This is a genomic window from Pseudomonas kuykendallii, from assembly GCF_900106975.1.
In the GTDB taxonomy this organism is placed as follows: Bacteria; Pseudomonadota; Gammaproteobacteria; order Pseudomonadales; family Pseudomonadaceae; genus Pseudomonas_O; species Pseudomonas_O kuykendallii.
Window position 1 is genome coordinate 1 of record NZ_FNNU01000001.1, and the last position, 57,671, is coordinate 57,671.

General features: G+C 65.9%; 50 protein-coding genes. 25 read left to right on the forward strand and 25 right to left on the reverse strand.

Translation table 11 applies throughout. From position 1 onward, the window contains the following. Window positions 1-278, forward strand: a 278-nt coding sequence (locus BLV15_RS22210; protein ID WP_245728106.1) for a hypothetical protein, incomplete at its 5' end; no start/stop codon positions are given. A 210-nt stretch (window positions 279-488) separates the two neighbouring features. On the opposite strand, the gene pssA is transcribed toward BLV15_RS22210, so the two are convergent. The 4 genes from pssA to BLV15_RS00025 all read right to left on the reverse strand — a co-directional run bounded on the left by pssA (window position 489) and on the right by BLV15_RS00025 (window position 4,754). Next, on the reverse strand, window positions 489-1,313 hold the full coding sequence (gene pssA, locus BLV15_RS00010) for a CDP-diacylglycerol--serine O-phosphatidyltransferase (RefSeq protein ID WP_090223533.1): 825 nt from the start codon (window positions 1,311-1,313) through the stop codon (window positions 489-491). Window positions 1,314-1,460: 147 nt separating this feature from the next. After that, window positions 1,461-2,477, reverse strand: a complete 1,017-nt coding sequence (gene ilvC / locus BLV15_RS00015) for a ketol-acid reductoisomerase (protein ID WP_090223535.1) — start codon at window positions 2,475-2,477, stop codon at window positions 1,461-1,463. A 52-nt stretch (window positions 2,478-2,529) separates the two neighbouring features. After that, window positions 2,530-3,021, reverse strand: a complete 492-nt coding sequence (ilvN, locus tag BLV15_RS00020; protein ID WP_090223537.1) for an acetolactate synthase small subunit — start codon at window positions 3,019-3,021, stop codon at window positions 2,530-2,532. A gap of 2 nt (window positions 3,022-3,023) precedes the next feature. Further along, on the reverse strand, window positions 3,024-4,754 hold the full coding sequence (locus BLV15_RS00025) for an acetolactate synthase 3 large subunit (RefSeq protein WP_090223539.1): 1,731 nt from the start codon (window positions 4,752-4,754) through the stop codon (window positions 3,024-3,026). A 401-nt stretch (window positions 4,755-5,155) separates the two neighbouring features. On the opposite strand from BLV15_RS00025, the gene BLV15_RS00030 reads away from it, so the two are divergent. After that, a complete protein-coding gene (locus tag BLV15_RS00030; protein WP_090223541.1) occupies window positions 5,156-5,605 on the forward strand; it encodes a DUF4124 domain-containing protein in 450 nt (149 codons plus the stop codon). Window positions 5,606-5,609: 4 nt separating this feature from the next. Here BLV15_RS00030 and BLV15_RS00035 read toward each other — a convergent pair whose 3' ends face one another. The 3 genes from BLV15_RS00035 to mrcB are packed head-to-tail and all read right to left on the reverse strand — an operon-like array spanning window position 5,610 to window position 9,036. Further along, entirely contained in the window at window positions 5,610-5,939 is a 330-nt protein-coding gene (locus tag BLV15_RS00035; RefSeq protein ID WP_090223543.1) for a YqcC family protein, read from the reverse strand. Beyond that, window positions 5,939-6,697 (reverse strand): tetratricopeptide repeat protein, encoded by a 759-nt coding sequence (locus tag BLV15_RS00040; protein ID WP_090225139.1) that lies wholly within the window; start codon window positions 6,695-6,697, stop codon window positions 5,939-5,941. The genes BLV15_RS00035 and BLV15_RS00040 overlap by 1 nt, the downstream gene beginning before the upstream one ends. Before the next feature lie 17 nt (window positions 6,698-6,714). Then, on the reverse strand, window positions 6,715-9,036 hold the full coding sequence (gene mrcB / locus BLV15_RS00045) for a penicillin-binding protein 1B (RefSeq protein WP_090223545.1): 2,322 nt from the start codon (window positions 9,034-9,036) through the stop codon (window positions 6,715-6,717). A gap of 116 nt (window positions 9,037-9,152) precedes the next feature. Here mrcB and BLV15_RS00050 point away from each other — a divergent pair, with 116 nt between their 5' ends. The 5 genes from BLV15_RS00050 (at window position 9,153) to BLV15_RS00070 (ending at window position 13,085) form a co-directional block, all read left to right on the forward strand. Next, the gene (locus tag BLV15_RS00050; RefSeq protein ID WP_090223547.1) at window positions 9,153-10,715 is read left to right on the forward strand and encodes a bifunctional aminoglycoside phosphotransferase/ATP-binding protein; all 1,563 of its coding nucleotides are present in this window, start codon (window positions 9,153-9,155) and stop codon (window positions 10,713-10,715) included. 74 nt (window positions 10,716-10,789) lie between these two features. Next, window positions 10,790-11,140 (forward strand): pentapeptide repeat-containing protein, encoded by a 351-nt coding sequence (locus BLV15_RS00055; RefSeq protein ID WP_090223548.1) that lies wholly within the window; start codon window positions 10,790-10,792, stop codon window positions 11,138-11,140. Then, window positions 11,137-11,886: a class I SAM-dependent methyltransferase gene (locus BLV15_RS00060; protein WP_090223550.1), complete on the forward strand. Its 750-nt coding sequence runs from the start codon at window positions 11,137-11,139 to the stop codon at window positions 11,884-11,886. Before BLV15_RS00055 ends, BLV15_RS00060 begins: the two co-directional genes overlap by 4 nt. A gap of 24 nt (window positions 11,887-11,910) precedes the next feature. Continuing rightward, window positions 11,911-12,162, forward strand: coding sequence for a TfoX/Sxy family protein (locus BLV15_RS00065; RefSeq protein ID WP_090223552.1), 252 nt, complete (start codon window positions 11,911-11,913; stop codon window positions 12,160-12,162). Window positions 12,163-12,284: 122 nt separating this feature from the next. Next, window positions 12,285-13,085, forward strand: coding sequence for a Crp/Fnr family transcriptional regulator (locus BLV15_RS00070; protein WP_090223554.1), 801 nt, complete (start codon window positions 12,285-12,287; stop codon window positions 13,083-13,085). 269 nt (window positions 13,086-13,354) lie between these two features. Here the strand turns inward: BLV15_RS00070 and BLV15_RS00075 are convergent, their stop codons facing one another. The 5 genes from BLV15_RS00075 to BLV15_RS00095 form a co-directional block, all read right to left on the reverse strand. Continuing rightward, complete coding sequence (locus BLV15_RS00075; RefSeq protein WP_090223556.1) at window positions 13,355-14,230, reverse strand: ChaN family lipoprotein; 876 nt, start codon at window positions 14,228-14,230, stop codon at window positions 13,355-13,357. Between the two features lie 63 nt (window positions 14,231-14,293). After that, window positions 14,294-15,061 (reverse strand): heme ABC transporter ATP-binding protein, encoded by a 768-nt coding sequence (locus tag BLV15_RS00080; protein ID WP_090223557.1) that lies wholly within the window; start codon window positions 15,059-15,061, stop codon window positions 14,294-14,296. Then, window positions 15,061-16,044 (reverse strand): FecCD family ABC transporter permease, encoded by a 984-nt coding sequence (locus BLV15_RS00085; RefSeq protein ID WP_175534285.1) that lies wholly within the window; start codon window positions 16,042-16,044, stop codon window positions 15,061-15,063. Before BLV15_RS00085 ends, BLV15_RS00080 begins: the two co-directional genes overlap by 1 nt. Window positions 16,045-16,094: 50 nt before the next feature. Beyond that, complete coding sequence (locus tag BLV15_RS00090) at window positions 16,095-16,997, reverse strand: heme/hemin ABC transporter substrate-binding protein (protein ID WP_090223561.1); 903 nt, start codon at window positions 16,995-16,997, stop codon at window positions 16,095-16,097. Continuing rightward, on the reverse strand, window positions 16,994-18,064 hold the full coding sequence (locus tag BLV15_RS00095; protein WP_090223563.1) for a hemin-degrading factor: 1,071 nt from the start codon (window positions 18,062-18,064) through the stop codon (window positions 16,994-16,996). The genes BLV15_RS00090 and BLV15_RS00095 overlap by 4 nt, the downstream gene beginning before the upstream one ends. Before the next feature lie 238 nt (window positions 18,065-18,302). Here BLV15_RS00095 and BLV15_RS00100 point away from each other — a divergent pair, with 238 nt between their 5' ends. Next, entirely contained in the window at window positions 18,303-18,626 is a 324-nt protein-coding gene (locus BLV15_RS00100) for a Rieske (2Fe-2S) protein (RefSeq protein WP_175534286.1), read from the forward strand. A 130-nt stretch (window positions 18,627-18,756) separates the two neighbouring features. Here the strand turns inward: BLV15_RS00100 and BLV15_RS00105 are convergent, their stop codons facing one another. From BLV15_RS00105 to BLV15_RS00125, 5 genes are all read right to left on the reverse strand, one after another. After that, the gene (locus tag BLV15_RS00105; RefSeq protein WP_090223566.1) at window positions 18,757-19,848 is read right to left on the reverse strand and encodes a 3-deoxy-7-phosphoheptulonate synthase; all 1,092 of its coding nucleotides are present in this window, start codon (window positions 19,846-19,848) and stop codon (window positions 18,757-18,759) included. A gap of 458 nt (window positions 19,849-20,306) precedes the next feature. Next, the gene (locus BLV15_RS00110; RefSeq protein ID WP_090223567.1) at window positions 20,307-22,757 is read right to left on the reverse strand and encodes an acetamidase/formamidase family protein; all 2,451 of its coding nucleotides are present in this window, start codon (window positions 22,755-22,757) and stop codon (window positions 20,307-20,309) included. A gap of 103 nt (window positions 22,758-22,860) precedes the next feature. Beyond that, complete coding sequence (locus tag BLV15_RS00115; RefSeq protein ID WP_090223569.1) at window positions 22,861-24,318, reverse strand: acetamidase/formamidase family protein; 1,458 nt, start codon at window positions 24,316-24,318, stop codon at window positions 22,861-22,863. A gap of 117 nt (window positions 24,319-24,435) precedes the next feature. Further along, complete coding sequence (gene sfsA, locus BLV15_RS00120) at window positions 24,436-25,146, reverse strand: DNA/RNA nuclease SfsA (RefSeq protein ID WP_090223570.1); 711 nt, start codon at window positions 25,144-25,146, stop codon at window positions 24,436-24,438. Next, complete coding sequence (locus BLV15_RS00125) at window positions 25,146-26,318, reverse strand: pyridoxal phosphate-dependent aminotransferase (protein WP_090223572.1); 1,173 nt, start codon at window positions 26,316-26,318, stop codon at window positions 25,146-25,148. Before BLV15_RS00125 ends, sfsA begins: the two co-directional genes overlap by 1 nt. Before the next feature lie 193 nt (window positions 26,319-26,511). Between BLV15_RS00125 and dksA the strand changes: the two genes are divergently transcribed. The 17 genes from dksA to BLV15_RS00210 all read left to right on the forward strand — a co-directional run bounded on the left by dksA (window position 26,512) and on the right by BLV15_RS00210 (window position 47,954). Continuing rightward, the gene (gene dksA / locus BLV15_RS00130) at window positions 26,512-26,955 is read left to right on the forward strand and encodes an RNA polymerase-binding protein DksA (RefSeq protein ID WP_090223573.1); all 444 of its coding nucleotides are present in this window, start codon (window positions 26,512-26,514) and stop codon (window positions 26,953-26,955) included. Between the two features lie 117 nt (window positions 26,956-27,072). Beyond that, complete coding sequence (gene gluQRS / locus BLV15_RS00135; protein ID WP_090223575.1) at window positions 27,073-27,960, forward strand: tRNA glutamyl-Q(34) synthetase GluQRS; 888 nt, start codon at window positions 27,073-27,075, stop codon at window positions 27,958-27,960. Between the two features lie 82 nt (window positions 27,961-28,042). After that, entirely contained in the window at window positions 28,043-28,219 is a 177-nt protein-coding gene (locus BLV15_RS00140; RefSeq protein WP_003095129.1) for a hypothetical protein, read from the forward strand. Then, the gene (locus tag BLV15_RS00145; RefSeq protein ID WP_090223576.1) at window positions 28,209-31,166 is read left to right on the forward strand and encodes a sensor histidine kinase; all 2,958 of its coding nucleotides are present in this window, start codon (window positions 28,209-28,211) and stop codon (window positions 31,164-31,166) included. The genes BLV15_RS00140 and BLV15_RS00145 overlap by 11 nt, the downstream gene beginning before the upstream one ends. Before the next feature lie 68 nt (window positions 31,167-31,234). Continuing rightward, window positions 31,235-32,656: a sigma-54-dependent transcriptional regulator gene (locus tag BLV15_RS00150; RefSeq protein ID WP_090223578.1), complete on the forward strand. Its 1,422-nt coding sequence runs from the start codon at window positions 31,235-31,237 to the stop codon at window positions 32,654-32,656. 652 nt (window positions 32,657-33,308) lie between these two features. After that, entirely contained in the window at window positions 33,309-34,709 is a 1,401-nt protein-coding gene (locus BLV15_RS00155; RefSeq protein ID WP_090223580.1) for a polynucleotide adenylyltransferase PcnB, read from the forward strand. A gap of 3 nt (window positions 34,710-34,712) precedes the next feature. Beyond that, on the forward strand, window positions 34,713-35,204 hold the full coding sequence (gene folK / locus BLV15_RS00160; RefSeq protein WP_090223582.1) for a 2-amino-4-hydroxy-6-hydroxymethyldihydropteridine diphosphokinase: 492 nt from the start codon (window positions 34,713-34,715) through the stop codon (window positions 35,202-35,204). A gap of 195 nt (window positions 35,205-35,399) precedes the next feature. After that, a complete protein-coding gene (gene panB, locus BLV15_RS00165; protein WP_090223584.1) occupies window positions 35,400-36,200 on the forward strand; it encodes a 3-methyl-2-oxobutanoate hydroxymethyltransferase in 801 nt (266 codons plus the stop codon). Further along, entirely contained in the window at window positions 36,197-37,057 is an 861-nt protein-coding gene (panC, locus tag BLV15_RS00170) for a pantoate--beta-alanine ligase (RefSeq protein ID WP_090223585.1), read from the forward strand. Before panB ends, panC begins: the two co-directional genes overlap by 4 nt. Before the next feature lie 171 nt (window positions 37,058-37,228). Continuing rightward, entirely contained in the window at window positions 37,229-38,893 is a 1,665-nt protein-coding gene (gene pgi, locus BLV15_RS00175) for a glucose-6-phosphate isomerase (RefSeq protein WP_090223587.1), read from the forward strand. A gap of 162 nt (window positions 38,894-39,055) precedes the next feature. After that, window positions 39,056-40,993: an acetate--CoA ligase gene (gene acs, locus BLV15_RS00180; RefSeq protein WP_090223589.1), complete on the forward strand. Its 1,938-nt coding sequence runs from the start codon at window positions 39,056-39,058 to the stop codon at window positions 40,991-40,993. A 67-nt stretch (window positions 40,994-41,060) separates the two neighbouring features. Beyond that, complete coding sequence (locus BLV15_RS00185; protein ID WP_090223591.1) at window positions 41,061-41,939, forward strand: oxygenase MpaB family protein; 879 nt, start codon at window positions 41,061-41,063, stop codon at window positions 41,937-41,939. 106 nt (window positions 41,940-42,045) lie between these two features. Next, a complete protein-coding gene (locus BLV15_RS00190; protein ID WP_090223593.1) occupies window positions 42,046-43,224 on the forward strand; it encodes an acetyl-CoA C-acetyltransferase in 1,179 nt (392 codons plus the stop codon). A gap of 74 nt (window positions 43,225-43,298) precedes the next feature. After that, complete coding sequence (locus tag BLV15_RS00195; protein WP_090223594.1) at window positions 43,299-44,312, forward strand: class I SAM-dependent rRNA methyltransferase; 1,014 nt, start codon at window positions 43,299-43,301, stop codon at window positions 44,310-44,312. A gap of 78 nt (window positions 44,313-44,390) precedes the next feature. After that, window positions 44,391-47,312, forward strand: coding sequence for a DUF748 domain-containing protein (locus BLV15_RS00200; RefSeq protein ID WP_090223596.1), 2,922 nt, complete (start codon window positions 44,391-44,393; stop codon window positions 47,310-47,312). Beyond that, complete coding sequence (locus BLV15_RS00205; RefSeq protein WP_090223598.1) at window positions 47,309-47,596, forward strand: DUF2845 domain-containing protein; 288 nt, start codon at window positions 47,309-47,311, stop codon at window positions 47,594-47,596. Before BLV15_RS00200 ends, BLV15_RS00205 begins: the two co-directional genes overlap by 4 nt. 55 nt (window positions 47,597-47,651) lie before the next feature. Beyond that, entirely contained in the window at window positions 47,652-47,954 is a 303-nt protein-coding gene (locus BLV15_RS00210) for a DUF2845 domain-containing protein (RefSeq protein WP_090223600.1), read from the forward strand. A 423-nt stretch (window positions 47,955-48,377) separates the two neighbouring features. Here the strand turns inward: BLV15_RS00210 and BLV15_RS00215 are convergent, their stop codons facing one another. From BLV15_RS00215 to rimP, 8 genes are all read right to left on the reverse strand, one after another. Then, window positions 48,378-48,746, reverse strand: coding sequence for a BON domain-containing protein (locus BLV15_RS00215; protein WP_090223602.1), 369 nt, complete (start codon window positions 48,744-48,746; stop codon window positions 48,378-48,380). Between the two features lie 266 nt (window positions 48,747-49,012). After that, the gene (gene pnp, locus BLV15_RS00220; protein WP_090223603.1) at window positions 49,013-51,118 is read right to left on the reverse strand and encodes a polyribonucleotide nucleotidyltransferase; all 2,106 of its coding nucleotides are present in this window, start codon (window positions 51,116-51,118) and stop codon (window positions 49,013-49,015) included. Window positions 51,119-51,301: 183 nt separating this feature from the next. Beyond that, window positions 51,302-51,571, reverse strand: coding sequence for a 30S ribosomal protein S15 (gene rpsO / locus BLV15_RS00225; protein ID WP_090223605.1), 270 nt, complete (start codon window positions 51,569-51,571; stop codon window positions 51,302-51,304). 120 nt (window positions 51,572-51,691) lie between these two features. Next, complete coding sequence (gene truB, locus BLV15_RS00230; RefSeq protein ID WP_090223607.1) at window positions 51,692-52,609, reverse strand: tRNA pseudouridine(55) synthase TruB; 918 nt, start codon at window positions 52,607-52,609, stop codon at window positions 51,692-51,694. 3 nt (window positions 52,610-52,612) lie between these two features. After that, entirely contained in the window at window positions 52,613-52,996 is a 384-nt protein-coding gene (gene rbfA / locus BLV15_RS00235) for a 30S ribosome-binding factor RbfA (RefSeq protein WP_090223609.1), read from the reverse strand. 110 nt (window positions 52,997-53,106) lie between these two features. Then, the gene (gene infB, locus BLV15_RS00240; protein WP_090223610.1) at window positions 53,107-55,608 is read right to left on the reverse strand and encodes a translation initiation factor IF-2; all 2,502 of its coding nucleotides are present in this window, start codon (window positions 55,606-55,608) and stop codon (window positions 53,107-53,109) included. A gap of 26 nt (window positions 55,609-55,634) precedes the next feature. Next, the gene (gene nusA / locus BLV15_RS00245; RefSeq protein ID WP_090223612.1) at window positions 55,635-57,116 is read right to left on the reverse strand and encodes a transcription termination factor NusA; all 1,482 of its coding nucleotides are present in this window, start codon (window positions 57,114-57,116) and stop codon (window positions 55,635-55,637) included. 48 nt (window positions 57,117-57,164) lie between these two features. Then, on the reverse strand, window positions 57,165-57,623 hold the full coding sequence (gene rimP, locus BLV15_RS00250; protein ID WP_090223614.1) for a ribosome maturation factor RimP: 459 nt from the start codon (window positions 57,621-57,623) through the stop codon (window positions 57,165-57,167). Window positions 57,624-57,671: the final 48 nt, after the last annotated feature.

The following is a 57,671-nucleotide window of genomic DNA, read 5'->3' on the forward strand; positions in this document are numbered from 1 at the left end:
AACCGAGGCCGCGCATTCTACAGCAGCCTTTCAATCTGTCAAGCTTATTTTCGAAAATCTCTTTTCTACTCAACCGCTTGCCGCTTCCGATCTTTCAAACTCCTCGTCAGCGGGAGGCGAATTCTACAGCGTTCAAACCCGCTGTCAACACCTCTTTTTCCGCTTCCGATCATTTCGATCGAAGCCACCAACAGGATCAAACCACCACCCTGTCAGCCCGGCGCATTCTACTCGAATCCGCCACCGATGCAACCCTCTTTATTCGCTCAACCCATTGATTTACAAGAGGTTTTACTTGAGGACTGCGCCGGAAGTGGTGCGCATTATAGGGGCTCAGAATTAGCCGTCAACACTAAAAGCGGCTTTTTTTCGAGAAACGCCCGAAATCCACCTACATAACCGCCAATACCACTATCCGGACAAAGAAAAGCCCCGCCGTGAGCTGGCGATACGCCAGTCACAACGGGGCTGGTGCGGAGCCCACCTCTTTAGAGAACCGCTTTCTTGCGGCGACGCATAAGGAACTGCACGGGACCGGAAAGCGCATAGGCCAGGAAGATAAGCAGGAGAACTCGCGGCGGGTCGCTGAAGATGACGGCGAACACCAGCACTACGATAAGGATGGCCACAAACGGCACACGCCCTTTCAAGTCCAGATCCTTGAAGCTGTAGTACTTGATGTTGCTGACCATCAGCAGGCCAGCGGCAGCCACCATCAATGCGAACAGCATCACCAGCGGGATCGGCATATGCACGCCTTCCACGCCGAAGTCGCGCAGCGTCCACACGGTGCCGGCCACCACACCCGCTGCCGCCGGGCTGGCAAGACCAATGAAGAAGCGCTTGTCGACCTTGCCGATCTGCGTATTGAAGCGCGCCAGGCGCAATGCCGCGCAGGCGACATAGATGAACGCGACCGTCAGGCCGACGTTGACCAACCCGGACAGCGCCCACTCGTAGGCCAACACCGCCGGTGCCAGGCCGAAGGCAACCATGTCGGACAGCGAATCGTATTCAGCGCCGAAGGCACTCTGCGTATTGGTCAGGCGGGCGACACGTCCATCGAGGCTGTCCAGCACCATGGCGACGAAGATCGTTACCGCGGCGACCTCGAAGCGGCCGTTCATTGCGCTGATGATGGAATAGAAGCCTGCGAACAGATTGGCCGTGGTGAACAGGTTAGGCAGAAGGTAGACGCCGCGGTGACGAACCTTGCGCCCCTCGGCGTCGTGACCTTCTTCGATGTGTTCATCGATGGGCAACAGACTGTCGGCCAGGGGGTCTTTTTTCGGTTCCTCAGGTTGATCGGTCATTAGCAGTACCTTGCAACGGATTCGTAAATTGGACAGGGTCGAACATTCAGGGTTCGAGCTTGCGCCTGCGTGGCGTTTTATACCAGAACGGGCCTGTAACGAAAAAACGCGGCCGAAGCCGCGTTTTTTTCATTCGTGCAACCAGCCTTAGTTCTTGGCTTTGTCGACGATCTTGTTGGCCGAGATCCAGGGCATCATCGCGCGCAGACGCTCGCCGACCTGCTCGATCGGGTGAGCGGCGTTGTTGCGACGATACGCCGTCATGGACGGGTAGTTGCCGGCGCCTTCGGCGATGAACATCTTCGCGTACTCGCCATTCTGGATGCGCTTGAGTGCGTTGCGCATGGCCTGACGGGATTCCGCGTTGATAACTTCCGGGCCGGTCACGTACTCGCCGTACTCGGCGTTATTGGAGATCGAGTAGTTCATGTTGGCGATACCGCCTTCGTACATGAGGTCGACGATCAGCTTCAGCTCGTGCAGGCACTCGAAGTAGGCCATTTCCGGCGCGTAACCGGCTTCGACCAGGGTTTCGAAGCCGGCCTTGACCAGCTCGACGCAACCGCCACAGAGAACGGCCTGCTCGCCGAACAGGTCGGTTTCGGTTTCGTCCTTGAAGGTGGTTTCGATGATGCCGGTACGACCACCGCCCACGCCGCAGGCGTAGGACAGGGCGACGTTCTTGGCATTGCCGGAAGCGTCCTGATAGATCGCGACCAGGTCAGGGATGCCGCCGCCCTTGACGAACTCGGAGCGCACGGTGTGGCCCGGCGCCTTCGGCGCGATCATGATCACGTCGAGGTCGGCACGCGGAACGACCTGGTTGTAATGGATGGCGAAGCCGTGGGCGAAAGCCAGGGTCGCGCCCTTCTTCAAGTTCGGCTCGATCTCGTTCTTGTACAGCTGCGACTGGAACTCGTCCGGGGTGAGGATCATCACCACGTCGGCGGCAGCGACGGCGCTCGGCACGTCGGTGACTTTCAGGCCATGGGCTTCGGCCTTGGCGACGGTGGCGGAACCTGCACGCAGGCCGACGGTGACGTCGACGCCCGAGTCCTTCAGGTTGCACGCATGGGCGTGACCCTGCGAGCCGTAGCCGATGATGGCGACTTTCATGCCCTGAACGATGGAGAGGTCGCAGTCTTTGTCGTAATAAACTTTCATGAACGTTTCCTTCTATTTACCTGTTGGGCCTCGCGGCCACTCGCTAATTGGGTCAGATGCTCAGCACTTTGTCGCCACGGGAGATACCGGTGACGCCGCTGCGTACGGTCTCCAGGATCGACGCGGTGCCGACCGCCTGAATGAAGCTGTCCAGCTTGTCGCTGGTTCCCGCCAACTGGATCGTGTAGACGCTGCTGGTGACATCGACGATCTGCCCGCGGAAGATATCGGTGGTGCGCTTGACCTCGGCGCGCTGCGCGCCGGTGGCCTTGACCTTCACCAGCATCAGCTCGCGCTCGATGTGGGCGCTCTCGGACAGGTTCACCAGCTTGACCACCTCGATCAGCTTGTTGAGGTTCTTGGTGATCTGCTCGATGACTTCATCCTGGCCGACGGTGGTCAGGGTCAGACGCGACAGGGTCGGGTCCTCGGTCGGCGCCACGGTGAGGCTTTCGATGTTGTAGTTGCGTTGGGAGAACAGGCCGACCACGCGGGACAGCGCGCCCGGTTCGTTTTCCAGCAACAGGGAAATGATGTGTCGCATGCTCAGGTCCGCTCCGTCTTGCTCAGCCACATGTCACGCATCGCGCCGCCCCGGATCTGCATCGGGTAGACGTGCTCGCTGGTATCCACCGCGATATCGAGGAACACCAGGCGATTCTTCATCGCGAAGGCTTCCTCCAGGCCCGGCTTGAGGTCCTTCAGCTCGGTGATGCGCATGCCGACGTGGCCATAGGCCTCGGCCAGCTTGACGAAGTCGGGCAGCGACTCCATGTAGGAGTGCGAGTAGCGGCTGCTGTACTGCATGTCCTGCCATTGGCGGACCATGCCCAGCGCGCCGTTGTTGAGGTTGACGATCTTCACCGGCAGGTCGTACTGCAGGCAGGTCGACAGCTCCTGGATGTTCATCTGGATGCTGCCCTCGCCGGTCACGCAGGCCACGTCGTCATCCGGAAAGTTGAGCTTGACGCCCATCGCCGCCGGGAAGCCGAAGCCCATGGTGCCGAGGCCGCCGGAGTTGATCCAGCGGTTGGGCTTGTTGTAGCGGTAGTACTGCGCCGCGAACATCTGGTGCTGGCCCACATCGGAGGTGATATAGGCGTCGCCCCGGGTCACGTCGTAAAGCGCTTCGATCACCGCCTGCGGCTTGATGATCGAACCGTCACCCTTGTCATACGGGAACAGGCCGCGGTCGCCACGCCACTCTTCGATCTGCTTCCACCAACTGGCGACGGTTTCCTTATTCGGCGTCTGGCCGATTTCCTTGAGCACTGCGACCATCTCGGCGAGCACGCTGTCCACCGGTCCTACGATCGGGATGTCTGCCTTGACGGTCTTCGAGATAGACGCCGGGTCGATGTCGATATGGATGATCTTCGCGTTCGGGCAGAACTTCGCCGCCGTCTCGCCGTTGATCACGCGGTCGTCGAAGCGCGCACCGACGGCGAGGATGACGTCGGCGTGGTGCATCGCCAGGTTGGCTGTGTAGCTGCCGTGCATGCCGAGCATGCCGACGAACTGGCGATCGCTACCCGGATAGGCACCCAGGCCCATCAGCGTATTGGTGACCGGCAGGTTCAGCAGTTGCGCCAGCTCGGTCAGGGCCGCGGAAGCACCGCCCATGATCACGCCACCGCCGGAGTACATCACCGGGCGCTTGGCCGCGAGCAGCATCTCGGCTGCCTTGCGGATCTGCCCCGAGTGCCCGCGAACGGCCGGGCTGTAGGAGCGCAGCTTGACCTTCTTGGGATGGACGTACTCGAACTTCTGCGTCGGATCGCCCATGTCCTTGGGAATGTCCACCACCACCGGGCCGGGACGACCGGATTCGGCGATGTAGAAGGCCTTCTTCAGAACCTCGGGGATTTCCGACGGGTGCTTGATCATGAAGCTGTGCTTCACGATCGGCCGGGAGACGCCGACCATGTCGGTTTCCTGGAAGGCATCGGTACCGACCACGGTGCTCGCTACCTGGCCGGAGATGACCACCATCGGGATCGAATCCATGTACGCGGTGGCGATGCCGGTGATGGCGTTGGTCGCACCGGGACCCGAGGTCACCAGTACCACGCCGGCACGGCCGGTCGCCCGCGCATAGCCATCGGCCATGTGCGTGGCGGCCTGTTCGTGGCGAACCAGGATGTGCGTTACAGCCGGTTCCTTGAACAGGGCATCGTAGATATGCAGGAGGGCACCACCCGGGTACCCATAGATGTACTTAACGCCTTCGTCACGCAGGAAGCGGACGACCATTTCAGCGCCAGATAAGAGCTCCACGTTTGTCACCTCTAGAACGCCAGAATGCCATCCACGATGGATGGCCCTAATAGGTCTACTGCCAAGCAGAGCATGAGCGACGGTGGTCGCCGACTACGTCAGCTACTGACTGAGCAAGTATTGGGAAGGCGCCAGACTGTTGCGGTGCCATCCCACCCAGCGCGAGGTAACGCGTTGCGGGTGTTACAGGTCGGCGCGGGTATGCGCCTCATGTCTGCTGAGCTGCGGCCTGCTTGCGGCGGACCCCACTACAGCGAGCGTTGAATTGTTCGGATTAGACCAGCGCAAGTCAAGTCGCGCGTCATGCTTTATTGGATTAGGCCGTGATGCGGTGCAGGATCGCGACGAGCGGCTTTTGGTTATAGTAGTGGCACGTACCACCGCTAATCCAAGGACACCGCATGCACCGCATGATCCTCGCCGGCAGCCTGCTGCTGGCTCTCGCCGCCCCCGTTTCGGCCCAGGTCTACAAATGGGTGGACGCCGAAGGCATCACTCATTTCGGCTCGCAACCGCCACAGGGCCAGGCCGCCACGGCGGTAGACACCGCGGCGGCGCCTCCCAAGCCGGCAGCGCAGGTTCCTTCGCCAGGCAGCCTGCCAAAGCTCGACAGCCAGATGGAAGACGACGAGCAGGGCGCGATCGACGCCAAGGTGAAGGAAGAGGTCGCCGCGCGCGAGGCCGAGCGCAAGCGTTACTGCGATGCGGTGCGGACCAACCTCGCCCAGTTGCAGAACAATCCGCGGGTGCAGGTGAACATCGATGGGCAGGTGCGTCGTCTGCGCGAGGACGAGCGCCAGTCGCGGATCGCCGAGAGCCAGAAGGCGATCGCCGAAAACTGCAGCAAGTGACCCGCTAGCCTCGACCGACGATCAGTCGGTCGAATTCGCCGAGGGCCTCCAGCAGCCCTCGCGCCTGATAGACCCTGTCGCGATAGACCTCTTCAGCCATTTCGCGGATTCCGGATACCGTCGGCAGCGCGGCGTCGTTTTCCAGCAGCAGCTTCATCCGCGGCAGAAAGATCCACTGCAGCCATTGCTCGAACTCCAGCGTATCGATGCAGAACGGCTCGGGGCTGGACAGCGCGGCCTCGCTCGGTGAGACGTCAGCCCACCAGCCCTGTACCCGCAGCTCGCGCTCGATCAGCAACAACTGCTCGGCCACCGCCGGGAAACGCGAATCCACTACAGACTGACCTTCGCCTGAGCGCGCGCCTGGGCGGCACCCGCGCTGTCGCCCTGCCGTTCGCGGGCCTGGGCGATCAGGTTCCACAGGCTGCCCTGCAAGGCGGGGCGACCGTTGGCGTAGGTCAGCCCGCGCCGCGCCAGTTGCTCGGCCTGGGCGGCGTCGCCCTGGGCCAGCCGCACTTCGGCGAGGCGATAGAGCACCTGCGGCTCGCGCGGGGCAATGCGCTGGGCACGCTCGAGGCTGGATGACGCGCCGTTGAGATCGCCGCCGCTCTGCTGTTGCTGCGCCGAGGTCAGCAGCGCCAGCACCGGTCCGTCGAGCTGTTCATCGGCGGACAGCACGCTGCCGCCTGCGCTGGGGATACCGCTCGGCGCGGGCGCCGCGTACTGCGGCGTCGAGGCGTACGGGGCCGGCGCGGAATAGCTGCCGCCGGTCACCGGGCCGACGGTGATCGGCGTGGTGCTGATCGGTGCGCTGCTGGTCGCGCCGCCGTATGGGGTGGAAGTCGCCGGATAGCTCTGCACCGGCGACGATCCGGCGCCACCGGGCACCATCACCACCACGCCGGAATCTTCCTCGATGGCGCGGGGCTGGGTTCGCGCGGCGGGCGGGGTGTAGCCGCCACTGCGGGCGAAGCGCTGTTCGCCGTTGGAGACCGGCGCGCCGGCGTCGACGACGGGCACCGAGCCGCGCGGGTTGGTGGTGCAGCCGGCGAGCAGGGCGAGAACCGCCAGTGCAGGGAAAACCTTGTTCAACTTCATAACCTCCTGGCTCATGGCAGCCAGCCCTTGACCCAGTCCATCACCGAGTCGACGGGCGCCTGAATGCCGCCACAGCCGGTGCCGGCCGGCGGCTCGCTGCCGCGAATATACGGCATCTGTACGGAATTCGGGCAGCTCTGGTCGGAACCCTGCCCGGTACTCGCGTCGATCCAGGCCAACACCACATTGTCCGGCATCGGCATGTCCAGCGGCAGCGGATCGGACCTGCGCATGAAGTTCGTCCACACCTGTAGCGCGCCGGTGGCGCCGGTCAGCGGGGTCTGCCCGTTGTCGTCGCGGCCGAGCCAGACCACCGCCAGCAGGTCCTGGCTGAAGCCGGCGAACCAGCTGTCACGCGAGTCGTTGGATGTGCCGGTCTTGCCGGCCAGGGTCAGCGACGCCGGCAACTGGTTGTAGACCGAGCGCCCGGTGCCTTCGCGCATCACCCGCTGCATGGCGTTCTGCACCAGGTAGATGGCACCCGGATCGAAGCGCTGCTGGATCTGGAACGGATAGCGCTTGAGCGGCTCGCCGTCCGCCGCCAGCACGCTGCGGATACCGCGCAACGGCGTGTTGAAGCCGCCGTTGGCGAGCGTCTGGTACATGTTGCTGACTTCCATCGGGCTCAGCGAACCAGCGCCGAGAAGCATCGACGGGAATGCCGGCCACTGCCGCGAAATGCCCAGCCGCTCGAGGGTCTTCAAAACGTTCGGCACACCCAGCTCCAGGCCGAGCTTGGCCGTCGACAGGTTGAGCGAGTTGGCCAGCCCCTGATAGAGGAAGATCGAGCCACGCGCCTTGTGATCGAAGTTCTGCGGACTCCAGACCTGGCCGTCCTTGCCCTTCACCGAGAACGGCTCGTCCTGCACGATGCTGGTCAGGGTGTAGCGGCTGGGTTGCTCCAGCGCGGTGAGATAGACCGCCGGCTTGACCAGCGAGCCGATCGGCCGCACCGCGTCGATCGCCCGGTTGAAGCCGGCGAAACGCGGCTGACGACTGCCGATCAGCGCCTGCACCTCGCCGGTTTCGGGGTTGGTCACGACCATCGCCGCCTCGACCTGATCGATGCCCTTGCGCGTGCCCAGGCGCTTGAAGGTCTCGGCCATCGCGCTTTCGGCCTTGAACTGCAGGATCGGGTCGAAGCTGGTGAAGATGCGCAGGCCTTCCTCGGTGAGGTCTTCCTCGCGGTAATCCTCGCGCATCTGCCGCTTGACCAGGTCAATGAAGCCTGGATACGAGGTATCGGCCATGCTGCCGCGGGAGGTCACACCCAGCGGTTTCTGCTTGGCCGCCGCGGCTTCCTCGGGGGTGACCACGCCCTGCTCGGCGAGCACGTCGAGCACCAGGTTGCGCCGTTCCAGCGCGCGTTCGGGATTGCGCCGCGGGTTGTAGTAGGTCGGCCCCTTGACCATACCGACCAGCAGGGCGACCTGATGCAGCTTGAGTTCGGAGAGCGGCTGGCTGAAGAAGTACTGGCTGGCCAGGCCAAAGCCGTTGATCGAACGCTGGCCGTCCTGCCCGAGGAACACCTCGTTGAGGTAGCCTTCGAGGATGTCATTCTTGTCGTAGTGCATCTCCAGCAGCACCGCCATCATCGCTTCGGTGGCCTTGCGGGTGAGACTGCGCTCGTTGGTCAGGTAGAAGTTCTTCACCAGCTGCTGGGTCAGCGTGCTGCCACCCTGGCGCAACTGGCCGGCACTGGCGTTGACCCACATGGCGCGGGCGATGGATTTGGGCGAGACACCGAAGTGGTGGAAGAACTCGCGATCCTCCACCGCCACCAGGGTTTCCACCAGGTAGGCGGGCACCTGATCCAGCTTGATCAGGATGCGGTCCTCGTTATGCGCCGGGTAGATGCCGCCGATCATCAGCGGCTCCAGACGCGCCACGGCGAGGTCCTTGCCGTCGGCCTGGCTGAGGCCGGCGACGTAGCTGCCGGAGAAGCGCACGCGGATCGACTTGGAGGGCTCGGCGCCCTCGTAGAACTGGAAGCCGCGGGTATAGAGGTCGACGGTATTGCCTGCCACCGAGGCGGAGCCAGGCCCCTCCACGGAGGGCTCGCGTCGGTAGCCGAGTGCATCGAGTTCCTGAAGGAAGTCGTCCTTGCCCAGCTTCAGCCCGGTGAACAGTTCCAGCGGGCGCGCATAGACCTTGGCCGGAACCGTCCAGCGCTTGCCGGAGAATTTTTCCTGGACCACGGCATCGAGATAAACCGCGAAACCGGCCAGTGCGACCAGGCCGACGAGGCCCAGCTTCAACACCCAGCCGAATAGAGTTCGCCAGCCGCCGGAGGGGCGTTTGGCACGGGAGCGAGAGGAGCGGGAACGAGTCATGGCGGCGGATTATACGCACTTTGCCAGGGCCGGGCAGGCGCCTCCCGGCGGTTTGCATCACCGCCCGCAGTCGCCATAATGCCGGCTCCGAAAGAACCCGAAGGCAAGGAAAGACCGTGAGCCAAGCACTGATAGCCGCGCTGCAGAACCCGGCCCTGTACGCCCACCCTGTCGAGGGATTCCAGGTCATCGAGACGCATATCTCCTGGGTCCTGCTCACCGGCCCCTTTGCCTACAAGATCAAGAAGCCGGTGAATTTCGGCTTCCTCGACTTCACCACGCTCGAGGCCCGCAAGCATTTCTGCGAAGAGGAAGTGCGCCTCAACCAGCGCCTGACCCAGAACCTCTACCTCGATGTGATCGCCATCGGCGGCCGCCCCGAGGCCCCGATGCTGAACGCCGACGTCGCGCCCATCGAGTACGCCATCCGCATGAAGCAGTTTCCGCAAAGCGACCTGCTCAGCGCGGTACAGGCCAGGGGCGAGCTGGGCAACGCGCAGATCGACCAGTTGGCCGGATCGATCGCGCACTTCCACCTGGCCGCCCCCAAGGTGCCGGCGGACAACCCGCTGGGCTCGCCGGAAAACGTGCGCGCGCCGGTGACGCAGAACTTCGAGCAGATCCGCCCGCTGCTGCGCGACGCCGCCGACCTGACCCAGCTCGATGCCCTGCAAGCCTGGGCCGACAGCAGTTTCGAGCGCCTCGAAGGCTTGTTCGCCCAGCGCAAGGCCGAGGGCTTCATCCGCGAGTGCCACGGCGACATCCACTTGGGCAACGCTGCTGTCGTCGACGGCCAGGTGGTGCTGTTCGACTGCATCGAGTTCAACGAACCCTTCCGCCTCACCGACACCTATGCCGATGTCGGCTTCCTGGTCATGGACCTGGAAGATCGCGGCCTCAAGTGCCTGGCGCGGCGCTTCCTCAGCGGCTACCTGGAGCTGACCGGCGACTACCAGGGGCTGGAACTGCTCAACTACTACAAGGCCTACCGCGCCATGGTTCGGGCCAAGGTCACGCTGTTCGGTCTGACCGAGCAGAGCACCCCGGTGGAGCGCGCCGCCGCGCTGCGCCAGTACCGCCGCTACGCCAGCCTGGCGGAAAGCTACAGCGCCATCCCCTCGCGCTTCCTGGCGATCACCCACGGCGTATCGGCAGTCGGCAAGAGCCACGTCGCGCTGCGCCTGGTCGAAGCGCTGGGTGCCATCCGCCTGCGCTCGGACGTCGAACGCAAACGCCTGTTCGGCACCCAGCAGAGCACCGACAAGGGCCATCTGGACGCCGGCATCTATCACCCCGACGCCAGCCTCGCCACCTACCAGCATCTGCACCGGCTGGCCGATACCGTGCTGCACGCCGGCTTTCCGGTGGTGATCGACGCCACCTACCTCAAGCAGGCGCAGCGGCGCGGCGCGGCCCAGGTCGCCGAAGAGACCGGCGTGCCCTTCCTGATCCTCGACTGCCAGGCGCCTGAGGCGGTGATCGCCGGCTGGCTGGAACAGCGGCAGCAGGAGGCGCGCGACCCCTCCGACGCGACGCTGGAGGTGATCAAGACCCAGCAGACCACCCGCGAACCGCTGGACGCCGAACACCAGGCGCACAGCAAACGCGTCGACACCCACGACGCCGCCAGCCTGGACAGCCTGGTGGCGCGCATCCGCGACCGTCTTCCCGGCCTCTGAGGCCGCCCGTGTGTGCCGGGCAGAGCGCGCCGCACCCTCTATACTGGCGAGTAGCTTTCCACCGGGAGCTCGCCATGAGCCAGCCACATCAACTCGACAACCCGCTCTATGTCCTGTTGCGCGATGACAAGGTCCACGCCTTCAACGAAGGCAAGCCGCAGGAAGGCGAGATCGATCTTTCCGGCGGCGACTTTCGCGGGCTCGACCTGCGTCGGCTGAATCCGGAGCGGATCAACTTCACCGACGCCTATTTCCGCGGCGCCGACCTGCGCGGGCTGGACCTTCGCCAGGTGCGCATGGAGGGCGCCAGCATCGCCCACGCCCAGATATCCGGCACCTATTTCCCGGAAGCGCTGAGCGCCGATGAAATCCTCATGTCGCTGAATTTCGGCACTCGCCTGCGCTACCGCAGTGGCAGCCGATGAGCGAGGTCGTGCAACTGTTCGGCGCCCGTGCGGGCGCTTACGCGAGCTTCCGCCCGCACTACCCGGATGCGCTGTTCGACTGGCTCGCCGATCGCGCGCCGCGCCGCCGACATGCCCTCGACATCGCTTGCGGAAACGGCCAGGCCAGCCGCCCGCTGGCGAAACGCTTCGAATGGGTGCTGGGTTGCGATGCCAGCGTCGAGCAACTGCAGGCAGCGGACGTCGACGGCGTGGCGCTGTTCGCCGCCGATGCCGCACGGCAGCCGCTGGCGGATGGCAGCCTGGACCTGATCGTCGTCGCTCAGGCGCTGCACTGGTTCGCCACGCCGGCATTCTTCGCCGAGACGCGCCGCCTGCTGGTGTCCGGTGGCCTGTTCGCCGCCTGGTGCTACGGGCTGATGCGCATCGATGCGCGCACCGATGCGCTGGTCGACCACCTGTACCACGTCACCCTCGACGGCTGCTGGCCGGAAGGTCGCGCCAGCATCGAGGCCGAGTACCGCGACCTGCAGCCGCCCTTTCCACGCCTCGACGTGCCGGCGTTCAGCATGCAGGCGCACTGGAGCCTGGAGCAGCTGGCAGGCTACCTGCGCACCTGGTCGGCAGTTCAACGCTGGGAGCGCCAGCACGGGCATGACCCGATCGCCGACCTGATGCCGGCGCTGCGTCAGGCGTGGGGCAACGACAGGCACCAGCGGCGGGTGTCCTGGCCGCTACATTTCCTCGCCGGTTATCCCGCGGGCTGACCCCAACCCGCGCAAGGAGGCACGATGAATGACGAACTGCAGAGCATGAAGAACCTCGGCAAGACGTCCGCCCAGTGGCTGCACGCCGTGGGCATCCACACGCCCTCCGACCTGCGCCGCCTCGGCGCGGTAGAAGCCTATCGCAGCGTCCGGGCACGAGGTTTCCGGGCCTCGCGGGTGCTGCTGTATGCCATCGAGGGCGCGCTGCTGGACATCCACTGGAACCAGTTGCCAGAGGCGCACAAGGCGGAACTGAACGCCCGGCTGCAACAGTGAACGCCACATTTAAGCGCTAGCTCACAGGCTGCGTATGAGATGATTTACGCGCGAAGCGGCGCCCTTTATCGTTGGGCCGTTCGTACGCTTTTGCCAGCCCAGCCAGTTCAAGGATTACTGTCATGTACCTACTCGGGGAGCAACCGGCCTACGCCGATCAGCTGATCAATCGCCTGCAGAGCATCCCCACGCAACTGCTGAAAGATCTCGCGCCGGCCGGCCCTGCGCTGCAGCTCGACCCCACCGACGATCTCGCCGAAGCGCTCCCGGGTACGCGGCTGTTCGTCATCGAAAGCGGCCTGCTGCATGCCTCCGTGGAGGACCGCCCGCTGTTCTATCTGCAGGAAGGCGATCTGCTCGGCCTGCGCCAGGGCATCGACATGCCCTCCTGCCGCTACAGCAGCGAGGAAAGCGTCAGCCTGATCCCTTACAACCGCACCGAAGTCTTCCGCCACATCTATGCCGACGAGCAACGCCAGGAGCTGTTCCTGCAGTACCTGATCGGCCAGACCGCCCTCCTCTCCGACGCGGTGGCACGACTGAAGCAGCCGGAGATTCGCCCGTCCACCGGCTTCCAGCATTTCGCCGCCGGCGACCAGTTGATCCAGCAGGGCGACGAGGCGGACAACGTGTTCATCATCATCGACGGTCATGCCGAAGCGTTCGTCGACGGGCAGAAGGTCGGCGATGTGCAGAAGGACGAGATCTTCGGCGCGATGGCCGTGTTCACCCGAGAGAAGCGCAGCGCCAGCGTGGTTGCCAGCGAAGCCTGCACGGTGATGGTCATTCCCAAGGAGCAGTTCCTCAGCCTGATGCAGAGCAATCCGCGCATCGCCCACAGCCTGGTGGAAAGCATGGCCCGGCGCATCGACCTGATGAACAAGGAAATCACCCAGTTGCGCCGCGCGCAGCTCGACGACTGAAGCGAATCCGCATCAAACGAACCCGGCCATGTGCCGGGTTCGTGGTTTTCGGGAGGCGGATTTCAGGCGGCACAAAATAAGTGGAGGTCGGGTGTTGACTATGTAATGAGAATTGTTATTATTAACTCAACTGGTCGCGAGATCAGCCAGGTAAGCAAAGAGTCCCTCATCAGGCTCTTCGGTTATCTCCTCATCAGGCTAATCACGGTTATTGACCCGGCACTTTGCCGGGTCTTTTTTTTGCCTGCGATTTCTTGAATCCGGCGGCCTCAGCGATGCAGTTCGGCGCAGTGATCCTGTTCCGGCTGGGCGGCGGTGTACCAGATGAAATCGGCGCTGCCCGGCGCTACCTGCTGCCCGACCTCGACGAGCAGCAGCACGCTGGCATCGCGCACGCCGAGGTCGGTCAGGTGCAGCGGCACGCCCAGGTCGCGGCGTGCGTGGTAGGCGCCGGTGAACAACAGCGCAGGCAGCGGCGCATCGCGCAGGCGTTCGGCGATGCGCCGGTCGCGTTGCTGCTGCACCGCCAGCATCGCCGGAAGCTGCGACTCTGGCAGCAACCCGCAGTGCGACTGGCGAATCTGCTCCAGCAGCGGCTCGCGCACGGCCGGCGCGGTGGAAGCGCTGCCATTCAGCGACGGCGCCGCGCGATAGATGCCCATGCTCTCGCTGCGATCGAGATTGGCCGCGAGCAACGGATAGGGTTGCGCCAGCACGTAGCGCACCAGGGGGCTGTAGCCTGCCCAATCCCAGCCTTTCTGCCAGGCCAGCGCGGCGGGCAGGTCCGTCGGTGGCGTGCCCTCGGCCACCTGCTGGCGAACCGTGTCGACGTTCGCCTGTTGTGCCGGCTCAAGCATCTCCAGCAGCACGCTGCCCTGTGCACGCCGGCTGGCGAGCGCCTGCAGCAGCCATAGCTCCAGCGCATGGTGATCCGGGTTGTCGTGCTGTTCGCCGACCAGCACTCGGTCGACTCCACCCAGGCGCTCGACCAATTGCGCGGGCGTCAGCCTCACGCCCGTGCTCGACTCGACGATCTGGCCCAACTGTGGGTCATCACGCCCCTTTGGACTCTGCCACGCGGGGATGGGCGCCAGACTCTGGCAGGCCGACAGCAGGCCGAGACAGATCAGCAGCAGTGCACGCATGGCGCGACTCCTCGGGAAGAACGATTGCTCCACGGTAAACGGAAGCTCGCACCGGGCAAAGGCTCAGCGCGCGATGATCAGCGGATGGCCGCGCTCCGGGTGGCGCTGCACCAGCACGTCGAGCCCGAACACCGCCTTTAGCGGCTCGGCCCGCAGCACCTCCTCGGGCGTACCGAGCACCTGCGGGCGACCGTCGCCCAGCAACAGCAGGCGATCGCAGTACCGCGCGGCGAGATTGAGGTCATGCAGGATCAGCAGCACCGCCGCGCCGCGCAAGGCGAATTCGCGTACTGCCTGCAACGTGGTGTGCTGGTGCAGCGGATCGAGCATGGAGGTCGGCTCGTCGAGCAGCAGCGTCTGCCCCTGCGCGCCGGGCCACAGCTGCGCCAGCACCCGCGCCAGGTGCACGCGCTGACGCTCGCCCCCGGACAATGCCAGGTAGCTGCGCCCGGCCAGGTGCGCCGCGTCCGCCGCCAGCAGCGCCGCCTCGACGATCTCGGCGTCACGGGCGCGGCCACTGGCGTGCGGCAGGCGCCCCATGCCGACCACCTCCTCCACGCGGAAGGCAAAATTCAGCGTCGACTGCTGCGGCAGCACGGCCAGTCGCTGCGCACGCTCTGCGCCGGGCCAGTGCGCCAGCGCGCGGTCGTCCAGGGTCACGTCGCCCGCGGCCGGCTGCAATTCGCCACAGAGCGCGGCGAGCAGCGTGCTCTTGCCGGCGCCGTTGGGGCCGAGCACGCCAAGCACCTCGCCGGGACGCACGTCGAGATCCACGCCCCCAAGCACCAGCGTGTCGCGACGGCGAACGTCCAGCCCACGACAGCACAACATCAGGCGCGCCCCCGCAACAGCAGATAGAGGAAAAAGGGCGCGCCGATCATCGCGGTGACGATGCCTATCGGCAGCTCCGCAGGCGCCAGCGCCAGGCGTGCGACCAGGTCGGCGAGCAGCAGCAGGCTGGCGCCGGCGAGGGCCGAAGCCGGCAGCAGGATGCGGTGATCGGGCCCGGCGATCAGGCGTACCAGGTGCGGCACCACCAGCCCGATGAAGCCGATCAGCCCGGCCGCCGCCACCGCGGCGCCGACGCCCAGCGCGGTGCAGAACACCAGCTCGCGCTTCAGTCGTTCCACCTCGAAGCCCAGGTGACGCGCCTCGGATTCGCCCAGCAGCAGCGCATTCAAGGCACGCGCCCGGCGCGGCAACCAGAGCGACACCGCCAACGCCACGATCAGCAGGGGCCAGAGCCGCGCGTAGCTGGCACCGTTCAGGCTGCCCATGTTCCAGAAGGTCAGGCTGCGCAGCGTGCTGTCGTCCGCCATATAGGTGAACAGTCCGATCGCCGCGCCTGCCAGTGCGGTCAGGGCGATGCCGGCAAGCAGCATGGTGGCGACGCTGGTCTGGCCGTCGTGACGACCGAGCCGATAGACCAGCGCGGTCACGCCGAGCCCGCCGACGAAGGCGCAGAACGACAGCAGGTAAGGCTCGAACGCCGCGGGCACGCCGCCCAGCGAGGCCCCGGCGACAATGGCCACCGCCGCGCCGAGGGCGGCACCGCTGGATACGCCGACCAGGCCCGGATCGGCCAGCGGGTTGCGGAACAGCCCCTGCATCGCCACCCCGGACAGCGCCAGCACCGCGCCCACGGCGAGGCCGAGCAGCGTACGCGGCAGGCGGATTTGCCCGAGGATCAGTTCGGCCTGCTCCAGGCCGGCGGCGGTAACGGGCAGTCCCACCATCCGCAACGCGGCGCGCAGCGTATCCAGCAACGGCAGGCTGACCGGCCCGAGGGCCAGCGACAGCCAGATCGCCAGCACCAGGAGGACGCCCAGGAAGATCAGCAGCCGGCGTGAACGAACGGAAGCACTCATGGTTGGCGGTCGGCGACCTTCAGCGGCGGTGCCGCAGGATAGAAGCCTGCCGACAGGTCGGCCAACGCCTGGGGAATCCGCGGTCCCAGGCCGCCGACCAGCAAGGTCGGATCGACCCAGAGGATGCGCCCGCCCTTCGCCGCCTTGGTCGAAGCCAGCGCCGGCGTGCTCTTGAGCAGCGCGGCGATGGCATCGTCACCGCTCAGCCGGCGGTCCGCGAAGACCACCACGTCAGGGTCCAGCGCCGCCATCGACTCGGCAGAGATCGGCTTGTAGCCGTCGTGCCCGGTCAGGTTCCGGCCACCGGCGTGCTCGACGAACCAGGCGGCGGCCGTGTCCTTGCCCGCGGCCATCGGGCTGTTGCCGACGTGACCGAGGAGAAACAGCACGCGCGGCGCCGGTGCGGTAACCCGCGCCTGCTCGACCCACTGTGCCTGGCGCTGCAGGCGCGCCTCGTAGTCGGCCAGGGTTCGTGCGGCTCGCTGGGGGTCGCCGAGCAGTTCGCCGAGCCGTTTCAGGTTGGCTTGCAGCGCGGGCACTTCCGGCGCGGCGGAGAGGGTTTCGATACGCACCCCGGCGGCCTTGAGCTGCGCCAGCACCGTGGGCGGGCCCATCTCCTCGCTGCCCAGCAGCAGGTCGGGCTTCAGCGCGAGGATGCCTTCCGCCGCCAGTTGCCGCTGGTAACCGATGCTCGGCAATGCACGCAGGCTGCCGGGATGCTGGCTGGTGCTGTCGACGCCGACCAGCTTGCGCTCGCCACCGAGCGCCACGACCCATTCGCTCAGCGAGCCGCCGGCGCTGACCCAGCGCTGCGGCAGGTCCTCGGCGCCGGCCAGGCCAGGCGCCGTGAGAACACCAATGAGCAGCGCGAGCGCGCCTGCGATTCGCCGCATGCTCATCCCTCCAGTACCGAAGCCTGCTCGGCCAAGGTCCGCCAGTCCTGGCGCTCCGGGGTGCCGGGCTTGCGTTCGCCGAACAGTTGAAGGACCAGCTCGCCGTCGGCATCGAAGGCTTCGAGGCTGGTGACCACGCCGTCGATGCTGGGTTTGCGCACGCGCCACAGTTCGTGGACGCCGGAAGTCTTCAGGTGCAGGTTGAACAGCGGATCGAGCACGTTGAACCACTCGCCCATCCAGCGCAGGTTGCGCACCGGCCCGGTGTGGATCTGGATGCAGTGGCGGTTGCCGACGAAGACCATCACCGGCACTTCGCGCACGCCGGCCACATCCAGCGTGCGCGGCAGTTCGGCCGACTGAAGCGGCTCGGCCCACTCAGCGCCGGCCAGGCGCAGCGCCTGGGTGCGGGCGACGGCGTGTTTCCTCAGCATCGCGTGGAAATGGTGGGTGTCCTTGAGGTCGGCCCAGTCGGCACGCAGCGCCTCGACGTCGACCGACGCGTCGGCCACGGTCGCCTCCGGCTCGGCGGCGGCCTGGAGCTCCAGTTCGGCGCTCTTCGATTCGGCGCGGAAACGCTGGATCAACGGCTCCCAGGCGGACACCTCGCTGGCCTCGGTGAGAAAGACCTTGTGCACCGCCGCGCCCTGGCGATCGAAGAACTGCAGGCTGCGGTGGGCGCCGTGGTCGGTCTGCTCGACGATGGCGAACGCGAAGGCCCAGCCGGAGAGGAAGAAGCGCAGGTCGATGTCCGGCGAAACCACCAGCCCCATCTGCCCGTTCGGCGCGATGCTGACTTCGCGGTACGGGCCCTTGCGTTCATGCACGCATTGCTCGTTGCGGGTCAGCGCCATCACCTGGCCGAGGTCGCCGAGCGCCGGCAGCAGCGCCGCCCACTCCGGACGCAGGCGCACCGCGTCGAGACCGATCCGGCTGGCGATCAGTTCGGCCTCGCTGACACCCAGCGCGGCCGCGGCATCGCGGGCGCGCAGATGTGGCTGCTGCTCGCGCAGCGATTGCCAGGCCTGGTAGAGCCGCGAGGCAGACGACGCGCCGGGAGGGGAAAGACTCATCTTCGAGGTTCCTTGGACGATCAGAAAGGCGTTGGACCATAGCGCAAGCGTTTTGCACGGGTCATCCAAACTTACACTTACTGCCCACTCATTCTCAATTGAGATTTACTTGCAATAAAGTGCGCCCGGCTGCCTCAGCCGGGGCCGCTCAGCGACGAGAGGAACAGATGAAGCCCAAGCGCCCGCGTTGACATGTGCACATTCGGGCGAATAATGCGCAGCCCGAATGGAGACCGCCGTGCACCTGCTCTGCACATCCGACCAACTGGCCGAGGGCCAGAGCCGCAGTTTCGTCTGCGCCGACCTGCCGCTGCTGGCGGTGCGCCGCGACGGCCGCGTGCACCTCTACCGCAACCGCTGCCCGCACCGCGGCGTGCGCCTCGACTGGCAACAAGACCGCTTTCTCGACGACAGTGGCAGCCTGATCCGCTGCGCCGTGCACGGCGCGTTGTTCCTCATCGAGAGCGGCGAATGCGTGACCGGCCCCTGCGAAGGCCAGGCGCTGGAAGCGCTGGACTGCCTCGAGGACGAGCGCGGCATCTGGTTGAACGCGCAGCCGTAGGGCGGCTGAACCCGCGAACGCCCGCTCGATCCAGACGTAGGGTGGGCTTCAGCCCACACGACGCACCGATGCATGGGGGGCGATGGTGGGCTGAAGCCCACCCTACGTGCAATTCACCCCTACCCGTCGATCAACGCCGTCCCAGGCGCTGCGCCGCTTCGCGCAGCACCCGCTCGGTGCCGTCCCAGCCCAGGCAGCCATCGGTGATCGAGACGCCGTAGCGCAGTTCGCAACCCAGCGACTGGCTGCCGTCGAACAGGTGGCTTTCCAGCATGACCCCACACAGCGAGTCATCGCCGGCCAGGCGCTGGTCGATCACGGCGCGCAGCACCTCGGGCTGGCGCAGCGGGTCCTTGCCGCTGTTGGCGTGGCTGCAATCGACCATGATCCGCGCGGCGATACCCTGGCGATGCAGGTCGGCACGGGCGCTGGCGACGCTGGCGGCATCGTAGTTCGGTCCGCGATGGCCGCCGCGCAAGACCAGATGGGTATCCGGGTTGCCCTGGGTGTGCACGATGGCCGGGCGGCCCTGGCCGTCGACGCCGAAATGCTGGTGCGCGTGGCCCGCCGAGCGCATGGCGTCGCAGGCGATGCCGAGGCTGCCATCGGTGCCGTTCTTGAAGCCAACCGGCAGATCCAGGCCGCTGACCAGTTCGCGGTGGACCTGGGATTCACTGGTCCGCGCCCCGATCGCCGCCCAGCCGAGCAGGTCGTCGAAGTAGCCGGCGAGCAGCGGCTGCAACAGTTCATTGGCCAGCGGCAAGCCCATCTCCGCGAGCCGCAGCATCAGCCCGCGCGAGCGTTCCAGCCCGGCGTGCATGTCGCCGCTGCCATCCAGGTGCGGGTCGTAGACCAGGCCTTTCCAGCCGACAGTGGTGCGCGGCTTCTCGACGTAGGCGCGCATCACCAGCAGCAGCTGCGGAGCGACCTCCTTGGCCAGTCCGGCGAGGCGCTCGGCGTAGTCGAGCACGGCCTTCTCGTCATGCAGCGAGCACGGGCCGACCACCACCAGCAGGCGCGGATCACGGCCATCGAGGACGGCACGGATGGCCTGGCGCTGTTGCTGGATCTGCTGGGCGAGGACGGGAGCGAGCGGCAGTCGCTCGCGCAGCTCCAGTGCGCTGGGCAGCGGCGAGGTGTGACGGCGGGGCTGGCTGGGGAAACTACGCAGTTCGGCGGTAGGCGGCGTGGCGAGGGTGGCGGCGGAAACGGCGGATGACATGGACGGGCTCCTTGGCCGGCGCGGGCATTGGCCGCGCGCGGCGCGCTATCGTGTGGTTGTTCGTTCGAGGGGAATGGCGGTGGCGAAGCGGGTAAATCGCCAGGCGTAGCGGGAGTCGTCGAAGGAGCGGCGGTAGGTGGTCATGGGTTGATCCTCGGGTTGAAAAAACGTTGGGCTGAAAAAACGAAACCCCCGGTCGGGTTACCGACCGGGGGTTCTGAGAACTCTGTGGTGGCGACCCGTCTTGCCGGGCGCCTGGTGGGGTATCAGGCGCGCGCGTGGCTAAACCAATACCCGTAAAAGAAGAAACGCACGGCAGCGCCGGTAGCCCGGACACGCGCGGTCGCACTGCGCTGGGCAGCGGAACGAACGAGGGGGTTGGCGGCGTTGTGCATGGTTGTCTCCGTTGAATGTGAGCCACGTTACTGCATCGCCCGGCGTCGATCAATCGCCTGTGGCTATGGCGGTGATCGATCCGGCGCGCCGTCGTAGTCCGGGAAGATCGCCTTGCGGATGATCGCGTGCACGCCGAGGTTGCCGTCCACCACCTGGGTGACGCCAAAATCCACCGCCACCGAAATCAGCGAGATTGCCTCGTCCTCGGTCAGTCCGTGGGCCTTCATCAGGTAGTGGCGGGTCTTGCGGAAGGCGTCGCGCATCGCCGCTTCCATCGAGGACTCCTTGTACACCTGGGTCTGCGCGTTCGGCCCCAGCTCGGCCTGGTAGTTGGCGAAACTCAGCCCCTGCAGCACCCACTCCTCGGCGGTTTCGAGGAACGGGTAGCTGAGCTCGGCGAGGAAGCTGCCGGCCATCTGCACCTTCTTGTGCAGCACCAGCTGGAAGACGCCGGTGAGCGAGCACTCGATGGCGGTGCCGCACAGCTCGGAGTCGCCCTGCGAGGCGTGCGGATCGCCCACCGAGAACAGCGCGCCGTCCACCGACACCGGCAGGAATACCTTGGCGCCCTTGCCGGCCCGCCAGTTGTCGAGGTTGCCGCCGAAGTAGCTGGGCGGGATCGAGTCCACCGGGCCGAACTCCTTCGGCGCCACCGCCAGCACCCCGAAATGCGGGCGCACCGGCACCACCGCCTTGGCCAGCACGCCGTACTGCCGCTCGATGGTGGCCGGGTCGACCGGCACGCCGGGATAGTCGATGGTGGCGTGGCGCACGCCGAACGGGTCGGTCTGCGGCGTCCAGCGGAAGTTGTAGAGCGCCTTGGCGTGCGGCGGATGGGTGCGCGCGTCGATCTCGTAGACGGTCACCACCTCGCGCTTCTTCGGCTCGGTGAGCAGGTCGTCGTAGTGGAAGCCCCACCAGGCCGCCGCGTTGCTGCCGAAGCTGCGGCCCTGGTGCTGCGGATGGCGACTGGGCCGCGGCAGGATGTCGAGGATGCGGATCTCCAGCACGTCGCCCGGCTCGGCACCGCGCACGTGGACCGGCCCGGTGCAGATGTGCACGCCGAAGCCTTCGCCGGCGCCGCGGCCGAGAATGGAGGCGTCCATCGGGCCGGCGCCGCGGCGCTCGACGTTCTTCTTCTCGGCGCTCCAGTGGAACACGCTCTCGGCGCCGGGATCGCCTTCGATCATTCGCTCGCAGTCGTCCGAAGCGTGCTGGGTCAGCGTCTCGATGGTCAGGATGTCGCCGGAATTCACCGTCAGCACCGGCGCGATGGAGCGGCTGAAATAGCCCCAGTGCACGGTCTTCTCCGAGACCGGGATGTAGTAGTGGTTGGGCAACGCCTCGCCGGCGGGACCTCCCGGCGAATCCTTCTCCGCCACCGCCGCCGCGCGTTTCGGCGCCAGCGCCAGGCTCAGTGCGTAGCGCGCATGGTCGTCGAGCACGCCCTGGAACGCACGGCGCTGGCGCTCGCCGGGATCGTCGCCGGGACGCGGCGGCGCCAGGTTCAGCCGCTGGCTTTGCGGTGGACGACCGCGCTGCAGCGTCTCGTGCGGATTCTTCGGCGGCTCGGCGCGGTAGGCACGCGGCGACAGGCCGAACTGCGCGGAGAAGGCGCGGCTGAAGTTCGCCGCATCGCCGAAGCCCCAGCGAAAGCACAGCTCGGAAATGCTGAAGTGCGCCAGCCCCGGGTTGGCCAGGTCGAGCCGGCATCGCTCCAGGCGGCGGTTGCGCAGGTATTCGCCGAAGGTGGTCGCGCCAGTCTTGAACAGCTTCTGCAGGTAACGCACGGAAAGCCCTTCCAGGCGGGCGACATCCTCGACCTGCAGCTCGGCGTCGCCGAGGCGCGCCTCGATGCTACGGCAGACGCGGCGCAAGTGGGCCAGTTGCACGGAGGTGGAATCCTCCGGCTGGCTGCGCTCACGGTACGACAGGCAGGCCACCAAAAGCTCGGTGAGCGTCGCCTCCAGCGGCGGCAGCTGGTCGCGGTCCAGATGCGCCAGCTCGTCGGCGATCGACTGGATCAGGTTCAGGCACACCGCGCCGACACCGTTGCGGGTGGCGATGCGGTTGAGTTCCTGGCTGCCGGTACGCACCAGCCGGAGGATGAAGCTGGCCGATTCGAGCTTGACCAGCAGCGCGCGGAAATCGCTGTCCAGCTCGATACGCCAGGCCTGCGCCGGGTCGAACAGGACGATGTCGCCCGTGCCGATGGCGACGCGCTGGCCGCCCTCCTCCAGCGCTCCGCTGCCGCTGAGCAGGGCCAGCACCAGCACGGTGCTGCCCTGGCACAGGCGCGCGTTGTCGGGGTGCGGGCTGAGCACCTGCGGCGAGGCGCTGACCTGCAGGAATACCGAATCCAGCGCCGAACTGCACAGCGCGACATGGCCGTCGGCCGGCTGGCCGGCGAGGCTGCTGGCCAGGCGCACGCGCTGGAACACCTCGTCCCAGGCGGACTGGCGCAGCTCCTCGGGGAAGGCGCTGCTGGAAAAACGGCGCAAGTCGTTGAGCATCGCTATCCCGTGCAGAAGAAAGAAGTCTGGCCAGTGTACCCACCGCGTCGCGACACCGGCCGAAGCGACCGGCATTGCGAAGCGAGGGTCATGCCAGGGCGGTTCAGCCCTCGCGGGCGGGGAAGATGCTCTTCTTGATTACCGCGTGCACGCCCCAGTTGCCGTCCACCACCTGGGTGATGCCGAAGTCCACCGCCACCGACATCAGCGAGATCGCCTCGTCCTCGTCCAGGCGCTGGGTGGTCATCAGGAAGTGCCGCATCTTGTGGTACGCATCGCGCAGCGCCAGGTCCACCGAGGACTTGGAGTAGATCGACTGCTGCGCACCAGCGCCCAGCTCGGCCAGGTAGTTGGCGAAGCTGAAGCCGTGCAGCACCCAGTCGTCCTGGGTTTCCAGCAGCGGGTAGTTGAGTTCCGCCAGCGGCGTGCCGGGCAGTTCGGCCTTCTTGTGCAGGACGAACTGGAAGGTGCCGGTCAGGGAGCACTCGATGGCCGTGCCGCACAGCTCGGAGTCGCCCTGAGAGGCGTGCGGGTCGCCCACGGAAAACATCGCGCCGGCCACCGCCACCGGGAAATACAGGGTCGCACCCTTGCCGATGCGCCAGTTGTCGATGTTGCCGCCGGTGTAGCTGGGCGGGATCGAGGTGACCATGTCGGCCTCGGCCGGGGCCACGCCGATGGTGCCGAAGTGCGGGCGGATGGGGACGCGGATGTTCTTCAGCACGTTCTCGTTCTTCCTGATCGTGCTGTGGTTCACCGGAATGCCGGGGTAGTCGATGGTCGGGTGGACCACGCCGAACGGGTCGGTCTGCGGCGTCCAGCGGTAGTTGTAGACCGCGCGCGCCCAGTTGCGCTCGCCGGTGGCGTCGATCTCGTAGAGGGTCACCACCTCGCGCTTCTTCGGTTCGCTGAGCAAGTCGCCGTAATGGAACCCCCAGTTGGCGGCGGCGTTGCTGCCGAACGACTTGCCCTTGAACGCCGGGTTGGCGCTGGGCCGCGGCGCCACGTCGACGATCCGCACTTCGAGGATGTCGCCCGGTTCGGCGCCCTTGATGAACACCGGCCCGGTGCAGATGTGCACGCCCTCGCCGCCGCCGGCGCCGATCTTCGCGTCCATCGGCCCGGCACCGCGGCGGTTCACGCCTTTGCGCTTGGCGTCCCAGTAGAAGACGCTTTCCGCGCCCGGATCGCCCTTGACCATGCGCTCGGCATCGTCGTTGGAATGGTGGGTCAGGGTCTCGATGGTCACGTAGTCGCCGGTTTCGATCTCCACCACCGGCTTGGCCGACTTGCTGAAGTAGCCCCAGAGCACGGTCTCCGCGCTGGCCGGAATATAGTAGTGGCTGGTCGGGCCGTTGCCTGGCTTGGCGCTGGCGCTCGCCGCCATCGCACTGGGCGACAGGGATACGCCCAGAGCGCCGAGCGTCGCCGCACCGCCGCCGACCACCATGGCGTCACGCAGGAAGCTGCGCCGCGCGGCGTGGAATTCACCCTTGATGTCTTTTTCGTTCTCGGCGGTAACGCCGTGCATGCAACCCGGACTGCAAACGTGATCGTCCATAGGAACCCCCTTGGTCAGCGCGAAAGGCGCCGGCACCTGGCGGGCCGGCGTGTCGATTATTCGCGGGGGTGGCGGCAAAGTGCTTGTCGGGCGCCGCACAAATCCTTGTCGCCGGCGCTAATCCAGCAGCACCGGCAACCGTCGGTCGATGAACAGGCCGTCGAGCGTCACCTGCGCGCCGTAGGCGAGGATTTCCACGCCGGCCGCGTGGGCGTCCTGCAGCGCCGCGGCGTAGAGCGGGTCGATTTCCCGCGCCGGGCGCACCGCCTCGACCCCGGAGAGGTTGACGCAGTACAGCTGCACCGCGCGAACCCCGGCCCGCGCCAGCGCCGCCAGCTCGCGCAGGTGACGCGCGCCGCGCAGGGTCTGCGCATCGGGGAAGGCGGCCACCGGGCTGTCGTCGAAACCGAGGGTGACGCTTTTGACTTCGACGAACGCCGGGCCGCTGGCGAACTCCAGGCGGAAATCGATGCGGCTGTTCTCCACGCCGTAGGGCACTTCGCGCTTGAGCGCCTCGAAACCGGCCAGCTCGGCGATGCGGCCGGCACGCAGCGCCTCTTCGATCAGCGGGTTGGCCCGCGCGGTGTTCACGCAGGCCAGCCGGCCCTGCGGGGTTTCCACCAGCTCCCAGGTGCCCGGCAGCTTACGCTTGGGGTCGCTGGAACGCTGGAACCACACGCGTCCGCCGGGCGCCATGCAATTGAGCATCGAACCGGTGTTCGGGCAGTGGATGCACAGTTCCTCGCCGCCGGCAGTGACCACGTCGGCGAGGAATCGCTTATAGCGGCGCACCAGCAGCGCCTCTTCGAGGGGAGCGGCGAAGCGCATCAGCCCTGCCAGCTCTTCAGCCCTCGGGCGATGCGCTCGACGGCTTCCTGCAGGCGCGGCAGGCTCTGGGTGTAGGCGAAGCGCACGTGCTGGGTGGCCAGATGGCGGCCGAAATCCAGGCCCGGCGTGATGGCGACGAACTCGGTTTCGATCATGTGCTGGCAGAACGCGAAGGCGTCGCCGCCGAACGCGGAAATATCCGCATATAGATAGAAGGCCCCTTCCGGCTCCACGGCGATGCGGAAACCCAGCTCGCGCAACGCGGGCAGGAGAAAGTCGCGGCGCCGGCCGAATTCGGCGCGACGCTCCTCGAGAATCTCCAGCGTGGCCGGCTCGAAACAGGCCAGCGCGGCGTGCTGGGCCATCGACGGCGCGCTGATGTACAGGTTCTGCGCCAGCTTCTCCAGGTCGGCGACCGCCGCCGGGGGCGCCACCAGCCAGCCGAGCCGCCAGCCGGTCATTCCGAAATACTTGGAGAAACTGTTCAGCACGAACGCCTGATCGTCGACTTCCAGCACGCTGGCGGCGTCGGTACCGTAGGTCAGCCCGTGGTAGATCTCGTCCACCACCAGATGCCCGCCACGCGCCTTCAGGGCGGAGGACAGCGAGGCCAGTTCATCGCGCTGCAACAGGGTGCCGGTAGGGTTGGCCGGAGACGCGACCAGCGCGCCGACGCTGTCGCCGTCCCAGTGGCGCTCGACCAGATCGGCGGTCAGCTGGTAGCGGGTGTCCGCGCCGACCGGGACCAGTTGCGCGGCGCCTTCCACCAGGCGCAGGAAGTGCCGGTTGCACGGATAACCGGGGTCGGCCAGCAACCAGTGCTTGCCCGGATCGACCAGCAGGCTGGCCGCCAGCAGCAAGGCGCCGGAACCGCCGGGAGTAATCAGGATGCGTTCGGGGTCAATGCTTAACCCGTAGCGCCGCGCGTAGAAGCCGGCGATGGCCTGGCGCAGCGGCGGCAGGCCGCGCGCCGCGGTGTAGCGGGTATGTCCCGCCGCCAGCGCAGCCTGCCCGGCGGCAATGATCGGCGCGGCGGTGGAGAAATCCGGCTCGCCGATTTCCAGGTGGATCACGTCATGGCCTTCACCCTGCAATTGATTGGCGCGGGCCAGCAGGGCCATGACGTGAAACGGTTCGATAGCGCGACTACGTGCGCTGTAGGACGGGGCCATTGGCCTTCCTTTATCAGGGCAAAAATGGTGATTCTAACCAAGGCTTCACCGAAGCGGCAGCATCCGGGAGTTTGGAGTAGCGCGCCCAGTTTTGATCTGGTAAGTTCGCCCGCTTGCAGACGCGGGGCCGGGTTGACCGGCGAAGGACATCTTCCTGCGCAGTGGACCAAAAAGAGTTGAGAGGCGGCCATCCATGCCCACCAAAGCTAAAGAACAGAGCAGCCAGCTGAACCGTGGCTACGAGCCCTATCAGGAAACCAAGGGCGAGGAGTACATGAGCGACAAGATGCGCGCTCACTTCACCGGCATCCTCAACAAGTGGAAAAAGGAGCTGATGGAAGAGGTCGACCGTACCGTGCATCACATGCAGGACGAAGCCGCCAACTTCCCCGATCCGGCCGACCGCGCCAGCCAGGAAGAAGAGTTCAGCCTGGAACTGCGTGCCCGTGACCGCGAGCGCAAGCTGATCAAGAAGATCGACGAGACGCTGCAGCTGATCGAAGACAACGACTACGGCTGGTGCGACTCCTGCGGCGTGGAAATCGGCATCCGCCGGCTCGAAGCCCGCCCCACCGCCACGCTCTGCATCGACTGCAAGACGCTGGCGGAAATCAAGGAAAAGCAGATCGGTTCATGATCTCGACGGGGCGCCAAGGCGCCCCGTTTCGTTTCTGCCGTTTGCCCTTCGAGCAGGCGATTTGCGTCGAACCAGGCCGTCTGGCGCAATGCCGGGCAACGCATCGATAATCCGCCGATGAACAACTCTTCCTATATAGGCCGCTTCGCGCCGACGCCCAGTGGTCATCTGCATTTCGGTTCGCTGGTCGCTGCCCTCGCCTCCTGGCTCGACGCCCGCGCGCTCGGCGGACGCTGGCTGCTGCGCATGGAAGACCTCGACCCGCCCCGCGAAGTCCCTGGCGCCCAGGCCGGCATCCTGCAGACACTGGAGCGCTACGGCCTGCACTGGGACGGAGAGATCGTCCGCCAGAGCGAGCGTCACGCCGCCTACCTGCAGGTCGTCGAACGCCTGCAGCAGCAGGGCCTGGCCTACGCCTGCATCTGTTCGCGCAAGCAGCTCGAAGGCCAGGGCGGCGTCTATCCCGGCACCTGCCGCGACGCCCGACACGCCAGCGAGGACGCCGCGATCCGCCTGCGCGTGCCGCAGCTGGAGTACCGCTTCGTCGATCGCGTGCAGGGCGAGTTCAGCCAGCACCTGGGCCGCGACGTCGGCGATTTCGTCATCCGCCGGCGCGACGGGTTGTTCGCCTATCAACTGGCGGTGGTGCTCGATGACGCCTGGCAGGGTGTCACCGATATCGTCCGCGGTGCCGATCTGCTCGACTCGACGCCGCGCCAGCTCTACCTGCAGGAACTGCTGGGGCTGCCCCAGCCGCGTTACCTGCACGTGCCGCTGATCATCCAGCCGGACGGGCACAAGCTGGGCAAGTCGTACCGCTCGCCGCCGCTGGCCGCCGGTCAGGCATCGCCATTGCTGTTGCGCGCGCTGCGGGCGCTCGGCCAATCCACGCCGGACGCCGCCGAGGGCGCCGCCCCCGAGGAGCTGCTCGCCTGGGCCGCACGGCACTGGGACGCCGGCCGCATTCCGCGCTGCCGCACCCTGGCCGAGGCACAGCTGCGCTAGGCGCCGCCCCACGACCTTGCGCTTATAGCTTGCGGCGCGCCGCTTCCATTACCATCGCCCGACTTCCGAATCGAGACCGAGCATGTACATCTACCGACTGGTCTTGCTCCTGGTGGTGGGGATCTACCTGTTTTCCCCGGCCATCATGGATTGGTGGATCGACCCCAACGGCGCCTGGTACCGGCCGTATCTGCTCTGGCTGATCCTCATCGTGGTCACCTTCATCCTGCAGAGCCAGCGAGACGCCGATGAGCTTTAGCCTCAGCCAGCTGACGCTGGTCAGCGCCGTCTACCTGTTCGCCCTGTTCGGTGTCGCCTGGCTCAGCGAGCACGGCGTGGTGCCGAGGCGCCTGGTTCGCCACCCCCTGGTCTACACGCTGTCGCTGGGCGTCTACGCCAGCGCCTGGGCCTTCTACGGCACGGTCGGCCTGGCGTACCAGTACGGCTACGGCTTCCTCGCCAGTTACCTCGGCGTTTCCGGCGCCTTCCTGCTCGCGCCGGTGCTGCTCTATCCGATCCTGCGCATCACCCGCGCCTATCAACTGTCCTCGCTGGCCGACCTGTTCGCCTTCCGCTTCCGCAGCGGCTGGGCCGGGGCGCTGACCACGCTGTTCATGCTGATCGGCATCCTGCCGCTGCTGGCCCTGCAGATCCAGGCGGTGGCCGACTCCATTGGCATCCTCGCCGGCGAGGCGCAGCAGGCGAAGATGGCACTGGGCTACTGCCTGATGATCATCCTCTTCACCATTCTCTTCGGCGCCCGCCACATCGCCACCCGCGAGAAACACGAGGGGCTGGTCTTCGCCATCGCCTTCGAGTCGATGGTCAAGCTGATCGCCCTGGGCGGCATCGGCCTGTATTCGCTGTACGGCGTGTTCGGCGGCCCGCACCAGCTGGAGGTCTGGCTGCTGCAACACCAGACGGCGCTGACCACCCTGCACACGCCGCTGCAGGAAGGGCCATGGCGCACGCTGCTGCTGGTGTTCTTCGCGTCGGCGATCGTCATGCCGCACATGTACCACATGACCTTCACCGAGAACCTCAACCCGCGCGGGCTGGTGAGCGCCAGTTGGGGCCTGCCGCTGTTCCTGCTGCTGATGAGCCTGGCGGTGCCGCCGATTCTCTGGGGCGGCCTGAAGCTGGGCGCCACCACCAACCCGGAGTATTTCTCCCTTGGCCTGGGCCTCGCCGCCGGCAAGCCGGCGCTGGCGATGCTCGCCTACGTCGGCGGCCTGTCCGCCTCCAGCGGGCTGATCATCGTCTCGACGCTGGCGCTCTCGGGGATGGTCCTCAACCACCTGGTGCTGCCGGTCTACCAGCCGCCGGCCGAGGGCAACATCTACCGCTGGCTGAAATGGACCCGCCGCGGCCTGATCGCCGCGATCATCCTCGCCGGCTACGGCTTCTACCTGCTGCTGGGCGCGCAGCAGGACCTCTCCAACCTGGGCATCGTGTCCTTCGTCGCCACCCTGCAGTTCCTCCCCGGCGTGCTCTCGGTGCTCTACTGGCCGACCGCCAACCGGCGCGGTTTCATCGCCGGTCTGCTGGCCGGCATCGCCGTGTGGACGGTGGGCATGCTGCTGCCGCTGGTCGGCGACATGGAAGGTTTCTACCTGCCCTTCTTCGACCTCATCTACGTGCTCGACGACACCAGCTGGCACCTGGCGGCGATCGCCTCGTTGGCCGCCAACGTGCTGGTGTTCACCCTGGTTTCGCTGTTCACCGAGGGCAGCGCCGAGGAGAAGAGCGCCGCCGAGGCCTGCGCGGTGGACAACGTGCGCCGCCCGCAGCGCCGCGAGTTGCTCGCCGCCTCGCCGCAGGAGTTCGCCGCCCAGCTGGCCAAGCCACTCGGCGGCAAGACCGCGCAGAAGGAGGTCGCCCAGGCCCTGCGCGACCTGCATCTGCCCTTCGACGAGCGCCGCCCCTATGCCTTGCGCCGCCTGCGCGACCGTATCGAGGCCAACCTGTCGGGGTTGATGGGGCCTAGCGTGGCGCAGGACCTGGTGGAAGGTTTCCTGCCCTACAAATCCGGCAGCGAGGGCTATGTCACCGAGGACATCCACTTCATCGAGAGCCGCCTGGAAGACTACCAGTCGCGCCTCACCGGCCTTGCCGCCGAACTCGACGCGCTGCGCCGCTACCACCGGCAGACCCTGCAGGAACTGCCGATGGGCGTCTGCTCGCTGGCCAAGGACCATGAAATCCTCATGTGGAACCGTGCGATGGAGGAACTCACCGAGATTCCCGCCCAGCGGGTGGTAGGCTCGCGCCTGTCGGCACTGGGCGAACCCTGGAAGAGCCTGCTGGAGAACTTCATCGCCGCCGACGACCAACATTTGCACAAGCAGCACCTGGACCTCGCCGGGCACACGCGCTGGCTGAACCTGCACAAGGCGGCGATCGACGAGCCGCTGGCGCCAGGCAACAGCGGGCTGGTGCTGCTGGTCGAGGACCAGACAGAAACCCAGTCGCTGGAAGACAAGCTGGCGCATTCCGAACGCCTGGCCAGCATCGGTCGCCTCGCCGCCGGCGTCGCCCACGAGATCGGCAACCCGATCACCGGCATCGCCTGCCTGGCGCAGAACCTGCGCGAAGAGCGCGAGGCCGACGAGGAACTCAGCGAAATCAGCAGCCAGATCGTCGAGCAGACCAAGCGGGTGTCACGCATCGTCCAGTCGCTGATGAGCTTCGCCCACGCCGGTAGCCGCCAGGTCGAAAGCGAATCGGTCTGCCTGGCGGACATCGCCCAGGAAGCCATCGGCCTGCTGTCGCTGAACAAACGCAGCGTCGACGTGCAGTTCTACAACCTCTGCGACCCCGCGCACTGCGCCGAAGGCGATTCGCAACGCCTGGCCCAGGTGCTGATCAACCTGCTGTCCAACGCCCGCGACGCCTCGCCGGAAGGCGGCGCGATCCGGGTACGCAGCGAGGCCAGCGAGCACAGCGTCGAGCTAATCGTAGAGGACGAAGGCAGCGGAATTCCGAAGGAGATCGCCGACCGGCTGTTCGAGCCTTTCTTCACCACCAAGGACCCCGGCAAGGGGACCGGCCTGGGGCTCGCGCTGGTCTATTCGATCGTGAAAGAGCATTATGGCCAAATAACACTCGACAGCCCGGTCGACACCGAGCACCAGCGCGGCACCCGTTTCAGGGTCCGTTTGCCGAGGTATGTCGAAGCGACGTCCGCAGTGATCCCCGGGAGCTGAAATGCAGGCTGCATGCCGCTTGGCGGCTATTTCCGCGCAGCCCCGAGACCGTCGAGAGAATTCTATTGATGCCGAATATCCTGATCGTCGAAGACGAAACAATCATCCGCTCCGCCTTGCGCCGACTGCTCGAGCGCAACCAGTACGAAGTCAGCGAAGCCGGCTCCGTGCAGGAAGCCCAGGAGCGCTTCAGCATTCCGTCCTTCGACCTCATCGTCAGCGACCTGCGCCTGCCGGGCGCACCGGGCACCGAGCTGATCAAGCTCGCCCAGGGCACCCCGGTGCTGATCATGACCAGCTACGCCAGCCTGCGCTCGGCGGTGGATTCGATGAAGATGGGCGCGGTCGACTACATCGCCAAGCCGTTCGACCACGATGAAATGCTCCAGGCCGTGGCCCGCATCCTGCGCGATCGCCAGGGCGCCAGCAGCGCGCCGGCCGAACAGCCGAACGCGACACGCGGTGCCGACAAACCGGCGTCGGCGAACGGCGAGATCGGCATCATCGGCTCCTGCGCGGCGATGCAGGACATGTACAGCAAGATCCGCAAGGTCGCGCCGACCGATTCCAACGTGTTGATCCAGGGTGAATCCGGCACCGGCAAGGAGCTGGTCGCGCGCGCCCTGCACAACCTGTCCAAACGCGCCAAGGCGCCACTGATCTCGGTGAACTGCGCGGCGATCCCGGAGACCCTGATCGAGTCCGAACTGTTCGGCCACGAGAAAGGCGCCTTCACCGGCGCCAGCGCCGGCCGCGCCGGCCTGGTCGAGGCCGCCGACGGTGGCACGCTGTTTCTCGACGAGATCGGTGAACTGCCGCTGGAAGCCCAGGCCCGGCTGCTGCGCGTGTTGCAGGAAGGCGAGATCCGCCGGGTCGGGTCGGTGCAGTCGCAGAAGGTCGACGTGCGCCTGATCGCCGCCACCCACCGCGACCTGAAAACCCTGGCCAAGATCGGCCAGTTCCGCGAGGACCTCTATTACCGCCTGCACGTCATCGCGCTGAAACTGCCGCCGCTGCGCGAGCGCGGCGCCGACGTCAGCGAGATCGCCCGCGCCTTCCTTGCCCGCCAATGCGCGCGCATGGGCCGCGACCTGCGCTTCGCCGCGGACGCCGAACAGGCGATTCGTCACTATTCCTGGCCGGGCAACGTGCGCGAGCTGGAGAACGCCATCGAGCGTGCGGTGATTCTCTGCGAGAGCCCGGACATCTCGGCCGACCTGCTGGGGATCGACGTGGAGCTGAGCGACCTCGACGACGACGATTTCGTGGAAAGCGCCGCGCAGGGCAGCAGCAACAGCCACGAACCGACCGAGGACCTGTCGCTGGAGGACTACTTCCAGCACTTCGTCCTCGAACACCAGGACCACATGACCGAAACGGAACTGGCCCGCAAGCTCGGCATCAGCCGCAAGTGCCTGTGGGAACGTCGCCAGCGCCTGGGCATCCCACGCCGCAAGAGCGCCACCGCCGACGTATCCGAGATCCGGTAACGTCTCGCGACACACACATCCTGTTACCGCACACGGATGCGACGTAACAAAGCCGGGTTCATCGGTAACGGGGACCCGGCTTTTTTTCGCTCCCGCCGCCACCCATAAAAATCAAATCATTGATTTATAAGGGATTTTAAAAACTGGCACAGCTTCTGCTTTATCTATTGCACAACAACAATAACAAACGCTGAACCCCACAATAAAAACAAGACGTATCGACTCCAGCACAATAAAAACAACACGGCGGAGGCGCAGCTAACTGATTCTTTTGGAGAGGAATTGCTTTTGGGGCTTGCCCCACAGCCAGGACAAGAACAATAAAACTGCCTAGAGGCAGCGTCGGACTGGTTGGATCGCAAGGTCATGGCAGCGTCAGCGTCCAAAGTAATCCGTTTGCTATTAGCTCCCAGAGTGGGAGTCCGTCCTCAGGCCCCTGGCCTCGAGGAACGGGTCGGACAACAAAAATAACAAGCCGACATAATAATAAAAACAAAGAAAGCATTACTTAGGGGGAGCTTCGGCTCCCCCAGTAGCTTTACCCCCCCCGCAAGATCCGTCGTTCACCATCCCCCCTCGTAATGTTAGAATCCGCGAAAATCAAGCGGTCATTCTCAATCCTGGCCGATCATCCCGCCAAACAGTGCCATCCATGCTGAAGAAGCTGTTCCAGTCGTTCCGCTCACCCCTGCGCCGTGCCCAGCACCCGCGTAGCACCCCCGAGGTGCTGAGTAGTCGCCAGCATTCCCTGACCCATTCCCAGATCAGCCGTCACGCCGTGAGTGTCGTAGAGCGCCTGCAGAAGGCCGGCTACGAAGCCTACGTGGTCGGCGGTTGCGTGCGCGACCTGCTGCTCAACTACACGCCCAAGGATTTCGACGTCGCCACCAGCGCCACGCCCGAGCAGGTCCGCGCCGAGTTCCGCAACGCGCGGGTGATCGGCCGCCGTTTCAAGCTGGTCCACGTGCATTTCGGCCGCGAGATCATCGAGGTCGCGACCTTCCGCGCCAACCACCCGCAAGGCGATGACGAGGAGGACAGCAACCAGTCCTCGCGCAACGAGAGCGGGCGAATCCTGCGCGACAACGTTTACGGCACGCTGGAGGACGACGCGCAGCGCCGCGACTTCACCATCAACGCGCTTTACTACGATCCCAGCACCGAGCGCATCCTCGACTACGCGCGCGGCGTGAAGGACATCGACAATCACCTGATCCGCCTGATCGGCGTGCCGGAGCAACGCTACCAGGAAGACCCGGTGCGCATGCTGCGGGCGATCCGCTTCGCCGCCAAGCTCGACTTCGACATCGAGAAGCACAGCGCCGAGCCGATCCGCCGACTGGCTCCGATGCTGCGCGAAATCCCCTCGGCGCGGCTGTTCGACGAAGTGCTCAAGCTGTTCCTCTCCGGCGTGGCCGAGGAGACCTTCGAGCTGCTGCTCGAGTACGACCTCTACGCGCCGCTGTTCCCGGCCAGCGCGAAGGCGCTCGAGCAGCGCCCGGAGTACGCGGGCTCGCTGATTCGCCAGGCCCTGGCGAACACCGACGAACGCGTCCACCTGGGCAAACCGGTGACGCCGGCATTCCTCTTCGCCGCCTTGCTGTGGCCTGCCCTGCCGGCCCGCGTGCTGCAACTCCAGGATCGCGGCCTGCCGCCGATCGCGGCAATGCAGGAAGCCGCGCACACGCTGATCGTCGAACAGTGCCAGCGCACCGCAGTGCCCAAGCGCTTCACCATCCCGATTCGCGAAATCTGGGACATGCAGGAGCGCCTGCCCCGTCGCCACGGCAAGCGCGCCGACCTGTTGCTGGAAAATCCCCGCTTCCGCGCGGGCTACGACTTCCTCCTGCTGCGCGAAAGCGCCGGCGAGGAAACCGACGGCCTGGGCGACTGGTGGACCGACTACCAGGAAGCCAGCGACAGCGAACGGCGCGCCATGATCCGGGACCTCAGCGGCAAGGACGATGCCGGCGGTGCGCCACGCAAGCGTCGCCGTGGCGGCAATCGCCGCCGCCGTGGCCCGCAGGATGGCGCGCCGAGCTCGGCCGACTGATCCGTGGAACGGGTCTACCTCGGCCTGGGCAGCAACCTCGCCGAGCCACTCGCCCAACTCGCCGCAGCGCTGCAAGCCATCGGCGAGTTGCCGCAATCGCGGCTCGTCGCCGTCTCTTCCTTCTATTCCAGCGATCCGCTCGGCCCGCCGGACCAGCCGCGCTACCTCAACGCCGTCGCCGCGCTCAATACCACGCTGGCGCCCCTCGCATTGCTCGACGCGCTGCAGGCCATCGAGCAGGAGCAGGGGCGCCAGCGCAAGGCCGAACGCTGGGGCCCGCGCACCCTCGACCTGGACATCCTGGCGTTCGGCGACCGGCTGATCGACGAGCCCCGGCTGCGCGTGCCGCACTACCATATGCACGCGCGGGCGTTCGTCCTCTATCCGCTGGCGGAAATCGCCCCGGGGCTGCGCCTGGCCGATGGCCGGACGCTCGACGAGCTGCTCGCCGCCTGCCCGTTCAGCGGCCTCGAGCGACTGCCGGTAACGCCGTAACACGGCGGTAACACCGCCTAATTGACTTCATGCCCCCCCATCGGGACTATAGGCGTCCCGTTGCCCAGAGCCGGTGCCAAAAACCGGTGCGATCAGGACGGGTGAAGTGTCGTGCGAGCAATCCCCGCGGGCTTCCAGGCCGCCAAAACCGCCTCGTGCAGTACCATCACACCGCCTGCGAAGAGGACCTTTTCCATGCCTGAAACAACCCTGACGTCCCTGCAACAACTCAAGCTGCAGGGCGAGAAGATCGCCATGCTGACCTGTTACGACGCCACCTTCGCCGACGCCTGCTGCGCCGCTGGCGTCGAGATGCTGCTGATTGGCGACTCCCTGGGCATGGTCCTGCAGGGCCACGACAGCACGCTGCCGGTCAGCGTCGAGGACATGGTCTATCACACGGCCTGCGTGAAGCGCGGCAACAAGGGCGCGATGATCGTCGCCGACCTGCCGTTCATGGCCAACGCCACGCTCGAGCAGACGCTGAACAATTCCGCGCGGCTGATGAAGGCCGGCGCACACATGGTCAAGGTGGAAGGCGCCGCCTGGCTGGCCGAGTCGATCCGGCTGCTCGCCGAGCGCGGCATTCCGGTCTGTGCGCACCTGGGCCTGACCCCGCAGGCGGTGAACATCCTCGGCGGCTACAAGGTGCAGGGCCGCGGCGACGCCCAGGCGCGTCAGCTGCGCGCCGACGCCGTGGCGCTGGAACAGGCCGGCGTGGCGATGCTGCTGCTCGAATGCGTACCCAGCGAGCTGGCCGCGGAGATCACCCAGGCGGTGAAGATTCCGGTGATCGGCATCGGGGCCGGCAGCGATACCGACGGCCAGGTGCTGGTGTTGCACGACATGCTCGGGCTGTCCCTCTCCGGCCGCATGCCGAAGTTCGTGAAGAACTTCATGGAAGGCCAGAGCAGCATCCAGGGCGCCCTCGCCGCCTACGTGCGCGAGGTGAAGGCCGTCAGCTTCCCCGCCGCCGAACACGGGTTCTCCGCATGATCACCGTGCATACCGTCGCCGAACTGCGCGCCGCCGTGCTGCACGCGCGCCGCGCAGGCAAACGCATCGGCCTGGTGCCGACCATGGGCAACCTGCACGCCGGCCACGCGGCGCTGGTCGAACGGATCGCCGAGCACGCCGACTTCGTGGTCGCCAGCATCTTCGTCAATCCGCTGCAGTTCGGCCCGCGCGAAGACCTCGCGACCTACCCGCGCACGCTCCCGGCCGATCAGGAAAAGCTCCTCGCCGCAGGCTGCGACCTCTTGTTCGCGCCCAGCGTCGAGCAGATGTACCCCAATGGCGCCGACGGCCAGACCCGGGTCAGCGTGCCCGAAGTGTCCGAAGGCCTGTGCGGCGCCAGCCGTCCGGGCCACTTCGAAGGCGTGGCGACGGTGGTCAACAAGCTGTTCAACATGGTCCAGCCGGATGTCGCGGTGTTCGGCCAGAAGGATTTCCAGCAACTGGCGGTGATCCGCAAGATGGTCGCCGACCTCAACCTGCCGATCGAGATCATCGGTGCGCCGACCGTGCGCGCCAGCGACGGGCTGGCGCTGTCCTCGCGCAACGGCTACCTCGACGAACGGCAGCGCGCCACCGCGCCGGCCCTGTATCGCAGCATGACGCGCCTGGCCGACGGCCTGCGCGCCGGCAACACCGACCGCGCCGCGCTGCTCGAGCAGGCACGCACCGAGCAGGAAGCGTCCGGCCTGCGCGTCGACTACCTGGAAATCCGCGAAGCCGCCCACCTGCGCGCAGCGCGTCCGGAAGACCGTAAACTGGTGATTCTGGCCGCCGCGTACCTCGGTAGCACGCGCCTGATCGACAACCTGACCGTCGAGCTGCCGCCGACCGGCTGAGCGTCGCGGGGATGCCGCCAGGCCTCCGGGCAGAGCGGCGCGCTAGATTCGAAAAGCCCCGGAACACTGCGGGCTTTTCCTGTTCCAAGCAGTTCAGCGGTATAGGACATGCGCCCGGTCGACGCGACCGCGGTGCCTGAACAAGGCTCAAGCTAAGGAAGCCGGACATTCATGGCGTACTACCAGAATCCCCTCGACGTAACTTCCCTCCCCTCCTGGAAAGCCCTCACCGATCACCGGCTGGACCTGCAGAACTTCAGCATGCGCGAGGCCTTCGCCTCGGACCCGCAACGCTTCAGCGACTTCTCCCTGAGCGCCTGCGGCCTGTTCCTCGACTACTCGAAGAACCTGATCACCCACGAGACCCGCGATCTGCTGGTGAGCCTGGCGCGCGAGGCCGGCGTCGAGCAGGCGCTGCACGCGATGTTCGAGGGCCAGCCGATCAATGCCTCGGAAAAGCGCCCGGTGCTGCACACCGCCCTGCGCCGTCCGGTGGGCGAATGCATCATGGTCGACGGCCGCAACATCATCCCCGACGTGCACCAGGTGCTGAACCAGATGACCGACGTGGTCGGCCGCATCCACACCAACCAGTGGCGCGGCTACAACGACAAGACCATCACCGACGTGGTCAACATCGGCATCGGCGGCTCCTTCCTCGGCCCTCAGCTGGTTTCCGAGGCGCTGCTGCCGTTCACCCAGAACGGCGTGCGCTGCCACTACCTGGCCAACATCGACGGGAGCGAATTCCGCGAGGTGATGGCCAAGCTGAACGTCGAGACCACGCTGTTCATCATTTCCAGCAAGACCTTCAGCACCCTGGAAACCCTGAAGAACGCCCAGGCCGCACGGGCCTGGTACCTGGCCCGTGGCGGCACCCAGGAGAAGCTCTACCGGCACTTCATCGCGGTCACCAGCAACAAGCCGGCCGCCGTGGCGTTCGGCATCCTCGAGAAGAACGTGTTCCCGATGTGGGACTGGGTCGGCGGGCGCTACTCGCTGTGGTCGGCCATCGGTCTGCCGATCGCGCTGGCGGTGGGCATGTCCAACTTCAAGGAGCTGCTCTCCGGCGCCTACACCATGGATACGCACTTCCGCACCGCGCCGTTCGAGAAGAACATGCCGGTGCTGCTGGCCATGCTGGGGGTCTGGTATAGCAATTTCTGGGATGCCCAGAGCCACGCCTTCCTGCCGTACGACCACTACCTGCGCAACTTCGTCAAACACCTGCAGCAGCTGGACATGGAGTCCAACGGCAAGAGCGTGCGCCAGGACGGCTCGCCGGTGTCATGCGATACCGGGCCGATCATCTGGGGCGGCGTCGGCTGCAACGGCCAGCACGCCTATCACCAGTTGCTGCACCAGGGCACGCCGCTGATCCCGTCGGACTTCATCGTGCCGGTCGTCAGCTTCAACCCGGTCGCCGACCACCACCAGTGGCTGTATGCCAACTGCCTGTCGCAGAGCCAGGCGCTGATGCGCGGCAAGACCCGCGCCGAGGCCGAGGCCGAATTGCGCGAGAAGGGCCTGGACGACGCCGAGGTGCAGCGCCTGGCGCCGCACAAGGTGATTCCCGGCAACCGCCCGAGCAACACCCTCGTGCTGGAACGCATCAGCCCGCGTCGCCTCGGCGCGCTGATCGCGCTGTACGAGCACAAGGTGTTCGTCCAGGGCGTGATCTGGGGGATCAACTCCTTCGACCAGTGGGGCGTCGAGCTGGGCAAGGAACTCGGCAAGTCGGTCTACCAGAAGCTCACCGCCTACGAGGCGGACGCCGCCGAGGACGCTTCCACCCAGGGCCTGATCGACTACTTCCGCGGCCGTCACCGCGGCTGATCGCCCTTCGCGCCGTGCGGCGACCCCTCGTCGCGCGGCCGCTCCCGCCGAAACATTCCTACAACTAAAGACAGCCGTCGCCCGGCCATCGGTACTTGAATGCGCCGGCGGCGCGGGTGCACCCTACGAACACAGCGGATACAAAAACAAAGGAACCCGCCCATGTTCGAGATCAGCACCCACCCCGTCAGCGACGCGGTGCGGCGGTACGCGCACCTGGACCGCGACGACTACCAGCGCCTCTACCGGCAGTCCATCGAGCAGCCCGAGACGTTCTGGGCCGAGCAGGCAACGACCTTCCTCGACTGGATCAAGCCCTGGGACAGCCTCCACGAAAGCGACATGCGGCGCGGCCACGCCTCCTGGTTCAAGGGCGGCCAGCTCAACGTCAGCTACAACTGCATCGACCGCCACCTGGAAAAGCGCGGCGAGCAGATCGCCATCGTCTGGGAAGGCGACAACCCCGCCGAGTCGGCGCAGATCACCTACCGCAAGCTCCATCACCACGTCTGCCGCCTGGCCAACGTGCTGAAGAGCCGCGGCGTGAAGAAAGGCGACCGCGTGTGCATCTACATGCCGATGATTCCCGAAGCCGCCTACGCCATGCTCGCCTGCACGCGCATCGGCGCGATCCATTCGGTGGTGTTCGGCGGTTTCTCCCCGGACGCCCTGCGCGACCGCATCCTCGATGCCGACTGCCGCACCGTGATCACCGCCGACGAAGGCGTGCGCGGCGGCAAGTACGTGCCGCTGAAGAACAACGTCGACCAGGCCCTGCAGCGCTGCCCGGAGGTTTCCACCGTGCTGGTGGTGGAACGCACTCAGGGCGAGATCGAATGGGTCGAAGGCCGCGACCTCTGGTACCACCAGGCGGTGCGGCAGACCTCCGCCGAATGCCCGCCGGAGCCGATGGATGCCGAGGACCCGCTGTTCGTCCTCTACACCTCCGGCAGCACCGGCAAGCCGAAAGGCGTGCTGCACAGCACCGCCGGCTACCTGCTCGGCGCGGCGATGACCCACCGCTACGCGCTGGACTACCACGACGGCGAAATCCACTGGTGCACCGCCGACCTCGGCTGGATCACCGGCCACGACTACGTGGTCTACGGTCCGCTGGCGAATGGCGCCACCACCCTGATGTTCGAGGGCGTACCGAGCTACCCGGACGCCTCGCGCTTCTGGCAGGTGGTCGACAAGCATCAGGTGAACATCTTCTATACCGCGCCGACGGCGATACGCGCGCTGATGCGCGAGGGCGACGAGCCGGTCCTGCGCACCTCGCGCGCCAGCCTGCGCCTGCTCGCCAGCGCCGGCGAACCGATCAACCCGGAAGCCTGGGAGTGGTTCTACGAAGTGGTGGGCGACAGCCGCTGCCCGATCGCCGACACCTGGTGGCAGACCGAGACCGGGGCGATCATGATCGCCCCGCTGCCCGGCGCCATGGCGCTCAAGCCCGGCTCGGCGACGCAGCCGTTCTTCGGCGTGCAGCCGGTGATCCTCGACGAACAGGGCCAGGAAATCGAAGGCACCGGCGCCGGCATGCTCGCAATCAAATCAAGCTGGCCGAGCCAGATCCGCAGCATCTACGGCGACCACCAGCGGCTCATCGATACCTATTTCTCGCAGTATCCCGGCTACTACTTCACCGGCGACGGCGCGCGCCGCGACGAGGACGGCGACTACTGGATCACCGGCCGCGTCGACGACGTGATCAACGTCTCCGGCCACCGCATCGGCACCGCCGAGGTGGAAAGCGCACTGGTCAGCCATGACGATGTCGCCGAGGCCGCGGTGGTCGGCTGTCCGCATGCGGTGAAGGGCCAGGGCCTGTACGCCTTCGTCACGCTGATGAACGGCGCCCAGCCGAGCGACGGGCTCAGGCAGGACCTGCTCAAGCGGGTGGCCGGCGAGATCGGCAGCTTCGCCAAGCCGGACGCGCTGCAATGGGCGCCGAGCCTGCCGAAGACCCGGTCCGGCAAGATCATGCGGCGCATCCTGCGCAAGATCGCCTGCAATGAGCTGGACGAACTCGGCGACACCTCGACCCTGGCCGATCCGGGCGTGGTCGACGACCTGATCGAGAACCGCCTGAACCGTTGAGCCGGACGCGTCGCCGGCGTTCGCGCCGGCGACCTGTAACGCGCGCTGCATCCGTTATCATCGGCCGATGGAAATCCTTCGCCGCCGCATCGAAACCCAGGTCCTCAGCCTTACCGGCCTCGCGCTCGGCGGGGTCGACTTCGAGCATCCGCCGGGCGACCCCGGCCTGTTCGGTCCGGACTCGGCGTGCTGGAAGGTCCACGGCGACTTCACCTCGATGCTGATCGGCGGCATCTCCGCCCTGATGCTGCAGGCGCTGCACCCGCTGGCGCTGGCGGGTGTCTGGGACCATTCGAACTTCCGCGAGGACATGCTAGGCCGGCTGCGCCGCACCGGGCAGTTCATCTCGGCCACCACCTACGGCAGCCGCGCCGACGCCGAACGGCTGATCGAGCGGGTCCGGCACATCCACGAGGGCGTGGTCGGGCGGGCCGCCGACGGGCGCCCCTACGCGGCCTCCGATCCGGCGTTGCTGACCTGGGTCCACGTGGCCGAGGTCAGCAGCTTCCTCAAGGCCCACCTGCGCTACCTCGACCCGCACCTGCCGGGCGCCGAGCAGGACCGCTACTACGCCGAAATCGCCCGTGTCGCCGAACGCCTCGGCGCCTGTGACGTGCCGCACTCGCGGGTGGAGATCGCCGACTACCTGCAGGCGCAGCGCGCGCAACTGGTCTGCGACGCGCGCTCGCGCGAGGTGCTGCGCGTTCTCCTCGATGCACCGGCGCCCAGCCTGCTGGCCAGGCCGTTCGGCGCGTTGATGATGCAGGCCGGCATCGACCTGCTGCCGGACTGGGCGCACGGCATGCTCGGGTTCGACTTCAGCCCCGGCAAACGCCGGCTGATCCGCGCCGGCGTGCGCAATGCCGCGCCACTGCTGCGCTGGGCCGTGCGCAATGGCTCGCTGGCGCGCGCCCGGCGGCGCATGGGGCTGGCGCCGCTGCGCTGACCTGGTCCGGTACGTGACCGTCCGGTTCGCGTTTTGAGCGCCGCCACCGGTCTGTGCCAACATAGCGAATCGTCGCGCCAGCCGCGCCCACGCTCGAGGAGTCGTCATGCAAGAAGTCGTTATCGTCGCCGCCACCCGCACCGCCGTCGGCAGCTTCCAGGGCTCGCTGGCGAACCTGCCCGCCGTCGAACTGGGCGCCGCGGTGATCCGTCGTCTGCTGGAACAGACCGGCCTCGACCCGGCCGAGGTGGACGAAGTGATCCTCGGCCAGGTGCTCACCGCCGGCGCCGGGCAGAACCCCGCCCGGCAGGCCGCGATCAAGGGCGGCCTGCCTTACTCGGTGCCGGCGCTGACCCTGAACAAGGTCTGCGGCTCCGGCCTCAAGGCGCTGCATCTCGGCGCCCAGGCGATCCGCTGTGGCGACGCCGAGGTGGTGATCGCCGGCGGCCAGGAGAACATGAGCCTGGCGCCCTACGTCATGCCCGGCGCGCGCACCGGCCTGCGCATGGGCCACGCCAAGCTGGTCGACACGATGATCGAGGACGGCCTGTGGGACGCCTTCAACGACTACCACATGGGCATCACCGCCGAGAACCTGGTGGAGAAGTACGCGCTGACCCGCGAGGAGCAGGACGCCTTCGCCGCGGCCTCGCAGCGCAAGGCCGTCGCCGCCATCGAGAGCGGACGCTTCAAGGACGAGATCACCCCGATCACCCTTCCGCAGCGCAAGGGTGAGCCGCTGGTCTTCGACACCGACGAACAGCCGCGCGCCGGCACCAGCGAGGAAACCCTGGCCAAGCTCAAGCCGGCGTTCGCCAAGACCGGCTGCGTCACTGCCGGCAATGCCTCGGCGCTGAACGACGGCGCCGCCGCCGTGCTGCTGATGAGCGCCGCCAAGGCCCGCGCGCTCGGCCTGCCGGTGCTGGCGCGCATCGCCGCCTACGCCAGCGCCGGCGTCGACCCGGCGATCATGGGCATCGGCCCGGTGCCGGCCACCCGACGCTGCCTGGAGAAGGCCGGCTGGACGCTGGAGCAACTCGACCTCATCGAAGCCAACGAGGCGTTCGCCGCGCAATCGCTGTCGGTGGGCAAGGAACTGGGCTGGGACGCCGCCAAGGTCAACGTCAACGGCGGCGCCATCGCCATCGGCCACCCGATCGGCGCATCGGGCTGCCGCGTGCTGGTCACCCTGCTCCACGAAATGCTCAAGCGCGACGCCAAGAAGGGCCTGGCGACCCTGTGCATCGGCGGCGGCCAGGGCGTGGCACTGGCGCTCGAGCGCTAGCCAGCCGGCCCGCACGGGGCCTCGACCGGCTTTTTTCGCTACACTGCGCGGCCCTCTCTTTCGAGTCGCCGCGCATGCCCTCTCTCGATCAGGCGCTGCGCGCCGCCCTCCTGCAGCGCGAGCCACTGCTCGCCGAACTGCACGCCCAGGCCACCGATTGCTACCGGTTGTTCCACGGCAGCCAGGAAGGCGCGCCCGGCCTCACCCTCGACCGCTACGGCCCACAACTGCTGGTGCAGAGCTTCCACCAGCCGCTGGATCAGGCCCTGCTGACGGACCTGCTCGGCCAGGTCGAGGCGGCCCTCGGCGTGCCCTTGCTGCTGGTCTACAACGACCGCTCCGGTGGCAATTCACGCATCGACCGCAGCGCCGCCGCGCACCAGCCCGACGCCGCAGCGCTGGCCGACCTGGTCGGGCGCGAATGGGGGCTGAACTACCGAGTGCGCGGTCGCCATCCCGGCCAGGACCCGCTGCTGTTCCTCGACCTACGCAACGCGCGCGGCTGGGTCAAGGCGCACAGCGCCGGCAAGTCGGTGCTCAACCTGTTCGCCTATACCTGCGGCGTCGGCCTCTGCGCAGCGGCCGGCGGCGCGAACGAGGTGTGCAACCTGGATTTCGCCGAAGGCAACCTCGCGGTCGGCCGGGAAAATCTGGCGCTCAATCCGGGGCTGGCGATGAGCTTCGTGCAGTCCGACTACTTCTCGGCGATCCGCCAGCTCGCCGGGCTGCCGGTCAGCAGCCGTCGCGGGCACAGGCTGCCGTCGTACCAACGCCTGGCGCAGCGCGCCTTCGACCTGGTGTTCCTCGACCCGCCGGCCTGGGCGAAGAGCGCCTTCGGCACCGTCGATCTGTTGCGCGACTACCAGAGCCTGCTCAAGCCCGCGCTGCTGACCACCGCGGACGATGGCGTGCTGGTCTGTTGCAACAACCTGGCGAAGGTCGCCCTCGCTGACTGGCGCGAGCAGGTGCTGCGCTGCGCCAGCAAGCTCGGTCGCCCCGTGCGTGACTGCCAGCAGATCGAACCGGCGGCGGACTTTCCCTCGCGCGATGGCCAGCCGCCGCTGAAGACGCTGGTGCTGCGCTTCTAGCGAAACCGCAGCGCCGCTTCGGAACCGCGACGACATGCCATACTCCAACGAACCTTTCGTCGGGACAGAAGACTACCCATGCCCAAAGGATTGAAACGCGCCGGCATCGCCGCCCTGGTCGCCCTCGCGCTGTACGCCCTGATCGGCTTCCTGATCCTGCCCGCTGTCACGGTGCGCGTGGTCAACGCGAAGCTCGCCGAGTACGCGACGGTTCCGGCGCATCTGGAAAAGGTCCGCTTCAACCCCTTCACGCTGGAGCTGGAGCTGACCGGGCTGCGCTTCGGCGAGGTCGACGGCGAGTCGCTGGCCTTCGCCCGGCTCTACGCCAACCTGCAGGTGAACAGCCTCTGGAGCGGTGCGCTGCACCTGGCCGACGTGGAGCTCGAGCAGCCACTGGTGGACCTGCGCTTCGCCAAGGACGGCGCGTTGAACCTCGCCCAGCTGTTCAAGTTGCCGCCCGCCGAAACGGCGACCGAAGCACCGGCCGACGCCGAGGAAGGCCCGTTCCCGGTGCGTATCGACCGCCTGGCGATCGCCGGCGGCAAGCTGCACTTCGAGGACCTGCGCCCGAGCGAGCCGATCGAATTCTTCTACGACTCGCTGGATCTCGACCTGGCGAACCTCAGCACACTGCCCGATGGCAACGCCGAGGCCACGCTGTCCGCCAGCAACCCGGCCGGTGGCCGCATCGACTGGCAGGGTCAGGTGAGCCTGGCGCCGATCCGCTCCAGTGGCCACCTGCAGGTCACCGACGTCGCCCTGAAGACGTTCTGGCCCTACGTGCGCGACGCCGCGCCGCTGGACCTCGAGGACGGCACCGCCAGCCTGGACAGCCGTTACGAGCTTGACCTCAGCCAGGGCACCGAGCTGCGCCTGAGCGACGCCAGCCTCAAGCTGGCGCCGTTCTCGATCAAGGCAGCGGATGGCCGCCCGCTGCTCAAGCTCGCCAGCCTGGACGTGGCCAAGGTGGCGCTGGACCTGGCCCGGCGCCATGTGGAAATCGGCGAGGTGCGCAGCCAGGGCCTGGAAGCCTGGGCCGCCCGCGAGGCCGACGGCCAGATCGACTGGCAGAAGCTGTTCGCCCAGAACGCCACCGAACCCGCACCGGCCCCGGTCCCGGCCGCCGAAGCCAAGCCCGCGGCGGATGCGCAGACGCAAGCACAGGCACAAGCGCAAACGCCCTGGCAGGTACTCCTGCAGGATGCGCAACTGCGTGGCGCGAAACTGCACCTCGCCGACCGCCAGCCGAAGCCCGCGGTCGCGCTGGAAGTCGGCCCGCTGGACCTGGACGTCAGCGCCTTCGACAGCCTCGGCACCTCGCCCTTCCAGCTCGAGCTGAACACCGCCATAGCCGGTCAGGGACGTCTGCAGGTGGAAGGCCAGGCCCAGCTGCAGCCGACCAGTGCGCAACTCAAGGTCGTCAGCAAGGACATCGACCTGCGCCTGGCCCAGGCCTACCTGAGCCCGTTCATTCGCCTGGAGTTGCGCAGCGGCCTGCTGAGCAGCGACCTCGATGTCGCGCTGACCGGCACCGAGCCTCTGGCATTGAGCGTCACCGGCAGCGCCGACGTGGCCCAGTTGCATACGCTCGACACGCTCAAGGAGCGCGACTTCGTCAAATGGCGCGCACTGGCGATCAAGGGCCTGGATTACCGCCACGGCAAGAGCCTGAGCATCGACACGGTCAACCTCGACCAGCCCTACGCACGCGTGGTGATCAACGAGGACCTCAGCACCAACGTCAAGGAGCTGCTGGTTCCGCAGCCGCCCTCCAACGAGCCGGACAGCCCGCCGCTGGCGATACGCATCGGTGCGATCGGCCTCAAGGACGGTTCGGCGAATTTCGCCGACTTCAGCCTGCGCCCCAACTTCGCCACCGCCATCGGCCAGCTCAACGGCAAGATCGGCACCCTCGACAACCGCAGCAAGAAGGCCGCTCCGGTGGAAATCGCCGGCAAGGTGGACCGCTACGCGCCGGTCAGCATCCGTGGCCGCCTGGAAGCCTTCGATCCGCTAAACAGCCTGGACATCGCCACCAGCTTCCACAACGTCGAGCTGACCACGCTGACGCCCTACTCCGGCAAGTTCGCCGGCTACCGCATCCGCAAGGGCCGCCTCGACCTCGACCTGCATTACAAGGTCGAGCAGGGCCGGCTGAACGCCGAGAACAAGCTGGTGCTGCATCAGTTGGAGCTGGGCGAGCGGGTCGACAGCAAGGACGCGGTGGACCTGCCGGTGCGCCTGGCGGTGGCCTTGCTCAAGGACACCAAGGGCGTGATCTCCATCGAGCTGCCGGTGCAGGGCAACCTCAACGACCCGCAGTTCAGCGTCATGCCGATCGTCTGGCAGACCCTGCGCAACCTGGTGCTGCGCGCGGTGCAGGCGCCCTTCAAGCTGATCGCCGGGCTGGTGCCCGGTGGCGGCGACAACCTGGATCAGGTTTCCTTCGCGCCCGGCAGCGCCGAACTGGACGACAGCGCGATGCGCTCGCTGGACACCCTCGCCGATGCGCTGAAGAAGCGCCCCGAGCTGCGCCTGGAAATCGAGGGCGTCAGCGCCCGTGCCAGCGATGGCCTGCCCCTGGCCGAGCAGCGTCTGGAGCGCGAGTACCGCACCGTCAGCTACCGGATGCTGCAACGGCGCGGCGACAAGGTGCCGGCCAGCGCCGACGAGCTGGTGGTGGAGGACGATGACAAGCCCGCGCTGCTCGAAGGCATCTACCGCGACCGGCTCAAGCAGCAGCCGCCAGCAGAGTGGAAAGAGCTCGACCGCGAACAGCGCGTGGCGAAGATGCGCGAGGCGGTGATCGGCTCCTGGGTACAGCGCCCAACCAGCCTGCTCTCGCGCAAGCTGGCCCAGGACCGCGCCGCGAACATCAAGGATTACCTGGTGCAGCGCGGCGGCCTGGAGGATCAGCGCATCTACCTGCTCGACGTCAGCCTGATCCAGGGCGAAGGAAACGGTCCGGTGCCCACTACCCTGCATCTGGATGCAGAATGAGCCGCCGGGCCATCGGTGCGCTGCTGGGCGTGATGGCCTCGACGGGCATGGCCGCCGACAGCATGCGCTGCGGCAGCAACCTGGTCAGCGCCGGCGATCGCGCCTTCGAGGTGGAGAGCAAGTGCGGCGCACCCCGGGAACGCGATCTGGTCGGCTTCACCGATGGCTATTCGCGCGCCGACCTGAAGATCGAAGAGTGGATCTACGGCCCCAACAACGGGATGCTCTACATCCTCCGCTTCGAGGGAAACCGGCTGATACGAATCGAATCGCGGCGCCCCTGACAGCGCGCCAGCCTCGGGTGTAGGCTGGCCGCTCCTCATCCAGCAGCCACCCATCGTGACCTACCGTCTTCTCGCCCTTCTCTGCCTGCTGCCCCTGGCCGCCCAGACCCAGGCGTCCTCGTCGTTTCGCTGCGGTAATGCGCTGGTCACGACGGACGATCACATGGCGGAGGTGGCGGGCAAATGCGGCGATCCGGTCAGCCGCGATTTCCTCGGCTACCGCGAACGCACCGACGACTACGGCTATCGCAACGAGGTGCAAGTGGAGGAGTGGCTCTACGGCCCGCGCAACGGCATGTACTACTACCTGCGTTTCGAGGGCAACCGGCTGGTCAACGTCGACAGCAAGCGCAACTAGGCGCCCCAGCCGACACCAAGCTCATCAGAGGCCACGCGCATCGGGATGCTGTGCCGACTGCTGGTACGCGTGGCGCACCCTACGGTGATGCGGTGCCGCGGTGTCGGGGACGGGGACGGGGACGGGGACGGTAGGGTGCGCCGTGCGCACCAAATAGCGCGGTGTTGCCCAGCAGCGCCCAGGGACAAACCAACGATAAAAAGCGGCGCTCACGTTCAAGCCTGTATGGCGCATAAAAAAGCCCCGCCCGGTTGTCCGGGCGGGGCTTCGTACTTCCTGTCGGTCAGCAGCGGACTGCGTTCCTGTCGCTCATCCTGAGCGGTCTTCCCTGCGACAGTCCTCGCTATGAGCGGGCTGACTATGACCGCAATCCTCCGGATTCAGGCAGCGCCATCCTGGCTGCAGCGGTCGGCACGCGGCGTGTTACTCGGTGGACTTCAGGCCGTCTGCGGAGACAGCTTTGACACCTTTGATTGTCTTGGCTTTCTGCACGGCAAGGTCACGCTCGGCATCGCTCGGCACTACGCCGGAGAGCGAAACCACACCCTTGTTGGTTTCTACTTTGATGTCCAGGCCGCTGATGCTGTCATCGGCGAGGAAGCTGGATTTGACCTTGCTGGTGATCCAGGTATCAGAAACCGCTTCTTCGGCCTGATCGACTTTCTCGTTGGCGGCCAGCATTTGCGGCTGAGACTGAACGGGGGTAGCAGCAAATGCGGCATTGGCCAGGGGCAGGCTCAGAGCAGTGGCGGCGACAGCGGCAAAAGTCCACTTGGTGAAAGGCTGTTTCATGCGGATGTACTCCTGTTTTTCTGATAGTGCCTGCAGCTATGTCCCGCCGCAGTCCACGTATAACAGCGCAAGCGCTGTGCCATCTTCTAGACAAACATAAATCCAATAAATTCAGGCACTTGAAAAACGACAGCGAAGCGACTTCCTTGCACTTTGCAAGTCGGAGAAATTTTCCACATGCAATTTGCACTATTTTCCTGTGGCCCTCGCCAAGTCCCGAAAACGAAAAAGGGCCCCGAAGGGCCCTTTTCCTGTCGACTGATCGATCAGACGCCCGATGCCTTGGCAGCGGCGACGTCCTTGATCGACAGCTTGATGCGGCCGCGGTTGTCGACGTCCAGTACCAGCACTTCGACTTCCTGGCCTTCCTTCAGCACGTCGGTGACTTTCTCGACGCGCTGATCGCTCAGCATCGAGATGTGCACCAGGCCGTCCTTGCCCGGAAGGATGTTGACGAAGGCACCGAAGTCGACGATGCGCTCGACCTTGCCGACGTAGATCTTGCCGATCTCGGCTTCCGCGGTGATCGCCAGTACGCGCTGCTTGGCAGCCTCGGCGGCGTCCTTGGTTTCGCCAAAGATCTTGATCGAGCCATCGTCTTCGATATCGATCGAGGCCTTGGTCTCTTCGCAGATACCACGGATGGTCGCGCCACCCTTGCCGATGACATCGCGGATTTTGTCCTGGTCGATCTTCATCGCGATCATGGTCGGCGCATTGGCCGACAGCTCGGTACGCGACTGGGCGATGACCTGGTTCATCTGGCCGAGGATGTTCAGACGCGCTTCCAGAGCCTGGTTCAGCGCGATTTCCATGATCTCTTCGGTGATACCCTGGATCTTGATGTCCATCTGCAGCGCGGTGACGCCCTTGGCGGTACCGGCCACCTTGAAGTCCATGTCGCCCAAGTGGTCTTCGTCGCCGAGGATGTCGGTCAGAACGGCGAATTTCTCGCCTTCCTTGACCAGGCCCATGGCGATACCGGCGACCGGCGCCTTCATCGGCACACCGGCATCCATCAGCGCGAGGGAAGCGCCGCAGACCGAGGCCATGGAGCTGGAGCCGTTGGACTCGGTGATCTCCGACACCACGCGAATGGTGTAGGGGAATTCGTCCGCGCTCGGCAGCATGGCGGCTACGGAACGGCGGGCCAGACGACCGTGGCCGATCTCGCGGCGGCCGGTGGCACCCATGCGACCACACTCGCCGACCGAATAGGGCGGGAAGTTGTAGTGCAGCATGAAGGGGTCTTTCTTCTCGCCTTCGAGGGTATCGAGCAGCTGCGCGTCACGCGCGGTGCCGAGGGTGGCGACGACCAGCGCCTGGGTTTCACCGCGGGTGAAGAGCGCCGAGCCGTGGGTCTTGTCGAGCACGCCGACTTCGATGTTCAGGCCACGCACGGTGCGGGTGTCGCGACCGTCGATACGCGGTTTGCCGTTGACGATGTTTTCGCGAACGGTGCGGTATTCGATCTCGCCGAAGGCATCCTTGACTTCGCCGGCGGACGGCTGGCCTTCCTCACCGGAGAACTTGGCGACGATCTGGTCGCGCAGCTCGCCGAGACGGCCGTAGCGCTCGTGCTTGACGGTGATGGTGTAGGCCTGGGAGATGGCTTCGCCGAACTCGCTGCGGATGGCGTCGAGCAGGCTGTTGTTGGCCGGCTTGGCCTGCCAGTCCCAGGTCGGCTTGCCGGCTTCGGCAGCCAGCTCGCCAACGGCCTTGATCACGGCCTGGAATTCTTCGTGGGCGAACAGCACGGCGCCCAGCATCTGGTCTTCGGTCAGTTCCTTGGCTTCGGATTCGACCATCAGCACGGCGTCCTTGGTGCCGGCCACGACCATGTCCAGGCTCGAGGCCTTGAGCTGTTCGTAGGTCGGGTTCAGCAGGTAGCCGGTGCTTTCGTGGAAGGCCACGCGAGCGGCGCCGATCGGGCCGTCGAACGGAATGCCGGAGATGGCCAGAGCGGCCGAGGTGCCGATCATCGCAGCGATGTCCGGATCGGTCTTCTTGCTGGTGGAAACGACGGTGCAGATGACCTGCACTTCGTTCATGAAACCTTCCGGGAACAGCGGACGGATCGGACGGTCGATCAGGCGCGAGGTCAGCGTCTCTTTCTCGGACGGACGCGCTTCACGCTTGAAGAACCCACCGGGGATCTTGCCGGCGGCGTAGGTCTTTTCCTGGTAGTGCACGGACAGCGGGAAGAAGCCCTTGCTCGGATCGGCGCTCTTGGCACCGGTCACGGCGACCAGCACGGTGACGTCGTCATCGACGGTGACCAGCACAGCGCCGGAGGCTTGGCGGGCAATACGACCCGTCTCGAGGGTAACGGTCGACTGACCGAACTGGAATTTCTTGATTACCGGGTTCACGGTGTTTTCCTTCTCTTCGTTGCCTTGGGGAAACTGCGCTTCTTGCGAAATTAGCGGGCAGTGTCGGGGTTCGGACCCGAAAACCGTCCTGGTAAAAAGCCAGAAAGCTGGAAGCCTGTGAACGGAAACCGGGAAAACCCGGCATCCAGTCGCAAACTTCCAGCTTCCGGCTCAGGCAGCGTCTTAGCGACGCAGACCCAGGCGACCGATCAGGGCGCTGTAACGAGTGGTGTCCTTACCCTTCAGGTAATCCAGCAGCTTGCGGCGCTGGTTGACCATACGGATCAGACCACGACGCGAGTGGTGATCCTTGCCGTTGGCCTTGAAGTGATCCTGAAGCTTGTTGATGTTGAAGGTCAGCAGTGCAACTTGCACTTCCGGAGAACCGGTGTCGCCTTCAGCTTGCTTGTACTCGTTAACGATCTGGGATTTTTCTTCAACGCTCAGTGCCATGATTAGGGCTCCTTGAGTGAACAGGCCGGGACGGGTCCCGTGTTTTTAAAAGAGGAATGACCGTGCCTGCTGACAGCCACCCTCGTTGCCCCGCGCGGACGAATCCGCAAGCGGTATCGATCACTCCGATCGAATCAGTCGACGCGGCGCGATGCGCCCGTCTTCGCTCACTTCACCGATACCGATGAAGCGGCCATTGTGGTCCTGTACCCGCAGCATGCCGAACTTCGGTGCCTCGGGGGCGCGAACCGGCTGGCCGTGCAGCCAGTAGTAGGCGCTGTGTTCCGACAGCTGGATCAGCGGCCAATGCTCCAGGCCGCTGTCCGACGGCAACAGGAACTGGTCCAGTGCCTCGGCGCCGCCTTCGGCATGCACCTGTTCCAGGGTTTCCAGGCTGATCGCCTGGGCCAGGGAGTAGGGGCCGGCCTGTGTTCTGCGCAGTTCGGCGACATGCGCACCGCAGCCCAGTTGCTGACCAAGGTCCTCGACCAGCGTGCGAATGTAGGTGCCCTTGCTGCAGGCTACCGCCAGACGCGCCTTGTCGGCCTCGAAGTCGAGCAATTCCAGGCGCGCAATAGTAACAGAACGCGCCTCGCGCTCCACCACTTCGCCCGCCCGCGCCAGCTTGTACAGCGGTTGGCCATCGCGCTTGAGCGCCGAGTACATCGGCGGAATCTGTTGGATATCCCCACGAAAGCCCGGCAGCGCGGCTTCAAGCGCCTCGCGACTGACGTCGACCGCTTGCCGATGGGTGACTTCACCCTCGGCATCGCCGGTGGTGGTGGTCACGCCGAGCTGGGCGACGGTCTCGTAGCCCTTGTCGGCGTCCAGCAGGTACTGGGAAAACTTGGTCGCCTCGCCGAAGCACAGCGGCAGCACGCCGGTCGCCAATGGGTCGAGACTGCCGGTGTGGCCGGCCTTCTCCGCATTGAGCAGCCAGCGGACCTTCTGCAGCGCCGCGTTGGAGCTGAAGCCCCGCGGCTTGTCGAGCACCAGGATTCCGCTGACGTTGCGACGGATTCGTTTCACCTGAGCCAAGGCTTACTCCTCGGACTCGCCGCTGTGCTTGCGGTCTTCCGCCACGGCACGCTCGATCAGCGCCGACAGCTCTACGCCGCGACGAATGCTGGCGTCGTAGTGGAAATGCATCTGCGGCACGGTGCGCAGCTTCATTGCCTTGCCCAGGTGCATGCGCAGGAAGCCGGCGGCGTCCTGCAGAATTTTCAGGTTCGACGCGATCTTGTCGTCGTCCTGCCCCATCACGGTGATGAACACCTTGGCGTGGGACAGATCGCGGCTGACCTCGACGGCGGTGATGGTCACCAGGCCGAGGCGCGGGTCCTTGATTTCACGCTGGATGAGCAGCGCCAGTTCGCGCTGCATCTGGTCGCCGATACGCTGGGTACGGCTGAATTCTTTGGCCATGTTCTGACTACCTGTACACCGGGCGGAAGAAAAACCCGCCCGGTTCATAAGCGGCAAACGCCCGGTCAGGCAGAGCCGAACCGGGCGTTGCGTTGAGCGACGGAAGCAGCTTAGAGGCTGCGCGCCACCTGGACCTTCTCGAAGACTTCGATCTTGTCGCCAACCTTGACGTCGTTGTAGCTCTTCACGGCGATACCGCACTCCATGCCGGCCCGCACTTCGGACACGTCGTCCTTGAAGCGGCGCAGGGATTCCAGTTCGCCCTCGAAGATCACCACGTCGTCGCGCAGTACGCGGATCGGACGATTGCGGTGCACCAGACCCTCGGTGACCATGCAACCGGCGACCGCGCCGAATTTCGGCGAGCGGAACACGTCGCGAACTTCGGCGATACCGAGGATGTTCTCGCGAACATCGCTGCCAAGCATGCCGGTCAGGGCTTTCTTGACGTCTTCGATGATGTCGTAGATCACGTTGTAGTAACGCATGTCCAGGCCTTCGGCCTCGACGATCTTGCGAGCACCGGCGTCGGCACGCACGTTGAAGCCGAACAGCACCGCGTTGGAAGCCAGCGCCAGGTTGGCATCGGACTCGGTGATGCCACCGACGCCGCCACCGACCACGCGCACCTGGACTTCGTCGTTGCCCAGGCCGCTGAGCGAACCCTGCAGCGCTTCCAGCGAACCACGGACGTCGGACTTGAGGACGATGTTGAGCGTCTTCTTCTCTTCCTGGCCCATGTTCTCGAAGATGTTTTCCAGCTTGCCCGCATGCGCACGAGCCAGCTTGACCTCGCGGAACTTGCCTTGACGGAACAGGGCAACTTCGCGGGCCTTCTTCTCGTCGGCGACCACGGTCATGTCGTCGCCGGCATCCGGAGTGCCGTCCAGGCCGAGAATCTCGACCGGAATCGACGGACCGGCTTCCTTGATCGGCTTGCCATTCTCGTCAAGCATGGCGCGCACGCGGCCAAAGTTGACGCCGACCAGGACCATGTCGCCCTGACGCAGGGTGCCGTCCTGAACCAGCACGGTGGCTACCGGGCCGCGGCCCTTGTCGAGACGGGACTCGACCACCACACCGCGGCCCGGGGCCGTCGGCGTAGCCTTGAGCTCGAGAACCTCGGCTTGCAGCAGCACGGCTTCCAGCAACTCGTCGACGCCGGTACCGGCCTTGGCCGAGACGCCCACGAATGGCGCGTCGCCGCCCCACTCTTCCGGAATCACATCGAGCGCGGCCAGGCCGTTCTTGATGTTGTCCGGGTTGGCTTCCGGCTTGTCCATCTTGTTGATCGCGACCACGATCGGAACGCCGGCTGCCTTGGCATGCTGCACGGCTTCCTGGGTCTGCGGCATCACGCCGTCGTCGGCCGCCACCACGAGGATGACGATATCGGTGGCCTGGGCACCGCGGGCACGCATCTGGGTGAACGCGGCGTGACCGGGGGTATCGAGGAAGGTGACCATGCCGCGGTCGGTTTCCACGTGGTAGGCACCGATGTGCTGGGTGATACCGCCGGCTTCGCCAGCGGCCACCTTGGCACGACGGATATAGTCGAGCAGCGAGGTCTTGCCGTGGTCGACGTGACCCATGACGGTAACGACCGGCGCACGGTGGAAGGATTCACCTTCGAACTTCAAAGATTCGGCCAGTTGCTCTTCCAGGGCGTTGTCGCTGACCAGCTTGACCTTGTGGCCGAACTCTTCGGCGATCAGTTGGGCAGTCTCCTGATCCAGCACCTGGTTGATGGTCACCGGGGTGCCCATCTTGAACATGAACTTGACGATTTCAGCGCCCTTGACCGCCATCTGTGCAGCCAGGTCGGCCACGGTGATGGTTTCACCGATATTCACGTCGCGCACGATGGGTCCTGTTGGGCTCTGGAACCCATGCTGATTGCGTTTCTTCAGCTTCGCCTTGCCGCGGCCACCACGACGGCCAAAGCTGTCGCTTTCGTCGTCGGTGCTGCGCGGTGCGACGCGCGGAGCGGGCACCTTGTCTTTCGGCGCGGGGCGATGCTGGGTGTGCTTGCGATCGCGACGTTCGTCGTCATCGCTACGCGCCTTCTCGGGGCGCCGCACTTCTTCCTTCTTGCGCTCTTCGACGGGCGCCGCAGCGACCGGAAGCTCGGTGGAGGCGACTTCGCCGACGGCCGCGGCAGGCACGGCTGCGCCCACTTCTTCGACGGAAGGCTGCGCCTGCTGACGGCGCGCTTCTTCTTCGGCGCGACGCTTGGCTTCTTCCTCGGCCTTCAGGCGAGCCGCCTCTTCCGCAGCGCGCTGCTCTTCCAGCTCGCGTTGCTTCTCGGCTTCGATCTCGTCGGGGCTGCGCTTGACGTAGGTCTTCTTCTTGCGCACTTCGACGCTGATGGTCTTGCTACCGGCAACCCGCAGGGTCGTGGTGGTCTTGCGCTGCAAGGTGATCTTGCGCGGCTCTTCCAGTTTCTCGCCGTGACTGCCCTTCAGATGGGCCAGCAGGGCCTGCTTTTCGTTATCGGTCACTACTTGCTCGGCGCTGGTGTGCGACAGACCTGCCTCACGCATCTGCAGCAGCAGGCGCTCGACCGGTGTGTCGACCACTTGGGCCAGTTCTTTCACCGTGACTTGCGTCATGCATCTCTCTCCTCGACCGCGACTGCTTACTCGAACCAATGGGCTCGGGCGGCCATGATCAGCTTGCCGGCACGCTCTTCATCCATGCCGTCTATGTCGAGCAAGTCGTCGATCGACTGCTCGGCCAAATCTTCGCGGGTGATAACCCCGCGCATTGCCAGTTCCAACGCCAGGTCCTTCTCCATACCCTCGAGCGAGAGCAGGTCTTCGGCCGGCTGGGCATCCGCCAACTTCTCTTCGTTGGCGATGGCCTTGGTCAGCAGGCGATCCTTGGCACGGGAACGCAGCTCATTGACGATGTCTTCGTCGAAGCCATCGATGTTGAGCATCTCTTCCATCGGCACGTAGGCGATCTCTTCCAGACTGGTGAAACCCTCTTCAACCAGTACCTGGGCAAGTTCCTCGTCGACTTCCAGCTCGTCGATGAAGGCCTGCATGATGTCGCCGGTCTCGGCCTGCTGCTTGGCCTGGATATCGGCCTCGGTCATCACGTTCAGCGTCCAGCCGGTCAACTGACTGGCAAGGCGAACGTTCTGGCCGCCGCGCCCGATAGCCTGGGCGAGGTTGTCTTCGCCAACGGCGATGTCCATCGCGTGGGCGTCTTCGTCGACGATGATCGCCGCCACTTCGGCCGGGGCCATGGCGTTGATCACGAACTGCGCGGCATTGTCGTCCCACAGCACGATGTCGACACGCTCGCCGCCCAGTTCGCCGGACACCGCCTGCACGCGCGAACCGCGCATGCCGATGCAGGCACCCTGCGGATCGATGCGCTTGTCCTTGGAGCGGACGGCGATCTTGGCGCGCGAACCCGGATCACGCGAGGCGGCCATCACTTCGATGAGCTCTTCGGCGATTTCCGGGACTTCGATGCGGAACAGCTCGATCAGCATCGCCGGCGCGGTGCGCGACAGGATCAACTGAGGACCACGGTTTTCGGCGCGAATTTCCTTGAGCAGCGCACGCACGCGGGCGCCGACGCGGAAAGTCTCGCGCGGGATGATGTCTTCGCGGGCCAGCAGCGCTTCGGCGTTGTTGCCGAGGTCGACGATGACGTTGTCGCGGGTGACCTTCTTCACGGTGCCGAAGATGATGTCGCCAACGCGGTCGCGATAGGCCTCGACCACTTGCGCACGCTCGGCTTCGCGCACCTTCTGCACGATGACCTGCTTGGCGGTCTGCGCAGCGATGCGGCCGAACTCGATGGAATCGATCTTCTCTTCGAATACGTCGCCGTACTGGGCGTCGGCCTTGCGCGCCTGCGCCTGGTCCAGGGTGTACTGGGCAGCCGGCTCCTCGAACTCCTCGTCGGGGACCACGGTCCAGCGACGGAACGTCTCGTAGTTACCGGTCTGGCGATTGATCTCCACCCGCAACTCGACGTCATCTTCATAGCGTTTCTTGGTCGCCGTGGCCAAGGCCAACTCAAGCGCCTCGAAAATCACACTGGCCGGTACGCCCTTTTCATTGGACACCGACTCAACAACCAGCAGTACTTCTTTGCTCATCGTACGCCTCGCCTCTCGCAATCCATTGGACCCGCGGGGATCCGCCCCTCAGTCAAAACGGGGAATAATGTTGGCTTTGTCGACCGAATCGATCGGCAACAGGTATTCGTGATCGTCGACCAGCACCACTACGTCCTGCTCTTCCGTACCGCGGAGGATGCCCTGAAAATTGCGCCGCCCCTCGAAGGGCGAACGCAGCTTGATCTTGACCTGCTCACCGGCATGAGCGGCGAACTGTTCCAAGGTGAACAGTGGCCGGTCCATTCCCGGAGAAGAGACTTCGAGGGTGTACTCGCTGGCGATGGGATCTTCCACATCGAGCACGCCGCTGATCTGGCGACTGACCTTTTCGCAGTCCTCGACCAGAATACCGTTGGCGCTATCGATATAGACCCGCAGCAGCGAATGCTTACCCTGAGAAATGAATTCGACGCCCCAGCATTGGTAACCCAGGGCTTCCACTACCGGCGCCAACATGGCCTGCAACTGTTCTAGCTTGCTCGACACGAAAGCCCCTCGCGCATGCTGTGCAAATAAAAAATGGGCGAAACGCCC

Bases quoted from the DNA above. Each gene is read 5' to 3' on its own strand.
- pssA (WP_090223533.1), bottom strand. From the start codon at position 1,313: ATGACCGATCAACCTGAGGAACCGAAAAAAGACCCCCTGGCCGACAGT.
- ilvC (WP_090223535.1), bottom strand. From the start codon at position 2,477: ATGAAAGTTTATTACGACAAAGACTGCGACCTCTCCATCGTTCAGGGC.
- ilvN (WP_090223537.1), bottom strand. From the start codon at position 3,021: ATGCGACACATCATTTCCCTGTTGCTGGAAAACGAACCGGGCGCGCTG.
- BLV15_RS00030 (WP_090223541.1), top strand. From the start codon at position 5,156: ATGCACCGCATGATCCTCGCCGGCAGCCTGCTGCTGGCTCTCGCCGCC.
- mrcB (WP_090223545.1), bottom strand. From the start codon at position 9,036: ATGACTCGTTCCCGCTCCTCTCGCTCCCGTGCCAAACGCCCCTCCGGC.
- BLV15_RS00055 (WP_090223548.1), top strand. From the start codon at position 10,790: ATGAGCCAGCCACATCAACTCGACAACCCGCTCTATGTCCTGTTGCGC.
- BLV15_RS00060 (WP_090223550.1), top strand. From the start codon at position 11,137: ATGAGCGAGGTCGTGCAACTGTTCGGCGCCCGTGCGGGCGCTTACGCG.
- BLV15_RS00065 (WP_090223552.1), top strand. From the start codon at position 11,911: ATGAATGACGAACTGCAGAGCATGAAGAACCTCGGCAAGACGTCCGCC.
- BLV15_RS00070 (WP_090223554.1), top strand. From the start codon at position 12,285: ATGTACCTACTCGGGGAGCAACCGGCCTACGCCGATCAGCTGATCAAT.
- BLV15_RS00075 (WP_090223556.1), bottom strand. From the start codon at position 14,230: ATGCGTGCACTGCTGCTGATCTGTCTCGGCCTGCTGTCGGCCTGCCAG.
- BLV15_RS00080 (WP_090223557.1), bottom strand. From the start codon at position 15,061: ATGTTGTGCTGTCGTGGGCTGGACGTTCGCCGTCGCGACACGCTGGTG.
- BLV15_RS00090 (WP_090223561.1), bottom strand. From the start codon at position 16,997: ATGAGCATGCGGCGAATCGCAGGCGCGCTCGCGCTGCTCATTGGTGTT.
- BLV15_RS00095 (WP_090223563.1), bottom strand. From the start codon at position 18,064: ATGAGTCTTTCCCCTCCCGGCGCGTCGTCTGCCTCGCGGCTCTACCAG.
- BLV15_RS00105 (WP_090223566.1), bottom strand. From the start codon at position 19,848: ATGTCATCCGCCGTTTCCGCCGCCACCCTCGCCACGCCGCCTACCGCC.
- BLV15_RS00110 (WP_090223567.1), bottom strand. From the start codon at position 22,757: ATGCTCAACGACTTGCGCCGTTTTTCCAGCAGCGCCTTCCCCGAGGAG.
- BLV15_RS00115 (WP_090223569.1), bottom strand. From the start codon at position 24,318: ATGGACGATCACGTTTGCAGTCCGGGTTGCATGCACGGCGTTACCGCC.
- sfsA (WP_090223570.1), bottom strand. From the start codon at position 25,146: ATGCGCTTCGCCGCTCCCCTCGAAGAGGCGCTGCTGGTGCGCCGCTAT.
- BLV15_RS00125 (WP_090223572.1), bottom strand. From the start codon at position 26,318: ATGGCCCCGTCCTACAGCGCACGTAGTCGCGCTATCGAACCGTTTCAC.
- dksA (WP_090223573.1), top strand. From the start codon at position 26,512: ATGCCCACCAAAGCTAAAGAACAGAGCAGCCAGCTGAACCGTGGCTAC.
- gluQRS (WP_090223575.1), top strand. From the start codon at position 27,073: ATGAACAACTCTTCCTATATAGGCCGCTTCGCGCCGACGCCCAGTGGT.
- BLV15_RS00140 (WP_003095129.1), top strand. From the start codon at position 28,043: ATGTACATCTACCGACTGGTCTTGCTCCTGGTGGTGGGGATCTACCTG.
- BLV15_RS00145 (WP_090223576.1), top strand. From the start codon at position 28,209: ATGAGCTTTAGCCTCAGCCAGCTGACGCTGGTCAGCGCCGTCTACCTG.
- BLV15_RS00150 (WP_090223578.1), top strand. From the start codon at position 31,235: ATGCCGAATATCCTGATCGTCGAAGACGAAACAATCATCCGCTCCGCC.
- BLV15_RS00155 (WP_090223580.1), top strand. From the start codon at position 33,309: ATGCTGAAGAAGCTGTTCCAGTCGTTCCGCTCACCCCTGCGCCGTGCC.
- panB (WP_090223584.1), top strand. From the start codon at position 35,400: ATGCCTGAAACAACCCTGACGTCCCTGCAACAACTCAAGCTGCAGGGC.
- panC (WP_090223585.1), top strand. From the start codon at position 36,197: ATGATCACCGTGCATACCGTCGCCGAACTGCGCGCCGCCGTGCTGCAC.
- pgi (WP_090223587.1), top strand. From the start codon at position 37,229: ATGGCGTACTACCAGAATCCCCTCGACGTAACTTCCCTCCCCTCCTGG.
- acs (WP_090223589.1), top strand. From the start codon at position 39,056: ATGTTCGAGATCAGCACCCACCCCGTCAGCGACGCGGTGCGGCGGTAC.
- BLV15_RS00185 (WP_090223591.1), top strand. From the start codon at position 41,061: ATGGAAATCCTTCGCCGCCGCATCGAAACCCAGGTCCTCAGCCTTACC.
- BLV15_RS00190 (WP_090223593.1), top strand. From the start codon at position 42,046: ATGCAAGAAGTCGTTATCGTCGCCGCCACCCGCACCGCCGTCGGCAGC.
- BLV15_RS00195 (WP_090223594.1), top strand. From the start codon at position 43,299: ATGCCCTCTCTCGATCAGGCGCTGCGCGCCGCCCTCCTGCAGCGCGAG.
- BLV15_RS00200 (WP_090223596.1), top strand. From the start codon at position 44,391: ATGCCCAAAGGATTGAAACGCGCCGGCATCGCCGCCCTGGTCGCCCTC.
- BLV15_RS00205 (WP_090223598.1), top strand. From the start codon at position 47,309: ATGAGCCGCCGGGCCATCGGTGCGCTGCTGGGCGTGATGGCCTCGACG.
- BLV15_RS00215 (WP_090223602.1), bottom strand. From the start codon at position 48,746: ATGAAACAGCCTTTCACCAAGTGGACTTTTGCCGCTGTCGCCGCCACT.
- rpsO (WP_090223605.1), bottom strand. From the start codon at position 51,571: ATGGCACTGAGCGTTGAAGAAAAATCCCAGATCGTTAACGAGTACAAG.
- rbfA (WP_090223609.1), bottom strand. From the start codon at position 52,996: ATGGCCAAAGAATTCAGCCGTACCCAGCGTATCGGCGACCAGATGCAG.
- infB (WP_090223610.1), bottom strand. From the start codon at position 55,608: ATGACGCAAGTCACGGTGAAAGAACTGGCCCAAGTGGTCGACACACCG.
- nusA (WP_090223612.1), bottom strand. From the start codon at position 57,116: ATGAGCAAAGAAGTACTGCTGGTTGTTGAGTCGGTGTCCAATGAAAAG.